Source organism: Halomonas aquatica (assembly GCF_040196335.1).
GTDB lineage: Bacteria > Pseudomonadota > Gammaproteobacteria > Pseudomonadales > Halomonadaceae > Halomonas > Halomonas aquatica.
The window spans coordinates 337549-394383 of record NZ_JBEGCJ010000004.1 but is presented as its reverse complement, the minus strand read 5'-3'; the positions used below and the strand labels follow the sequence as shown (position 1 = coordinate 394383).

Sequence of the window (56835 nt, the reverse complement as noted above, 5' to 3'; positions counted from 1 at the left end):
AAGCATGTAGAGCCAACGGGTGAGTGCCGGCGGACGCGGGTTCAATTCCCGCCGCCTCCACCACATAAAGGTTTCAGGAGGTTCCACAATACTTCAGAAACCGCATGAATAGGGGCCTCCGGGCCCCTTTCTTGTGTCTGGACGTTTCATAGCATTCCTTGACATGCCCCCACTCAAGGGGGCATATCTGGGGGCACAGCGTCGAAGCCAATACCCTGATGCCCCCAAATCACCAGAAAGCCGCGCCAGCGGGCACTGCCTGGCAGATCACCTGCCCCCGGCCTTGGGGGCACCCGGCCCGGCCGGGAGGGGGCATCAGCCTTTCACCATGTCGAGGTGCCCCCATGAGCCGCCAGACCAACAAGCTCACCGTCACCGCCGTGAAGTCGGCCAAGCCCAAGGACAAGACCTACAAGATGGCCGACGGCGGAGGGCTCTATCTGGAGGTCTCCACTACCGGCAGCAAGTACTGGCGGATGAAGTACCGCCATGCCGGCAAGGAGAAGCGCCTGGCCATCGGCGTCTACCCCGAGACCACCTTGGCCGCCGCACGCACGGCCCGCGACGAAGCAAAGCGCCAGCTGGACCAGGGCATAGACCCGAGCACCGCAAAGCGGATCGCCCGACGGCAGGGTGAGCAGTCAGCCGCCAACACCTTCATGGCTGTAGCCGTCGAGTGGCTGGAGAAGGTGCACCAGCATGAGGTCGTGCCTGCGCACTATCTGCGCAACAAGCGGCGCCTCGAGCGCGACGCCTTCCCGATCATCGGCAAGCAGCCCATCGCCGAGATCACCCCACCAGATTTACTGGGCTGCCTGCGTCGCATCGAAGACCGAGGTCACATCGAAACCGCGCATCGAGTGAAGGCGCTGTGCGGCCAGGTCTTCCGCTACGGCATCTCCACCGGCCGCGTCGAGCGAGACCCGACCCCTGACCTGCGCGGCGCCCTGCGGCCCAGCAAGACCAAGCACTACCCGGCCCTGACCGATCCCAAGGAGGTCGTCGGTCTCCTCCGCGCCATCGACGGCTACGGCGGCCAGCCCAGCACCGTCGCAGCACTCAAGCTGGCGCCCTTGGTCTTCACACGCCCCGGGGAGCTGCGCCAGGCCAAGTGGGCCGACATCGATCTTGAAGACGCGACCTGGACCTTTGAGGCCAGCAAGACCGGACAGCCCCTGATCGTGCCCCTGCCTCGCCAGGCGGTGACAATCCTGCGCGATCTGCATGGACTGACCGGGCGCGCCGAGTTCGTTTTTGCCGGCATCCGCAGCAGCAAGCGCCCCATGAGCAACGCCACGATCAAGGCCGCGCTGGACCGGATGGGCTTCAAGGGCGAGATGACAGCGCACGGCTTCAGAGCGATGGCCCGCACCATCCTGGCGGAGCGCCTGAACTACCCCGAGCACTACATCGAGCAACAGCTGGCGCACGCGGTGAAGGACAGCAACGGTCGTGCCTACAACCGGACGACGCACCTGGAGCAGCGCCGCGAGATGCTGCAGAGCTGGGCCGACTACCTGGACGCCCTGCGCAATGGTAATGACAACCTGGTGTCGACACGCACCGGCACCTGAGACAAGCGGCTAACGCCGAAAATACCGGCTGGCTGAGGCCGACAACCCGCATTCATGATCACTTCACCTCGCTCATCAGTCTACTTTTAACCGGAGTCTGAAAGGAGTAGGGCCATGACGGACGATTCACGACCGCAACTAATATTGCCAGGCAGCTTACTTAAACGACGCCTTGGATTAATTGAAGGCGCCATGCCTGATCCGCTGCCGAACCAATGGGCCGAGCATCTGGAGTTGATCTCAAAAAATGGCAGTTTGAGAGGCGTGGACGACTTGCTGGCGCTGATGCTGAGCGAGCTGAACAGAATTCAGGGGCAAATCGACGCCTACCAGGAGCCGGACAGGCACTCAGAGACAGCGATGGCCGCAGCCATGGCGGAGCTGCTTGATGAATGGGCCAGTCCAGAGCAGCGCGGAAGTCTCCGGGAAGTTTATTTCGCCCTACTGCTCGGCTACCTCTATGGGCGCCTGACCAAGCCCGGACAGAAGGCTATGGGCGAGGCTACTAAGGCCCACATCAAAGTCCTTCAAGCTGACCACAAGCGTCGACAGGGTGCTCAGATCAGTGCCGAAGCCAGCAAGGCCGAGGCCGCCGGAAAAAAGGCCGAGGCCAAACGGATATGGGACAAGCTCATCAGAGAGGGCCGTGCAGAGCATGGCCTGCCGCAGTTGGTACAGGACCGACTTGCAGCGCAAGGTATACACGTCAGCGTAGACACCGTGACCAGGTGGGCTCGAATAGGCGGATGGAGGAGAAAAACTAAAAAACGCACGAGGTAAGCGCAACACACATTTCGACCATTAAGCTTTGCCATGTCGCTTCATTCCGTGAGGAACAAAGACATGCTTGACGCTACCGCATCACACACTCTCATCCGCCGCCCCGAGGTGTTGCAGCGCTGCGGCATCTCGAACACTACCCTCCACCGGCTAATCCATGCCGACGACTTCCCAGCCCCGATCCAGCTTGGCTCCCGTGCCGTTGCGTGGGTCGAGTCGGAGGTCAACGAGTGGATCGAGCAGCGCATCGAGGCCAGACGCGTCAATGAGGGTGCTGCATTTCGTTGACCGCCCCTGGCTCGCGGTCAGAGGAGGCCGACTCGCGCACTCGATCGCCCAAAGCACGAGGGCTTCCTGGGACTGGCTGGCAGGGCCGATCCAATCGAAGCTCCACTCCAATTACCACCGTCGCTGACGACAGGAGGTATTCATGCAACTCCCAGATACAAAAACGCCCAGCTACACAGTAATGAACCAGTACACGGACGACGACACGCTGAATGTGCTCAGCGGCCCGGGCGCGGTCCCCGGAACCTCTCCCTCTACCGACAGCGAGGGAACCGGGGGAACCCAGGGAGCTGATGAGGATAAGGCAGGGAATAACAGCCGTTTAGGTAACGGCCACCCGGCACCCTCAACCGGTAACGGCCGGGGAGCAAAGGGAACCAGCCGCGCGTCGCCGGGCGAGGCGATCGACCCGCAACGGGGAGAGCCGCTGACCGCCACGGTGAAGCGCCCGGGCTTCGCCACCCACTTCGCCAGCTTCCTGCTGGAGGATGGGATACGACGCCCTGCCGGCCTGTGGTGGCACAGCACCAAGCAGCAGGGCACTGAGACGGTCAACGACGACGTGCGCGTGGCCGACCCCATCGAGGTGACGGCCATCAGCCGCGACGAGCACGGCGGCAACTTCGGCCGGCAACTGCACTTCGTTAATTCCGAGGGAACGCGCTGCAAGCGCGTCGTGCCAATGCGGCTACTCAGCGAGGGCGGTTCCGACCTGCGCCGCGAGCTGCTGGACATGGGGCACACCCACAGCATCAAGCACCGAGCCAAGCTGGCCGACTTCATCATGGAGAGCACGCCCGAGGCTCGCCTCGTCGCCGCCACCACCACCGGCTGGCACGACAACGTCCGCGCCTTCGTGTTGCCCCACCACACGATGGGCAACCAGGACTACCGCTTCAGCGCTGAGGCGATGCGCGGCAGCTACTTCGAGACGCGCGGCAATCTGGACGGCTGGCGGCGTGAGATCGCGGGTCGCGCCCAGGGCAACCCCATCCTGATCTTCTGCCTTTGCGTGGCCCTGGCGGGGCCACTGATCTGGCCGGCGAAGCAGCAGGCGGCTGGCGGACTCGGCTTCAACTTGCGCGGCGCCTCAAGCAAGGGCAAGACCACCGGCCTTCAGGCAGCGGCGAGTGTCTGGGGCAGTCCCCAGTTCCTGCGCCCCTGGAGCGCCACCGGCAACGGCATCGAGGCACTGGCTGCCAGCCAGAACGACACCTGCATGGTGCTCGATGAGCTGAGTCAGGCCAGCCCGTCCGAGGCCGGCAGCATGGTCTACATGGTCGCCAACGGGGTTGGCAAGCAGCGAGCCGTCCGGAACGGCGGCATCCGCGACGCGCAACGCTGGCGCTTGATGCTACTGTCCAGCGGCGAGCGGACCCTGGCCTCTCACCTCAGCGAGGCCGGCAAGACGACAAAGGCAGGGCAGGATGCCCGACTGCTCGACCTCCCCGCCACCGGGCGCAGACATGGCGCGTTCGATGACCCGCACGACATGGCCCCCAGCGACTTCGCTAACGCGATCAAGACCGCCACGGCCGAGCACTACGGCCATGCCGGCATGGCCTTCATCGCCCACCTGCTGCAGTACGGAGAGGGCCTCCCCGGTCTCTACCACCAGCTGATGCAAGACCCTACCTTCAGCAATGAGGTCGACGGCGTCACCAGCCGGGCCGCGGGGGCCTTCGGCCTGCTGGCCATGGCGGGTGAGCTGGCCACCGAGGCGGGTATCACGGGCTGGCAGGAGGGCGAAGCGCTGGAGGCCGTGAGTATCTGTTTCGCTCTGTGGAAGGCCGAGCGCAGCAACCTGCCCCCCGAAGATGCCGCGATCCTCGATGGCGTCCGTGAGTTCATTCAGCGTCACGGGGACGGCCGCTTCGCGCCCCTGCGCTCCGGAGACAACGATCTCCGGCGCACCAATGACCGCGCCGGGTTCTTTAACGACACTCAGGCGGGGGAGTGAATCTTCTACTTCAACAGCGCTGGCCTGTGCGACGCGGCCAAGGGCTACGACATCCGCACGATCGCCGCCACACTCGATAGCGCCGGCTGGCTCTACGAGAAGGAGTCGGGCAAGCGGTCGATCAACAAGAAGGTGCAGGGCAGCCAGCATCGGTTGTTTGCGGTTCTGCCCCAGGAGGGCGAGCCATGAGCCTTCGTGATCTGCTGCGGCGCCGGCAGGCCGTCGGGGCTACCCCGGCACCCTGTCCCCCATCTTCTCAGGGAGCCGAGAAAGCTGAGGAAAATCAGCCTAGTTACTCCGGCTCCACGAGTTCCCTGGCCACCGCCAAAGGTGGGGTCCGGCTTGCGACGGAGAACGCCGCCAACGACCCGGAGCCGCCTGGTCCCGAGGCCGACATCGACCTGATACTGGAAAACCTGAGCGCCGACTTCACCGGCGCGCCACTTCACGAGATCGACCACGACCTGGCCGGGGTCATCCGGCGGGCCATGCTGCCGATGGGTAGGCGCGCCCGCGCGGAACTGGAGGCCGTTATCGACGACGAGCTGACGGCGGGAGGTCGGGAGCAAGTGCTGGCGCTCCTCCAGCAGCGCATCAAGGCCCAGCCTCCGTCGACCTGGCTGGCGTGGATCGAGCAGGAGTGCCCGCTGGTAGATGGTGATGTCGAGTTCATCGACACCGCGCTGACGCGGCTTGAGCCCAGGGAGCAGGCCGCACGTCGCTACGTGGACGTCTGGCAGGCCGCCGCCGAGGCCGAAGCCGAGGCCCACCGCAAGCCCAATGTAGGACGGCAGGCAGCGAACCAGACGCTCCTCCCGGCAAGCAGCCGTCCCATGGTCACCAGCAGCACGCGCCAGCCTGTCACCACCACCACCACAACGCCCAGCCTGCCGGCAGGCGTCAGGATGGCGTGGACGATTCGCGTGGGCGACAAGCGCCTGATGCTGGCTGGCAGACCTTACACCCGAGAGGAGGCACAACAATCCGTCCAGGCTCGATGGCCTGAAGCTGACGTGGAGGTGGTCGAATGAATCGCCGGCTCAGGAATATCGAAGACAAGATGACCATCACCCGCGACATGCTGGCCCAGGCCCCCCAAGAGGGCACCTGCATCGCGCACCTGAGCTCAGGGCTGGCTTGGACCGCACATCTACTGGCCATGCCACCTGAGCGCCTGGAGAAGCCGTTGGCGCCACGGATCGCCGCCCTGCTGGAGAGCGTCGAGCGCGTGGTCAGCAGCACCGCCACACAAACGTGCCCAAGGCGTAACTGCGGGTTAGAGCCGGCTCCTATGGGCATGCAAGACCGGCTGAGCACCGTCATTGACCATCTGGAGTAAAGTCCTATGACACCCAAGCAACAGCGATTCGTCGAGGAGTACCTGATCGACCTCAACGCCACTCAGGCAGCTATACAGCAAGAAGAAGGCTCGGTAATGGGAGCTGAGCACCTCTTCTTACATTAATTCAAAGATTCTAATAGCTCTTTTCGGGTTTTAGGTGGATCCTGAAGTTCTCCGCCATATTCTTGCAGTATTTCTGATACTTGATTGTTTCTTTTAGATTTAAATCTATTAGCCAGCATTTCGGATATAGCTTGATTAGTAGCATTTTTAAAATGTGAGTCAAGGCTTGAGCCATAGCCAAAAAATAAAGCCTCATATATACTCGACAGCCCTACAAAGGTTCTTTCCTTGTATTTCTCTCCAATTATACCTGACAAATCTATCACTAATGATCCAGCGCATAATTGATTGTTTAATCTCCTCCCTATCCCAAGTATTTCCAAGGTTGTTATTTCAGGAAAAGTTCCTATAACTTCCTCTGTGTAAACTCCAACTCCGTTACTCTCTAACTGCAACCTTACTTCCTGCTTAATTTCTTCTGAATTTAACCAGCAGCCCCCCTCAACCGAATCAATCACAGCAAGTTCAACGTAGTTAACGAGGCCAATCGATTCTTCCATGTCTATAAATCTTTGAAGATCAGTGGTTTGAGAAAAGGAAGTGGCGGAGATCATTGATGCTGATACTATAAATAGAATCTTCCTTAATTTTTCTTTTAATGGTGGCATTGCCCCCCCTCTTAAAGTTGATATTACCGGTTTCTAGGTATTTAAAAAATTAGAAATAATAAAAATTATCTTTTATCGCGTACTCGCCGTCAAGGCAATCGTATAAGCAGAATTTTTTTCCATGCTGGAGGTCCGCTCGCCGGACAGGAAGCAGGCATGTGCGTTGAGGCTCGCTGCTCCGAGGAGGAGAGCGGTGATCGTGATGGAAGCTTTCTTCATGATTACTCCGTTGGGTTTAGGGTTGTTGAAGTCGGTGCCGGAAGTGCCGCCCTGAAAGCTCCATGAAGCCCTCCACTGACTCATCGCACCATCACCCTGTAAAACACCATAGCCGAAGACCAGCGCCTCGTTTGCGCGATTCTGGGGCGATCTGAGGTGGTATCTGTCGAGACCGACGTCATGGCGCTGCATCACGGCAAGGGCTGGCCGTCCTTAGCCATGGAGCTGTCTCTGGGGCGCGCCCACTAGGCGACCGAAGCCGCGAGATGATGGCGCCGTCTTCAGCGTGGACCAAGGCTTTCTCGCCTGCTGTAGGAGATCACCTACAGGCCAGGTACTCCATCGCTTATCCCCTCTCTAGCCACCGCCCGTCAGTTAGGTACGGCCCATTGGTGCGAACCCGAGAGGAGTTTTCGGAGCAGTGTCCCGCGGGTAGAGGGGAGCGATAGTCTGAGAGGCCGAGCACGCCGAGTCCTTATGCCCCTAGCAAGGCCTTCACCCCTTAAAATACCCCCCTTCTCTTCCGGTCTGCTCTGGGGCCGACTCTCCCCAGAAGGATATTTCGCAGGCGTATGGGAGCCCCAGTATAATTGTTAAAACTTCTATCTTTTTATCTGCCCTAAGATTTTATTTATTTAGTATTTAAATAACTTGGCTTATCATCTTTTTTCCAGTTCCACTTGTCATCCATCGCGGCATATTTTTATGGCTCTTCAATAGCGTTGCGCTTGGGACTTGAGGACGCCCGTCTTGAGCACAAAAAACAATCACTAATAACGCTTTCTTAATAGTTATTTTATTACCCACCTTTGGATTTTCTTTTCAGTATTTATTTTTAGACCTTTCCCACTCCACGCGTGATGAATCAAGTAGTATGGCCATATTTGCTACAAGCATTCCACATGCTGTTTTCTTGTCTACGCCATCTCTCTTCATAATTGCTAAAGGTTTATTTATCAATCCTTCCTCGGATTCTATCATCTCTTCTTGGAAGTCATTTGAGGAAACGTACCTATCCAGGCTCTCTGCATCGCTTTCTCTAAGCACTAATTTTATTTCTTCTATTACATCAGATGTACTATATGTTTTTTTAATTGCATACCCGCACTCTGATTCTTTAAGGCTTTCAGCAAGATTCGTGGCTGCAATGAGTTTCCCTGATGCAACGGCCATATTGTAGGCGCTATCTGAATAAGCTGGGGTCATGCATAGAGTAAATAAAAGAGCTAAAAACATATTGTTCATGTGTCTCATTGTAATATATTTCCTTTTTTTCGTGGTGGTTATACCTTACCACGCTAACAGTATGGCTGTTCTCAGCCTGTGTTGACTCACTTCCGTGTGACACACCATGTAGGTGACCGTTTAAGAAGCAGCCAGACTATATCGTAAATAGCTAAAGACTCTGTATCAGGGCCTTGCGTTAGGCCTTCTATTTATGCAGTTTTCGCACTGTTGGCCACCGTATCCTAGATTTTCCGGTTCACTTTAATCTAGTGTTCTCTTGTCCGCTGTACGAGATCACCGACATGTCAGGTACTCCATTGCTCACGGGACTCGGCGGCGGCTGGAGCGGCTCGTTGCTGACAGTCAGGTACGAAGTTCGAGAGAGGTTTTCAGAACAATACGCGCATGACCGCCAGGTGCTGGCCCATCATGACGCAACAGTCGCAACACGCAACAGGCCATGCTCGAGGAGCTCCGAGCGATGCGTCGGGAGTTGGTCGCTCTCCGGGCCAGGTTGTCTTCCAGATGCCGGCAAGCCCGCTGCAGCGATGGCAACGGATCAGGGAAGCGTGGATCGCCGCAGGTGGCTTTGGTGGGAAGCGTCAGGCCTGCCGCCTGCCGCCTTGCCCGCTCGCGCATGTCGGTTTCCGTGGCGCCAAAGCTGAGCAGTGACCGTTCGGACATGACCGTGATCCATGCCTCGCAGACTAAAATGTCATCGTTAGCTTGGTACCGACCGACTCGTTGGTAGTGTCGAATCCGCTGCCGATGTATTCGGAGAATGTATAATAAGGCACGATTTCCAACCGGTCGGTTATTGAGAAGTGGATTTGTGCCATAGCACTAACCGTATCTGCTTTATCTCTCTGATACTTGTCATCTAGAATGAACTTTGTAATCGTCTCGCCTTCGAACACAGTCAAGCTCCCATGCGCACGATGCCCCAGTGGCACACCAGCTGTTAGGGTGATGTCACGATGGATTTCTGTGTCATACCTTTCATAATCGACGTGACTAAACTTGAGCTCACCGGATAAGTCGACAACCCCGATCGAGTACGAAACGCCGAACGAGGACGCAGCGGCTGTGTGGTCCTGCATTGCAACCGAAGACCAGTCATTCTCAAGTTCAAATGCCCCAGAGATCTGCGCCCCATTCATGCTGCGATTGAATTTCAAGCGTCCAAGCGCCGCGCCGTGCGTGAGATCATGAGCATAATGGTCATTCTGATTAACCGAACCTTCTACGCTGAACAAGTAATCGGAGCCGGATACAAGAACTCGTCCTAAAGTGAGGTCAATATTCCAGAAGTTCAGGTTTTTTGTATCATGTAATTTTAGCGAAGATGAGCCGGAGCTGTAAAATTTTCCTGATCGCCAAGACATGTTATGTGTCAGACCGAGCGAATGATGGTTGGATTCAATATCTAAAACCAGAGGGGTTTCTTGTTTGAAACTTTGGGCTAGTAACTGGTTAGAGTAACTCATTCCTATTACAATAACAGATAGACATAATACAATCTCACACCACTTGCTCGACAGTGGAGTGAAAAGCCTGCGCATATTATTTTCCATTTTTTCACCAGACCCAGACAATTAAAGAGGCCGCGAATCGCCTGTCTGGAAAGAAAGCATCTCGCGGCCTCTCTTCACTAAAGAACCGTCAGATCAAGCAGCAACCCTTTCGGATCAAAAGACGTAGGATGCTGTAGGCAGTTCTCGAAATACTGATCTGCGGATTGGTAAATCGCACCATCATCTGACGCTGCAATACGTTCACAATTCGCTAGCGCCTCACGATGCGTCTTGTCTCGAGAAATACTGAAAACATCGGCAAGGCTTGTCCCCGTCGGAGCATTCTCAAGCGCTGTCGCGAATTCTTCAGTGAATCGTGCTCCGGATTGATCATCAGTAAAAGTCGACGTCTGCTTAGCACCAGCTGAAAAGATGTAAGCGATCTTTTCGTCGTCACTTAACTTTTCAATGGGGTTGTGGACAAGTTCGTGTGCAGCCGACTCGGCATGACACGCCTCGATAATTACCACAACGTTTGCACCCGTATCGCTAGCGAACATTGACAGCTCGTCCCGCAACTCGCGTGCCGAAAGCCACTTCCCCTCGGTAACGGCTTTCGAGAAATCCTTCGGAGCATTTTTCGTGTAATAGGCAAAGACCTCGCCATGAACCGGATAACCCTTGTAGGTATGCGGCAATATACCGCCATGGCTCATTTGAAAGAAATACAGCGTGTCTCCCTGTTGTGTTGTTGCCCGCAGTTCATCTAATTTGGCATAGAGATTGTGCGGCGTTGCGTCGGTCTGCAAGAGCGCATGGGCGTTGGCCTTATCGACGGGCAAAGATCCAGTAATCGCATCTGTCATTTTTGCACTGTCAATTTGGCACATTTCAACCATTTTTTTATTGGTTGCAAGGTCGTCACCATGCTTCCATGGTGGACAAGAAGTGACAGCAAGGAATGAGTTAGCGGCATAAAGTGGTGATACAAAAATCATCGCCAAGATAGCCACTAAGAGAGTCTGTCTCGTTTTAACGAACATGGAAATCTCCAGATGACTTAGTTTTAATTCGCTACCGTTCCGTCAAGGCGGGCACAGGTTTTAGCTGATGATGCCATCACCATGCTGCCTTTTACTTCGCAAGGAACGCGATAGCTTTGCTGGGAGGGTTGCACCTTGCCGCCCGCGTTTTCGCAACTGTCCACCGAGGATGCTAGAAGCGCCTCGCTACCGAAAGAACATTGCACGCCGCTCGTGGTAGCTCTGGGACCAAGGTTGAAGCCACCAAAAGGCGTATTGATACCAGCGTTACCGACCGGAGTATTGAGATTGAAGCCACGTAGCGTAAGTACACCCTCGGGACCAAGGTTGAAGCCACCAAAAGGTGTATTGATACCAGCGTTACCGACCGGAGTGTTGAGATTGAAGCCACCTACCGGCGTATGTACACCCACGGGACCAAGGTTGAAGCCACCAAAAGGCGTATTGATACCAGCGTTACCGACCGGAGTATTGAGGTTGAAGCCACCAAAAGGTGTATTGATACCAGCGTTACCGACCGGAGTATTGAGGTTGAAGCCACCAAAAGGTGTATTGATACCAGCGTTACCGACCGGAGTGTTGAGATTGAAGCCACCAAAAGGTGTATTGATACCAGCGTTACCGACCGGAGTGTTGAGATTGAAGCCACCAAAAGGCGTATTGATACCAGCGTTAACGAGCGGAGTGTTGAGGTTGAAGCCACCTACCGGCGTATGAACACCCACGGGACCTAGATTAAAGCCACCAAATGGCGTGTTGACGCCCGCGTTGCCGAGCGGTGTATTGAGGTTGGCATTTGCCCCGGAGCTCAATGCGGCGGCAAGTAGCGCAGTGGTGATCACGGATTTAATCATGTTGTTATTCCTTAGCATAACGTTAACAGATGTGAGCTGACATCTCTTAAAGGGTCCGCCAGCAAACTAAAGGTCGACCAAACGGGCACAGTGGATCAAATTTTTTTTTGTAACCAAATGTAAATAAGAACGCCCACTCGAACCAATATCCATTCTCACGTCTGCGGAACCTGTCAACTTGATTCAGACCTGAATCCGTGAGCCCGGTAAGTGCCTAATATAAAGTTTTCGTGCATAATGTCTGTAGGATACCTGACACGGACGGAACCATGGCAAGGCGCTTCGTTGCCCCTCTCACTGAACCCGAGCAGCAGACGCTGTCTTCCGCCTATCACCATGGTAAGAAGCGCGCCCTACGCCGACGTGCGCATGCCATCTTGCTGAGTGATCAAGGCCATACCATCGGCCAGATCAGTGAGATCTTGCAGGTCCGCCGTGATGCCGTATCTCGATGGCTTAAACAGTGGGAAGCGGCGGGGCTCGATGGGTTGATCGACAAGCCGCGCAGTGGCCGCACGCCGGTCTTGGATGACAACGACCACCGGCGACTGCAGGAACTGGTCGCCGAACAGCCACATCAGCTCCGCTCCTTGCATGCCCGCTTTCAGGAAGAGACGGGGAACAACATTAGCATGGTGACGCTCCGCAGGGCGCTGAAAAAAATAGGCTCAGCTTCAAACGTATTCGGCATTCATTGAAGGCACGGCGTGACGAAACGGATTTCCGCAACACACAGGGCCTCCTCAAGGTGCTCCAGCAGCGGGAAGACCTGGGTGAGCACGAGCTCTATTACTTCGATGAATCGGGCTTTTCACAATCATCTCCGGTGCCATACGCCTGGAGCCCTATCGGTAAGCCCTGCGAGGTGATTGCCTACTCACGTAGCCGAAGGCTGAATGTACTGGGGTTCCTCAGCCGAGACGGGAAGCTGGTCTACCATACCAGCACGGAGCCGGTGACTACCGATACGGTCATCGAAGCATTTGATCAATTTGTGGCCCAGAAAGACCCCGATACCTTCGCCGTCGTGGTGCTCGATAATGCCAGCATGCATCGCTCCAAGGCCTTCAGAAGGAAGATTGTGGAGTGGATGTCGCATCGTGTGCACCTGGTCTACCTATCGGCTTACTCGCCGGAGCTGAACCTGATAGAAATTCTGTGGCGGAAGATGAAGTACGCATGGCTGCCGTTGAGTGCCTACCTCTCATTTGATCACCTCTGCAACGAGGTCTATCGCCTACTCGGCGGCTACGGGACTGAGTGCGCGATTAATTTTGAATAGCCACTTAGTAGACGCGCCAGGATTTGCTTGACCCGGGAAATCGGAACCGCTGGAATCGCTGATGAATTGTTGCTAGAAGATCACGTCGTCACCGAAGGGCGGTCGAGCATGGCTGCGTGGCTCGGGGCCAGTAAAACCCGGCACACTCGGTGCGACCGGGAGGGGCCTCAGCGCTTGCTCGGACTGCCCTTCTTGCCCTGCTCGCGAAGCTGCTTGTTCTGGTGCTTCCACCGCGCCATACGCAGGGCGCCGAACTGCTTGCCGTCCTCCTCGGTCTCCGGCCGGTTCGGGTCGTCCTTCATCACTGTCTCCTGTCGGCGAGAAGCAGAGGCCAGCTCGCGGTTGTTGGGTAGGCCCTCGAACTCTGCCGTGGACTCGAGGGCGGCTAGTACACCCCGGTATCGTCGATCATCTGCTGAGCTTTTTATCTGGAAACCTTGTGACGCCTGGCTACCAGACCGACCAGGTCAGCCGGCGGTGAAGCGGCACTGTTGCTGCTCTCAGTCGCGTCGTTGTCGAGCCTCTGGTCGATTGGAAACTGTCTCGTCCGCATCATGCCGGCGAAGAGCTCCCGCTCTTTCTGACGCTCCTTTTCCGGGCGCTGAGCACTGGCCTGGCTCGAGTCCTGATCGGCTTCGTCCTCGAAGTCTCCAACGCGGTCATCGTGACCCTGGGCTGCTCCATCCGTAGTGGCGGATGAAGTCCTCGAAGACCCTCTGGACGTGTGGTTGGAGCTGATCTCGGGCCCAGTCGAGAAGATCGGATCGTCCGGCTTCGCCAAGCCTTTGTTGATAATTTTGCCCATCAGGACTCTCCTTCCAGTTGTGGTCAGCGAATCCGCCGTCGAAGCGGATCAGTTTTACTTCTGAGGTGCTCGATTCGAGGCGTCTCCTCCCAGGGTAGAGCGATATCCTCGCGGCCGAAGTGAGCAGGTAGTGGCGAGTCATGAGCGGGTCGCCTTTCGCTCGGTGGCCAGAGCGTCCAGCTCGCCGGGCCCACCCTTCACACGGCAGTAGCCGCAGCCGAATTGATCCGAGCTGCTGCTGATCATCAGTCGATGGCTCTTTCCTGGGCAGTCGGCGTACCAGGCGGAAGGCGATCGGCCGGCGGGCTCGGGCCGCAGGCCCAGCCTGCGGGCCAACACGAGGATCGGTGCCTGGGCCTGCACTTCGGCCTCCTGGCGGTTGCGCTCAACCTCGGCCTCCAACTCGCCGACGATGCGGCGATGGGCAGACTCGGTGATCAGGGGGCCTTCGCGGAAGGCCTCGGGCCAGACATGACCGTGGCGGGCGGCGGTCAGGGCACGAAACAGGGTCTCGGCGCCGGTGGCGCGGGTTCCCTGGCTACCGGCCCAGGCCACGCGCCCCTGCTGATAGGCGTTGGCCAGTTGCTCCTCCCGCGGCTTGCCTGGGGCACCGTGGGTCAGGCCAGCGGCCCACAACTCGTCCAAGCCGTCATGGCGACGGAAGAACAGCGCCTCGGGGATCACGTCCACGATGCCCAGGTGGATCTCCTGCAGGCAGGCGAGATCGGCATCGTCGGGAACGCTCACGCGGTTTTCAGGCTGCTTGAGCCAGACATCCAGCCCGAGGTCGTGGGGCGGCTGATGAAGGTAGGGCATGTGAACTCCTGGCTACCCCTGGTATCGGTCGGCAAGCGCCGACTCGGGGGATGTGAGTCACGGCGCCGCTTTAGCTGCATTTCTATCCCGCCCGCAAGTTGGTGCTTAAATCGGCGGTGGCCCGAAGGCCAGGCAACAAAAAACCCACTCAGCGTGTGCTAAAGCGGGCCTCTGGGGTCGCTTTAGCTGAATTTGTAGAGCGCCCGCAAGCTGGTGGTCAAATCGGCGCTGAGATGGACGTTAGCGGTGAGCTGACAGGGTGTCAACGACGATGGCGGGCGATATTCATGACCCGTTGATTTCATTGCTGATATCAACTTACTTCATGATCGAGATATAATGAAAGTCCAGCCATCCGAGAGGATCGCCTCATGACCCGAGTTCGACTCACGCCAAAGCAATCCCGGTTCGTAGATGAATATCTGATCGACCTCAATGCCACCCAGGCGGCCATCCGTGCCGGCTACAGTGAAAAGACCGCCCGGCAGGTAGGCGCCGAAAACCTGTCAAAACCTGACATCGCCACCGCCATAGACGACCGCGTCCAGGAGCGCAGTGAGCGCACCCAGGTCGACGCCAACTATGTTCTCCAACGCCTGGTGGAGATCGACCAGATGGACGTCATCGACATCCTCGACGACGACGGAAGGCTCAAGCCTCTTCGAGATTGGCCGAGGGTCTGGCGCACCACCATCAGCGCCCTGGACCTATCAGAGCTGTGGGAAGGCCATGGTGATGAGCGGCAGCTGGTTGGCCTGCTCAAGAAGGTCAAGTGGCCGGACAAACCGAAGAACCTCGAGTTGCTCGGCAAACATGTCACCGTCCAGGCCTGGAAGGAGCAACGCGAGTTGTCGGGCAGATTGACCACCACTCACGAGGAAGCCCTGGAGGCTCTCGAGTGAAGGAAGGTCTGGCCGTCCGTGGCCATGCTGCTTCCTGCCGTTCCGGGGTGCCGCGAGCTACAAGACGGCCGTGGCCGAAAACTTCCGGCGACACCCGATTCAACAATGGTTCAGGATCCCACCTCTGGATGTAAGAGATAAGCGACAATCGATGTAAGCCGAGTTGACTCTCTCACTTCATTCCCTCTCACTGATATAACAGCCGGCACCTAACATCATCCGGCTCTGTGGGAGGCTTTGCTTCATGCGGCGACGATCGAAAAAGGCCAATTCATCACCGGTCACCGCCATTCCACATGAGCGGTGCCCCGCCAAGACATTCGTGACCGACGCCGGTGATGTGACCTTCGGTCGCAATGTCTTCAATCATTGCCAGATCGTGGGCGAGGTGGCACGGGTTCTCACGAGTCGCTACACCACTCCCCTCAAAGCCCATCTCTTCCCCGACGGTGCCGAACTGGTGGCCGCCTGCCATGACATCGGCAAGGCCAGTCCCACCTTCGTCGAGAAGCTCTATCGCGCTGCTGGGCGTGGAACCCACTCCCATCCGTCCCTGGCGAACGTCGATCCGGGTATTGAGCGGCAGTGGGGAGGCCATGCAGGCGTCAGCCAGGTGGCCGCCAAGCGGGCCCATGATGATGGCTTTGGTGGACCTCCCTGGCAGCAGGAATACTTTGGCAACGGGAGGTCTGAGTACGTCAATCGTTGGCGGGTCTGACGCTTTCATCGATGGTTTCGAATGTGTGGGGTTGTCGTAAGTCCAAAGGGAACTTGACCTCGTCATCTGGCCTTCCCTAGACCGCAACCTCATGGCGAAACCTTCCAGTCAGATCAGAAGAGTATCGGGAGTCGCCGGCCCCTCTCGATAAGCAAGAAAATGAGGCCGGCAATTTGCAAAAAAGGGAACTGAACGCATGAAACTTATGACAATCACCTCGGCCGTACTGGCCGGCAGTATGATGATAATTGGTGCCACCAGCGCCTCCGCCGCCACCAATGACAACATCAACCCCTGGCAGCACTGTGGTATTGGCGCGGCCATCTTTGATAAAAACGGCACTGCCGCTGCACTTTCCAACGTGATCTGGGATTCAGGCACCACCGCCGTGACCTCCGCGACCATCTCTCCGGAGACCTGCGAAAGCAAGGAAGTCGAGGTCGCTCAATTCGTTGACCAGACTTACGACCAGCTGGCCATGGAAACCGCCATGGGTGAGGGTGAACACCTCACTGCAGCACTGGGCCTGATGAACTGCAGCCGCGAGGCCCGCGAGGGTGTGGTCAGCCAGCTGCGCGCCGACCTAGAGCAGGCTAGTGCCACCGCCAACTATGCCGAGCAGGCCCATGCTGACAAGGCCTTCCAGTACTACAACAGCCTGAACCAGGCTGCCGCTAGCTGCGCCGCCAGCTAAGTGTTGCACGGGGTCGAGGCACTGCTGCCCGGCCCCGTTCTCCCCCCGAATACCTAAGCTAAGGACGACTTCGCCCATGCGACGCCTACTGGTGACGCTCTCGGCTCTGCTGTTCCTGCATGCCGGTAGCGCCCAGGCTGCCGATACCGCGCTGTCCGACCATTCACGGTGGAGTTCCCTGCTGCACTTCGACCGCGACGGTATCTTCAGCGAACCGCGTAGCGCAGTGCTCGATGATGCTTTTTTCCTGGCCGAGGATGGCCAGTACGATCCCGCTGCCGAATTGGCTGCCACCCTGGCGGCGCTGCGTGAAGCGCCGGAAGAAGGGGAAGTGCATGCCCGCTGCCGTTTCCCGGCCCGTGCCCTATGGTTGAGTCGTATGACCGGCGAACAATGGCCGGATGCCGAATGTCCAGAATGGGAGTCCTGGCAACAGAAACATGCTGGCGCCGAGGTCGGGCTGATGTTCGCCTCAGGCTATCTGGGTAACCCCGCTTCCTTCTTCGGTCATCTGATGCTGCACTTGGAACGAGAGGACGATGAGCAGGACGCCACGATGTCGCGACTGCTCGATACCAGCCTCAACTTCGGTGCCGACGTGCCCGAGGACGAGGGCCTCGCCACCTACATGGCCAAGGGTCTGCTCGGCGGCTACGTGGCCCGATACTCGCGTGCGCCCTTCTATCGAAACACCGCGCTCTATTCCGAACGCGAAATGCGCGACCTCTGGCACTACCGGCTCTCCCTGCCTGAGGCGGAACGCGAGTTGCTAGTGGCCCACCTCTTCGAGGTGATCGGACAGGACTATGACTACCTCTTCCTCACCGAGAACTGCGCCTCGCGCATCGCCCGAACTCTGGAGCTGGTGGTGGAGGAAGACCTTACCCCAGGCAATGCGCCCTGGGTGGCGCCGGAGACTCTGGTGCGCGGCTTAGGCGAGGCCGAGGTGGAGGGTAGACCGCTGCTGAAAAGCACAGAGCATATCCCCTCGCGGCGGCTGCAGACCGAGTGGCGCTATCACGACCTCGCCGCACCGGAGCAGAAGGCGGCCAGGGCAGTATGGCCCGAGATCAATCGCCTCGACCTTTTAGCGGCGCCCTTCCGCCAGCTCCCACCCAAACGCCAGGCCACCGTGCTGGATACCCTGCTCGGGCATGCGGCCTTCCTCAAGCAGACCGGGGACGAGCCGGGCCTGGCCGAGCGAGAGAGGCAGCTCTTGCAGGCTCGCCTCAAGCTTCCGGGGGGCACTGAGCCGCTGGAGCCCGGTGAGCAGGTGCCGCTGCACAAGGCCACGCCGCCGGCACTGGTGCGCGTGGAGGGCAGCTACCATGAAGCGCTGGGCGCCTCCTCCCGGTTGACCCTGCGCCCCCTGCAGTATGACCTGCTCGACGCCAACTCGACGCGCATGCCAAATGCCGCCTTGGAAATCGGGCGCATCGAAGTTGACCTCGGTGATGACGGGCCGAAGTTGAATCGCCTTGAGCTGTTTCATGTGACCAACCTGCATGCGCGCAGCGTGCCCTTGCCGGCCCTGCCCGGTATGGCCTGGCACGCCTCCGCCGGCATCGAGCGCTCTCGTCTGAACTGCAGAGACTGCTTGGACGGCCACATCACGCTGCTGGCCGGCAAGTCCCACCGTCTTGGCCGCTACCTGCCGTTCGCCATGGTGGGGGGGCAGTTTCGTAGCGAGCGCCACCAAGCCGGCCCGGTAGCGCCGATGGCCCAAGTGGGCGCGCTCAGCGACTGGAGTGTGAATCAGCGCACCCTGTTGCAGTTCACCCACTCCAACTCCTTGCAGGGCGAGGCTGGACGCCGCACGCAGTGGCGGCTCCAGCATCGGGTGGGGGTGAACAATGCGCTGGATCTGCGCGCCGGAGTGGAGGGGGATGACACCGCTCACGAGGTGAGCCTTGGGGTTTCCTGGTATTTTTAAGGGGCCACATGTCTATCACCATCTTCAATGTGAAGCGTTGTCACAAGCTCTCCGGCAATATGTCGGATGCCGTCTCAAGTCCGGGCGGACTTGGCCATGCTGGGGCAGCGGCCTTAACTCGAAGGCTTGCCCCCCCTCAACGACCTTTACGGCGCAGAGATCAGCGACGACGACAAGCTGCACTTCGCCAACGGCATCGCCGACCGCATCGAACGCGACGCATCCGTCATGGCCCAGATCCGCCATCATGACGAGGATCAGGTCATGCACGGGCTCTTCCCCAAGCGGGTCACCGACGCCGTGCTGGATGCCATGAGCGATCACGAGAAGCTCAGCATGCCGCTGCTGGAGGACGAGAAGACCGGCCGCCAGTTTGCACTGCTGATCCTGAAGCTGCTGGCGGGGAGGGAGGTCCGCACGCAGCAGTGATACGTAGGACAGTATTTATGATGCCGCACAGCGGCAAGGCTGGATGGAGCGGAATATGGAAAGCTTTGAGCAACGGGGATGGAGTATCAGAGAGCAGGCCAAGAGGCTGTTTCTCGATTACATGCGGTCCCGGCCTGAATGCCAGCCCGGGCAAGAGGGCATCAGACTGGCGCGAATATTCAGAGAGTGTGGGCTTGGCTGGGGGGATCAACGGAAAGCGACCGAGTCCCATCAGCAATACTGGGGTGTTGCCATCATGCGCATTCTCGAGGCCGAAGGCCTGACCGAGAGAGTTGGAGAGAAAGGGCCATGGCGTTTACGCTGACCTGATCAATGTTGTGATTGTGTTGTCCCCGGTAAGGCATAAGGCAACTAAAGGGGGCATTTTTAGGGGCATATTAAAATATGATCTTATAAAAAACCTTTTATATTCATAAGGTTGATCGGCCTTTTTATGGGACGCCGCCTCCACCAAACAAGTCGACGAATCAAGCGCCTACGGGCGCTTTTTTCGTTGATGCCCCCATCCAAAGCGAAAGCGGCAGCTGTTTCCCATTCTGGCTGAAAAGCAGAACCATGTGCTGCCATGGCCTTGGCATCTCTCGTCAAGCCGTTATGCATTTGTCTTGCCTGTACCGTGAGCCTACGATGGAAATGGTTCCATTTAGGCTGTGGAGCACGCGGCCTGAACGAGCACTCCCATGGCCAACCGATTGAAAATCCTGTAACCCTGTCCCGAACCATCCAAGTTTTCCTATCGGGCGGCGATGGAGACCCCAAGGCCATTGTGCGGACGGAAACGTGACCCTGGCGGCCACCCGCACACTCCTGGCCCTCGACGCCAGAACGATCCACACGACTGTGAGGCCCTCCATGTCCGCCGCTTCTCCCGCCCCCGAGCTCCTCACCTTCGGCGAGGCCATGACCATGTTCGTCGCCGAGAGCCCCGGCGACTTGGCTGACGTCGAACTCTTTCAGCGCCGCATCGCCGGAGCCGACACCAACGTCGCTATCGGGCTGGCCCGGCTGGGCTTTCACGTCGGCTGGTTGAGCCGGGTCGGGGTCGATGACTTCGGCACCTTCATTCGTCGAACTCTGGAGGCCGAGGGGCTGGACTGCCGGCACCTGACCATCGACCCAGACCACCCCACCGGCCTGGTGTTCAAGGAGCGCGCCCTGGGTGGCGCCGACCCCAGGGTCACTTACTTCCGCCGTGGCAGCGCCGCCAGCCATATGGCCCCCGCCGATGCGCGCGCCGTCGACTTTTCAGCATTGCGCCACCTGCACGCCACGGGCATCCCTCCCGCGCTCTCGTCCAGTGCCCGAGCGCTGTCGCGACATATGCTCATGCAGGCCCGCGAAGCCGGCGCCAGCATCTCCTTCGATCCCAACCTTCGCCCCAGCCTGTGGCGCAGCGAGGAAGAGATGCGCAGCACCCTCAATGACCTGGCCACCCATAGCGACTGGGTGCTGCCCGGCCTGGCCGAGGGTCGCCTGCTTACCGGGCAAAACACGCCCGAGGCGATCGCCGACTTCTACCTGGAGCGTGGCGCCAAGGCGGTCATCATCAAGCTGGGGCCGGAGGGCAGCTACTATCGAGGCAACCTGGGCGATCAGCAGGAGAGCTTCACCATGCCTGGCTTCCCGGTGGGCGAGGTGGTGGATACGGTGGGCGCCGGCGACGGCTTTGCGGTAGGCGTGGTCAGCGCCATGCTCGACGGTCGCTCTCCCCAGGAAGCGGTTCGCCGCGGCAACCTGATCGGCTCACTGGCGATTCAGGTGGTGGGCGACATGGAGGGGCTGCCCAGTCGCGATCGTCTCACGATGCTTGAAGCCGAGTTTTCTGCCCAGTAGGCGTAATGCCCGTCGCCCGGAAGGAGCCTCAACAATGAAGAAACGCATTCTCGCCTACGGCCGCCTGAACGACGACCAGCTGGCCCAGCTGGGCCATGACTTCGAGGTCCTGAACTTTCCCGGCCTGGCCTCCGCCGACGACCCCGCCTTCCGGTCAGCGCTGCCCGACGCTCACGGACTGATCGGGGCCAGCCTGGCCATCACCCCCCAACTGCTCGACGAGGCTCCCCATCTGGAGGCGATCGCCACCATCTCGGTGGGCTACGACAACTATCCGGTCGATGCGCTGACCCGCCGCGGCATCCTGCTGTGCAACACCCCGGACGTGCTCACCGAGACCACTGCCGACACCGGCTTCCTGCTGATCATGGCCGCCGCTAGGCGCGCCGTGGAACTGGCCGAGTGGGTCAAGCGTGGCGACTGGCAGGCCGGGATCGGCCCCGAGCGATTCGGCAGCGATGTGCATGGCAAGACCCTGGGCATGATCGGCTTCGGGCGAATCGGCGCCGCCGTGGCGCGCCGCGGCGCCCTGGGCTTCGGCATGCGGGTGCTCTACTCAAACGCCTCCCCCAAGCCCGAACTGGAGGCGGAGCTCGGTGCCGAGCACCATGAGATGGACGCGCTGCTCTCCGAGTCGGACTTCATCTGTGTCACCGTGCCACTCAACGCGGATACCGAGCATCTGATCGGCGAGCGAGAATTTGCGCTGATGAAGCCCTCCGCGATCTTCGTCAACATCTCCCGCGGGAAGGTGGTCAACGAGGCGGCGCTGATCGAGGCGCTGGAGATGGGCCGCATTCGTGCCGCCGGTCTGGATGTCTTCGAGCAGGAGCCGCTGTCGCCGGAATCGCCCTTGCCGCACATGACGAATGTGGTGGCCCTGCCGCACATTGGCTCGGCGACTCATGAGACGCGCACCGCCATGGCCCAGCGGGCCGTGGACAACCTGATCCTGGCGCTCAGGGGAGAGCGCCCGATCAGCCTGGTCAACGATGCTGCCTGGCGGTCCGTGTGACCCGCTTTGTTCTTCATGTCCGGGTGGCCCTGGTCACCGGCTGCAACGTCAATGGCCACGCCCTGGCGGAGAATGGCGGCTGGCTGGCACGCCAAGTCGTCTACTGACCTGCCTTGAAGGAAATGGGCCCACCGATCTCTCGAGGGGCCCGTTGCCTTGGAGAGTCGCTCAGGTCGTCAATCGGCGTACCGCCACTTCCACCCCACGCAGCTCGGCCAGGCCACGAAGCCGACCGTAGAGTGGATAGCCCGGGGCAGTGTCTCGGTGTCGATCATCGAGGATATGGTGGCCGTGGTCGGGGCGCAGCGGCAGGCGCGAGCCGCCTTCGCGCTCGCGGCGACGCTCCTCCTCCACCAGCGCCTGGATCACCGCCACCATGTCGACGTCGCCGTCGAGATGCGGCGCCTCATGGAAGGAGCGCGGGTCCGATGCTTCGCGCCGCGTCGACCGCAGATGGGCGAAATGTATCTTCGGCCCAAAGCGCCGGGCCATTGCGGCCAGGTCGACATCGGTGCGTACCCCATAGGAGCCGGTGCACAGCGTCAAACCATTGGCCGGACTGGGCACGGCGTCGAGGAGCCACCGGGCGTCGTCCGCATTGGAAACCACCCTGGGCAGCCCCAGCAGCGGCCGGGGCGGGTCGTCGGGGTGAATCGCCATGCGAATGCCTACCTCCTCCGCGACCGGGATCACCGCTCGCAGGAAGTAGCCGAGATGCTCACGCAGCCGCTCGGCATCGATCTCGGCATAGTCCGCCAACACGCTGCGAAAGCGTTCGAGGGTGTAGTGCTCCTCGGCCCCCGGCAGGCCGGCAATCAGGGTATTGACCAGCTTCTCGCGACCGTGCGCATCAAGACTATCAAGGTAGTGCCGGGCCTCGGCCTGCTCTTCATGGCCATACTCTGCCTTGGCCCCGGGACGCTCGAGCAGGAAGAGATCGAAGGCGGCGAAGGCGGTCTGGTCGAAGCGCAGCGCTAGTGCCCCGTCCGGCAGTGACCAACCGAGGTCGGTGCGGGTCCAGTCGAGCACCGGCATGAAGTTGTAGCAGACGGTGTCGATGCCGCAGGCCGCCAGGTGACGCAGCGTCTGGCAGTAGGTAGCGATCAGGGCATCGCGTTCGGGCCGGCCCTGCTTGATTGCCTCGGGCACCGGCACGCTTTCCACCACGGACCAGGACAGGCCGGCGGCCTCGATCATCGCCTTGCGCTCGCGGATCGCCTCCAGCGACCAGACGCTGTCGTTGGGCACCTCGTGCAATGCCGTGACGATGCCGGTGGCTCCGGTCTGACGGATCTCGTCGAGGCGAATAGGGTCCTTCGGGCCGAACCAGCGCCAGGTATGTTCCATGGGGGATCTCCTTTCAGCCTCGCGCCAGGGTGGCGAGCGCCCCCTCGAGGCCCTGTTCGGTCAGGAGGCGATAGGCCGTGAGTACCCCTTCGGCAAAGACGGTGTCAGCCGCGAGTGCCGGCGGCACCACGTCGTCCATGGCCAGGAAGGCCGTGACCAGCGCCTCGGGGTACTGTCCATGGCGCTCGTGAAGCGCCGCGAAGCGAGGCGCCAGGGGGTCATCCACCTCGTAGACGTTGCCCTGGATATCCCTGCCGGCGGTGTAGCGGATCCAGCCGGCCATGCCCAGCGCCGTGCAGGCCGCCGCCAGCCCCGCCTCGCGGCGTGCCAGGGTGCCGAGCAGCCAGCGCTGCGGCAGCTTCTGGCTGCCGTCCATGGCGATCTGGTGAAGCCGGTGGCGCAGGCTGTCGTTGGCGAAGCGCGACATCAGAGAGTCGGCGTAGGCCACGAGGTCAATGCCCTCGGGCATGGCCAGGGTCGGCGCCGCCTCCTCCAGCATGTAGCGGCGCAACAGAGCGCGCAGATCGCTGCGGCTGACGGCGTCATACACCGTCTCGATGCCCTCCGGTGCGCCCAGGTAGGCCAGCAGCGAATGACTCCCGTTGAGCATGCGCAGCTTCATGGTCTCGAAGGGCGCGACGTCGGCGACCATCTCGATCCCGTCTGCCTCCCAGTCCGGCCGCCCGAGCGGGAAGTGGTCTTCCACCACCCATTGGGCGAAGGTCTCACACACAACGGCGTTGGAGTCTTCTATACCCAATCTTGAGAGCTGGGTGAAATCGGCCTCGGTCATGGCCGGCACGATACGGTCGACCATGCTGCAGGGAAAAGCAGCCTCCGCAGAAATCCATTCCGCCAGCGCGGCGTCGCGATGCTCGGCCATCTGGATCACGGCATTGCGGGTGCGATGTCCATTGTCCGGCATGTTGTCGCAACTGAGCACCGTGAAGGGCGGCACACCCGCCTCTCTACGCCGCGCCAGCGCTTCCACCAGAATACCCAGCGCGGTATGCGGCGCCCTGGGCGAGGCGATATCGGCGGCGATCATGGGATCATCGGCGAGCAGCTCACCGCTGGCCTGATTGAGAAAGTAGCCCTTCTCGGTGACGGTGAGGGTGACGATGCGCGTCTCGGGCGACGCCATACGAGCCAGCAGGGCCTCCAGGTCGCGACCCCAGCGCCCGTTTGCATCACGGCCAGTGAACAGTGCCTCTTCGATCACCCCGATCTCACGCAGTGTCACCGTCTCGCTGTCGGCATACTCGGCCACATGGTAGCGATAGCCCGCCTCGCGCAGGCCATCCACCAGGTCGATGCTCGACCGCAGGTTGGCGCTGCTCACGCCCCAGGAGGTATCACCCGTGCGCTGGCGATAATGCTCGAGGTAGACCGCCTGTTGAGCGCGATGAAATGCCCCCAACCCCAAGTGGACGATCGCGATATGACCATTGGCCATGCTGCTGTTAATTCGTGTCACGTCAGGCACGGGACCCTCCATCGGTTCGATTTGCATTGGCCTACGGCTTCGATGAGAGCAGCTCTTCCCGCTAACCTGGCTCTCGCCCCAACGGCGAGAGGCATCGGTAGCCACCTCAGGCTTGTCACAGGCAATGCACCATGCCGTTGCAGCGGGCAGTGTGGCTGGACAACCTCACCGTCGTGCTGGTATGACACCATGATATTATGCTAACGGCAATGGCAGGATATCCAAACCGTCACGGCACAGGCCGTGCCACCCAGGTGCCTTTCTCGGAGACCCTTTCGGAGCCGATGCACAGCACGACTTCATGAGCGGAGTGAAGCGCCTTCCGTTGACGCGGCCGAGGTCGAACGCGCATGTGGGCTCGCTGAACATGGGTGCCGGACAGTTCTGCACCAACCCCGGCCTGGTGATCGCCGTCAAGGGCGAGGCATTGGACGCCTTCACGACTGCATGCCATCAGTAAACGACGACACACCCGTGTGCATGCTCAACTTCGAGACAAGATTCACGTTGCTGGTTTTTTCGCCTTGCGCCATACTTTGACCTACCATCAGGCTAGCATCCTGTCATACCAGCAAGGCACCACGGCTCCTTCCCAACAACCGACACAACCCCAGGAAGCCTGCATCATGCGATTGAAGGACAAGACGGCACTGATCACCGCCAGCGGCCAGGGCATCGGCCGATCCACGGCTCTGCAATTCGCCGCCGAGGGCGCGCGGGTCATCGCCACCGATATCGACACCGAGAAGCTTCGCGAGCTGGAGGGCATTTCAGGCATCGAGACACGACACCTTGATGTGCTCGACGCAGCGGCCGTTGACGCCTTGGCCGCCGAATTGCCGCCAGTGGATGTGCTCTTCAACTGCGCCGGCTATGTGGCCAGCGGCTCCGTGCTCACAGGCACGGATGCCGACTGGGAGCTGTCACTGGCCCTCAACGTCACCTCCATGGCACGCCTGACCCGTGTCCTGCTTCCCGCCATGATCGACAACGGTGGCGGCAGCATCATCAACATGGCCTCGGTGGCTTCGAGCCTCAAGGGCGTGCCTAACCGCTGCGCCTACAGCACCACCAAGGCTGCGGTGATCGGCTTGACCAAGTCGATTGCTGCAGACTTCATCAATCAGGGCATCCGCTGCAACGCCATCTGTCCCGGTACCGTGGACTCCCCCTCGCTGCACCAGCGCATCCGCGAACAGGCGAGCCAGCAGGGACGTCCGGAGGCCGATGTAAAGGCCGACTTCCTAGCACGCCAGCCGCTGGGGCGACTGGGCACGCCGGAGGAGATCGCCGCCCTGGCCACCTATCTCGCCGCGGACGAGTCCGCCTATACCACCGGCACCGCCCAAGTCATCGACGGCGGCTGGCTGCTCTGAATCGCAAGGAGACTCCATGAAATTGCTGCGCTTCGGCCCCCAGGGCCAAGAAAAACCCGGTCTACTCGACACCAACGGCGTGATCCGCGACCTCTCGGCACACCTGCCCGACCTCGACGGCCGTCATCTGGACCGTGAGACGCTGGCCCGACTGGCCGAACTCGACCCCTCTAGCCTGCCGGAGGTCTCCTCTGCACGCCTCGGCCCCTGCGTGGGACGCACCGGCAAGTTCATCTGCATCGGCCTCAACTACTCCGACCACGCCGCCGAAGCCGGCGCCGAGGTGCCGCCGGAGCCAGTGGTCTTCAACAAGTGGACCAGCGCCATCTGTGGCCCCGACGACGATGTCATCATCCCCCGCGACTCCACCAAGACCGACTGGGAAGTGGAGCTCGGCGTAGTGATCGGCAAGGAGGCCCGCTATGTGAGCGAGGCCGAGGCCATGGACCATGTCGCCGGTTACTGCGTGGTCAACGATGTTTCCGAGCGCGAGTTCCAGCTCGAGCGCAGCGGCAGCTGGGACAAGGGCAAGGGCTGTGACACCTTCGGCCCCCTCGGCCCCTGGCTGGTAACCCCGGACGAGGTAGCCGACCCGCACGCCCTCGATCTCTGGCTGGAGGTTGACGGCCAGCGTTACCAGGACGGCAACACCGGCACCATGGTCTACCGGATTCCCTTCCTGATCAGCTACCTGAGCCGCTTCATGAGCCTGCAGCCAGGCGACGTCATCTCCACCGGTACGCCACCCGGCGTGGGCATGGGTCAGAAGCCGCCCACCTACCTGAAGCCCGGCCAGCGCATGCGCTTGGGCATTGCGGGGCTCGGCGAGCAGAACCAGACCGTCGTCGCCGAATCTGCGCGCTGACCGGAGATCGTCATGCGAACCGTCGTCTGCCAAGAACCTGGTCGGCTGATCCTGGAGGAACGTACAGCTCCGTCATGCGGGCCCGGCGAAGCCCTGCTGCGCATCCGCCGGATCGGGGTGTGCGGCACGGATATCCACGCCTTCGGCGGCAATCAGCCCTATTTCCAGTACCCGCGTGTACTCGGCCATGAACTGGCCGGCGAGATAGTCGCGGTGGGCGAACGGGTCGACCCGGCGCTGGTGGGTCGCAACGCCTACGTAATTCCTTACCTGCACTGCGGGGACTGCCGGGCCTGTCGCCAGGGCCGTACCAACTGCTGCCGGCAAATGCAGGTGATCGGGGTGCACCGCGACGGCGGTATGTGCGACAGCCTGGCGGTTCCCATCGAGCAGCTGGTGACCTCTGACACTCTGCCTCTGGACCAGTTGGCGCTGGTCGAGTGCCAGGCCATCGGCGCCCACGCTGTGCGGCGCAGTGAGCTCGCCGAGGGTGAGCTCGCGGTGGTAGTCGGCGCCGGCCCCATCGGCATGGGCGTAGCGCAGCTGGCACGCGAGCGAGGAGCAAAAGTGGTGATGGTGGACACCAACCCCGAGCGCCTGGCCTTCTGCCGTGATCGACTCAGTATCACGCACACCTTGAATCCCGTGATGCAGGACGTTGCCGAGGCTCTGGAGACACTCAGCGATGGTGAGCTGGCCGACGCCGTCTTCGACGCTACCGGCAACCCCGCCGCCATGCAGCATGGGTTCGACCTGGTCGGCCACGCCGGCCGCTACGTGCTGGTCAGCATCGTCAAGGCAGACATCGCCTTCCACGACCCGGACTTCCATCGCAAGGAAATGAGCCTGCTCTCCAGCCGCAACGCCGCTCGAGAAGACTTCGAAGAGGTATGCCGGCTGATGGAAGCGGGTCGCCTCCCGGCCAGCGCCATGATCACCCACCGCACCGAGCTTGCTGACTTTCCTGACTGCATGCCCGCCTGGTGCGCCCCGGGCAGCGGCGTGATCAAGGCCATGATAGAGCTCGATTGCTCAGTACTGGTTTCAGCGGACTCAGACCATGCCCCAGACCATCGCCAGTGACAGCGGCCGACTGGCCAGCCTGCGCGTGCACGCTGCCGATAACGTGCGCGTTGCCCTCAAGGACCTGCCAGCCGGCAGCGAGGTCGACGATGATGGCCGCCTCTTGCGCCTGGATGAGGCTATTCGCCACAAGCACAAGTTCACCATCCGACCGCTCGATACGGGCGATGCAGTGGTCATGTACGGCGTCACCGTGGGCCGCGCCACCCGGCCGGTCGCCGAAGGCGCGGCGATCACCACCGACAACACCGAGCACGGTACGGCCACCACCCTGCCCCAGGCACGGCGCGGCGAGTGGCAGGCCCCCGATGTCACGGCCTTTCTCGACGCCACCTTCGAAGGCTACCACCGCCCCGACGGTCAGGTAGGCACCGCCAACGTCTGGCTGGTGGTGCCCCTGGTGTTTTGTGAGAACCGCAACATCGAGGTACTGCGACAATGCGTGGCTGATGCACTGGGAGAGGATCCCTTCCGGGACTACAAGCGCATGGCTCGGGAACTGCTCCACGGCTCAGCCGGCGCGACCCCGGACGAGCCGCCTGGTGAAAGGCTCTTCCCCAACGTCGAAGGGGTACGATTTCTCACCCACACCCTGGGCTGCGGAGGCACCGATGACGACGCCGAGGCGTTGTGCCAGTTGCTGGCGGGCTACATCTGCCATCCTAACGTGGCCGGTGCCACGGTTCTGAGCCTGGGCTGCCAGAAGGCCCAGATCGACATGCTGCGCGCCGCCGTAACCGAGCGCGACCCCGATGGCCTGACAACGGTTCACTACCTGGAACAGCAGGCCAGCCTGAGCGAAGAGGCGCTGATCCACGAGGCGCTGATCACCATCTTCGACGGCCTGGCCGAGGCCAATAAGGTCACGCGAGCCCCAGCACCGCTGTCGGCGCTGACCCTGGGCGTGGAGTGCGGCGGCTCCGATGGCTTCTCGGGACTCTCTGCCAACCCCCTGGTGGGGGCGGTCGTGGATCGCCTGGTAGCGCTGGGCGGCAGCGGCATCCTCAGCGAGTTCCCGGAACTGTGCGGCGTGGAACACGAACTGATCGCCCGATGTACCGATGACAGCGTGGCCAGTCGCTTCCAGAACCTGATGGAGGCCTACCAGCAGCATGCCGCGCGGGTAGGCGCCGACTTTTCGATGAACCCCTCCCCCGGGAATATTCGTGACGGGCTGATCACCGATGCCATGAAGTCTGCAGGCGCCGCCAAGAAGGGCGGCGACAGCCCGGTGGTGGACGTCCTTGACTACACGGAACCCCGGACCAGGGCCGGCCTAAACCTGCTCTGTTCACCGGGCAACGACGTGGAGTCCACGACGGCACTCGCAGGTTCCGGTGCCAACCTGATCCTCTTCACTACCGGGCTGGGCACGCCCACCGGCAACCCGATCACTCCGGTGATCAAGATCTCCAGTAACAGCGAGCTGGCCGCGCGCATGAGCGATGTCATCGACTTTGATGCCGGGCCAATCATCCGTGGGGAGACCAGCATCGATGAGCTGGCAGAGCGGCTGCTGAGACTATGCATCGCCGCCGCCTCGGGGGGCTATCGCCCCCGCGCTGTGGAACTGGCGCAGTATGACTTCATCCCCTGGAAGCGTGGGGTTTCCTTGTAGAGAGGCTGCACAGACGAAAGGGCCCGCTGTTCATGCAGCGGGCCCTTCTTCAAGATGGCTTCGGCGGGAGTCGACGGCAAGTGACGACAGCGAATAGCGAATGGCGAATGGCGAATGGCGAATGGCGAATGGCGAATAAAGGTAGTAGAGAATAAAGGACGTCACTCGCGAACGCTGAGACGCTCCTTGAGCTGCATATAGGTGCCATAGTGACGGTCCAGATGGCGCCGCATGGCGGCCTCGGCAGCATCAGGGTCGCGGGACTCGATGGCCTTGACGATCTCGGTGTGGGCAATCAGCGCCGCCTTGTCCTCATCCTTCTGCTGCAGTACCTGGGCGCGACGGTCGTCAAGCCACTCGGAGAGCGCCACGTGGATGGCATCGAAGATCGGGTTGCGGGCGATACTCGCCAGCACACCGTGGAAGTCATTATCGGAGCGCTTGAAGCGCGCCTCATCGCCCACCGCGTCACGACTCTCCTGTAGAGCCCCATGCAGACGCGCCAGATCCTCTTCTCTGGCGGAGCACGCCGCATAGCGGGCCAGGGAGATCTCGAACAAGGCCCGGGCCTCCTGAAAGTACTGCTGGCCGTCAGGCTTGGAGAGCAATTGGCGGGTTACCCCGGAGAGTCGAGCCATCACCGCCTCGGCGGTGGGCCGGATCACTCGTGCCCGGGTACCGCTGCTGATGGCGATCAGTCCCAGCTGCTGCAAATAAAACAGCGCCTCGCGCACTGCCGGACGGCCGACGCCGAACTGTTCCATCAACTCTCGCTCGGAAGGCAATTGATCGTTCTCGCCAAGCCGCCCCTCAAGGATGTCCGCCTCGAGCTGCTCGGCCACCTGTTCGGAGAGCGTCTTGCGTTCTATCCGGTATCGGGACACGGGCTGGTTCTCCTTGTTGACCCACTGCTTGAACGCCATGTTACTGCATTTGCCCCCTCCCCCGCTCAGGCCAGAGGCTGCAATGCCGGAACATTCAGGGTCTCGGCCAGTTCGGCGTAGGCACGTTGGTTGGCACTATCCAGCGGGATACCCTCGGCGTCGCGGCGGGCCCGGCAGTCCCATTCCCGGTCCCCGGGCGCCATGACCTGCGCGCCGTCCCGGCCCGGCTGAGCACGCAGATCCTCGAGATAGCGGCGCATGCATTCGGGGAAGGGGTCGCCCGGGGCGAAGGCATCAGGCCGAAGCGCCAGGCAGAAGTGGCTCGCACCACGCGGTGTCTTCATGTCGGGGCCGCCCATGGGCAGCAGGCGGAAGCCATTCAGCATGCCTGAAAGAGTGGAGCTGAGCACTTCCACCATGCTACCGAGCCCCGCCCCCTTGAAGCCGAAGTCGCTACCTCCCAGTGGCAGCAGCGCTGCCACCTCCTTGGGGATACGGGTTACCTCGCCAGTCGAATCGGCGGCCACCTGATCCGGCAGCTCGCGACCGATGGCTCCGTACTGCTGCACCCGATTCCAGGGGATCGAGCTGGTGGCCATATCGAGCAGAAACGGATTCTCTCCCTCCACCGGAGCGGCAAAGGCGATGGGATTGGTCCCGTGGAAGGGCCGGCTCCCCTGATGCAACAGCACGAAGGGGTCGGAGTTGCATACCGCCAGGCCGATCAGGCCGCGCTCTGCGGCGGCCAGGGCATAACAACCTGCCGCCCCGAAGTGTGAGGAGCGGCCCACCGCCACGGCCCCCATCCCCACCTCATCGGCCATATCCGCGGCGTGTTCCATGGCGGTGTAGCCAGCCAGGTGTCCGAAACCGTCGCCGGCATCCAGGTAGCCGGTGGCGGGCAGGCGACGCTCGAAGTGCATCGCAGGAGCGCCTGCGATGCGCCCACCCTGAAGCGCACGAATATAGTGCGGCAACAGGCGCAGGCCGTGGCTGTCGGTGCCCATGCGCGAGGCGGTCACCAGTGCCCGGGTCAGCGCCTCGGCCGAACTGGCATCGGCTCCCGCGCGCGCCAGCACCGCCAGCATGAAGCGCTCGAGCTCGTATCGGCTCACATGGAATGCCTGGGGGGCATCACTCATCGATCGGTCTTCCTCATGGTCAGCGGTATATCAAGGTCGGCAACCACATGGAGATCGCCGGAATAAAGGTCACCAGCAGCAGGGCGATCACCAGCGGAACCAGGAATGGCAGGGTCCCGCGCATGCACTGCTCGAAGGGTATGTTCGACACCCGCGAGAGAACGTAGAGCACCATGCCCACCGGAGGCGTCAGCAGTCCGATCATCAGGTTGAGGACCATGATCACGCCGAAGTGGACCGGGTCGACCCCGGATGCCACCGCCAGAGGCAGAAGCACCGGCACCAGAATGGTGATAGCAGCGATGGTTTCCATGAAACAGCCGACGATGATCAGCACGAGGTTGATGATGATCAGGGTGGCGATGGGATTGTCGGCGAAGGGTCCTAGCAGCTCGACCACGTGCTGGGTGACCTGATTGCTGGTCAGAATCCAGGCGAAGATCGAGGCACCTGCCACGATCAGCAAGATGACGGCGGTGGTCTCGATGGTCTCCATACTGACCTTGAGCAGGCGATTCCAGGTCAGAGTGCGATAGACCACTCCCCCGAGGAAGAGCGCGTACACGACGGCGGCGATAGCGGCCTCCGTAGGCGTGAAGGCACCGGTCATGATACCGCCGACGATGATCAACGGGGTGAGCAGGGAGAAGAAGGCACGCTTGAACGTCTGCCACAGGACCGGCAACGAGAAAGCCGCATCGCGCTGATAGCCGCGACGCCTTGCCAGGAAGAAGATCATCAGCATCAACACCAAGCCCATCAGCAGTCCAGGGACCAGGCCGGCCACGAACAGCTGGCCCACCGAGACCGAAGCCATGACGCCATAGATGACCATGGGCAAGCTGGGCGGGATGATGGGGCCGATGGTGGAAGAGGCCGCGGTGATGCCCACTGCAAATTCCTGGTCGTAGCCCGCATCTCGCATGGCCTTGATCTCGATGGTGCCCAGGCCACCGGCATCGGCCACGGCAGCACCGGACATGCCCGAGAAGACGATGCTGGCACCGACGTTGACGTGGCCCAGGCCACCACGCATCCAGCCCATCAGCGCCTTGGCGAAGTCGAAGATGCGCGTGGTGATACCACCGTTATTCATCAGGTTGCCGGCGAGGATGAAGAAAGGGATCGCCAGCAAGGGGAAGCTGTCGATGCCGTTGATCATGCGGTGAACGACCACCACGTCGGGCACACGCCCGGTCAGCAACACATAGATCAGGCAGGAGCCCGCCAGGCTGACGGCGATGGGCACGCCAAACACCAGCAAGGTGAATAGAGTAGCGAAGAGGAACAGCAGGTACTGCTCGGTGACCGCCAGGGCGATGCAGCCGAGGATGGCGAGGGCAGCGACCACCGGAGGCACCAGGGCACCGCGCCGCCTCAGGATCGGGGTATTGGTCATGGAGAGGTTCTCTCGGTCGACGTTATCATGGCGAACCCAGCAGCTCGCTGGTTCCGCTGCGCCAATGACGGATGGCCACCTGGACGGCACGCACCAGCATCAGCACGAAACCCAACATCACGATGTAGTAGAGGTAGCTCTTGGGTATATCCACGGAGGTCATCAATGCCGAGGTAAGGTCGGCCAGTTTGATGGTTATCCACACCATGGCGGCAAAGAAGGCGATGTTGATAAGGTCCACCAGTGTCGAGGCCATACGTGCCATCCACCACGGCATGTAGCGATAGAAGAATTCGACGGCGATATGGGACCCCTTGCGCACCGCCATGGTGCCGCCCATGAAGCCCACCATCACCAGCAGGTAACGAGCCATCTCTTCGGTCCAGGCAATGGAGTTTCCCAGCACGTAGCGGGTGAAGAACTGAAGAAAGACGTCCAGCGCCAATAGCCAGAAGATCCCCAGGGTCAGATAATCTTCGAGGCCATAATTCCGCGCATCGAAGGAATCCTCCTCGAGAAAGTCGAAGGCGGGCGCCTCGTCTCGGTCCGATTGGTACATGTCAGACTCCCGCGCACCACCCCCGGGTCGGGGGTGGTGCGACGTCCGCGATGGAAGGTGAAGATTACTGACCGATGGCCTGGAGACGGTCGTAGGTCTCCTGATCCCAGGTGGCCGCGTCGCTGTTGTGGTAAGGGATCGTGGCCTCGCGGAAGGGCGTGATGTCGACCTCATTCACCGTGATGCCCTGCTCCTCGAACCAGGCCACCAGATCTGCCTCGGACTGCAGGATATCCTGGGTAATGCGCTCGCCGGCCTCTGTGTAGACCTCGCGGAAGATATCTCGATCTTCCTCTGAGAGGCGGCCCCACAGTGTCCCACCCGCAATGGTGATCAGAGAGTCTGTGATATGGCCGGTCAGGTTGATGTAGTCCTGAACCTCATAGAAGGCCTTGGCCTTGATGGTGGGCAGCGGGTTTTCCTGAGCATCAACCACGCCCTGCTGCAGCGCCAGATAGACCTCGGCGAAAGCGATAGGGGTAGGGTTGGCGCCAACCGCCTCGGGGAACATCATGTACATGGGAGCGTTGGGCGTGCGGATCTTGAGATCCTGCATGTCCTCGGGGGTGTTGATCGGCTTGTTGGAGGTGACGTGGCGACGGCCATAATAGTTCATGGCCAGGGGCACGTTGCCGGTAGCATCCCGATAGCCTTGAGCGATTTCCTCGAAGAGGTCGCTGTCGGCATATGCCTGCCAGTGGTCGAAGTCGCGGAACATGTAGGGCGCACCCGCGATGCCGATAGGACCATAGAAGCGACCAGCGAACTGGTTGCCGGTATAGATCAGGTCGACGGTACCCAGTTGCAGGCCCTCGTTGATATCCGTTTCCTTGCCCAGCGAGGAAGCCGGATGAACGGCAATGGAGTAGCGGCCGTCGGTGCGATCCTCGATCTGCTCAGCCGCCCACAACGCCCATACGTGGTAGGGCTCTGATGTCTCGTAGACGTGGGCGAAGTTCAGCTCCTCGGCCTGGGCGGCGCCGGCCAGGCTGACGCCGCCGGCAATCAGGAGGGCAGTCATTGCCCGGGACAGCTTGAACTGGCGTTGGGGCTTGTCGCTCATTTTGTAATCCTCACAACCGTTGAGTTTGTTCTGTTTGTGGCTGGAAAGGTGGCGAATTCATGATCGGTTAGATGCCACTCTCGTGCTTACCTGAGCGTCTGTCTGTATACGTATCATACCACCGACTTCAAACTAGCCCTTACCGCAGCCCCGTGCAACCAGCAGCCGAACTATCCGCATTCGCCTTTAGTGGAAGATGCGGTGAAGGCGTTGTAGCAGATCCGGCGCTCCGAAGCCGCCTGCCTTGGTCATCACACGGCGTGTGGATTCACCATCGAGACAACCAAGCGCCACGCCGGGAGCCCACTCCTCCTCGACGCTGATCGAGGTGACACCAAGTCGTGACAGGGTGGCCATGGCGATATCCCCACCGGTCAGGAACAGCAGGGTCTCGCGGTCATCTGGCCAACTCTCCAGGATATGCACAGCACCCTCGGCCATTGCCTCTGATACCTCTTCGGCGCCGACCATTCCGGGGTCATTCAGCGTCCTCGAGGTTCCGCCACCGGATGCCGTGCCGGGCACCAGAAGCGCAGCATCACCCGATGGGGTTGCGCAGGGGGGGCTCAGCGCCTCAATCACCGACAACGACGGTACCTCGCAACGTAACCGGGCAAGCTGCTCGGCGGCGCGAGGACTTCGCGAACCCACTACGTAGAGCACCGCCTTCACACTGGACAGGGAACGATGGCTGGCACGCAGGCAGCCAAAGCAGCGCTGAGCCATGGCCGAAGCAAGGCCTGCCGCACCCACCATCAGCCGAGGAACCCCAGCCGCCAGCACCGCGTCGTAGAGCCTGGCCAGAGCCAGGTCACTATCGGCATCGGCCACCACATCACCCTGAGGTAATGCGTCGCCATCAACAGCGAAGCGGGCCAGTCTCATCCCACCCGCGTTGAACGCGCTGTCGAGCGGTCCGCCAAGCGGCGCCGAGCGGGCATCACCCTGATAGGCGCTGTCGGCCAGGCGCAGGCCGTCTACCCAGACTTCTGCATCACGCACCACGCGGCCCTGGGCGGGTACTGCCGGGGCCAGCACCAAGGGTCGCCCCGTCGCGACGCGCATGGCAACACACTCGGCCACCACCTGGCCGCGCAGGGTCGAATCGATCTTCTTGAACCAGGCGACCGGCTTTGCCCGCGCAAGGCGCCGGGTCGCGTCGACTACCCGTTGGGCAGCCTCTTCGGCGTCCAGATGACGGGATTCGGTGTTTACCGCAATGACGTCGGGCCAGGCGCCTTCCCAGCTCGTCAGCACGTCGTCCAGCGCTGCCAGGGAGATCACCACCCGCGCATCGGCGCCTCGTGCGGCAAAGGGGGCGGTGGCATCCAGCGCGCCGGTCAGGTCATCGGCAACGATCGCCAGCCGACAACCGGCAAGGCGCCGACTCATGGCGTTGACTGCTCATCTTTGCCTGCCGCCAGGCGGCGTGCATAGGCGATGGCGGCACCCATGTTGGTGGCATCCGCCTTGCCCTGCCAGGCAATGTCGAAGGCGGTACCATGATCCACCGAAGTGCGCTGAACTGGCAGGCCCAGGCTGACGTTCACTGTCGTGTCGAAAGCAATCAGTTTGACCGGGATATGCCCTTGATCATGGTATTGCGCCACCACCAGGTCGAACTCGCCTTGTCGAGCCCGATAGAAGACGGTATCGGCAGAGATAGGCCCCTGGACATCATAGCCTCGAAGCTTCAGAGACCTGACTGCCGGGGCAATGATGCGATCATCCTCATCCCCGAAGATACCACCCTCGCCGCAATGGGGGTTGAGCCCTGCCACGGCTATGCGCGGCCTGGTCAGACCCATGGCGACCAGGTGTGCATGACCGGCCTCAACGGTCTCGGTGATGCGCGACTCGGTGACCCGATCAATGGCGCAGCGCAGCGACACATGGGTGGAAACATGAAGGGTCGACAGTGTCTCGGAAGCCAGCAACATGAACGATGAGGGGGCGCCGGTCAGCGACGCCAGCATGCCGGTGTGGCCGTCATAATGGTGGCCTGCCTCATGCAGCGCGGCCTTATTGAGCGGCGCGGTGACGATCACCCGCGCGCGTCCAGCTTGCACCAGTTCCACGGCTGAACTGACGCAACGAAAGGCCATGTCTCCGCCACCGGCACTGATACGGCCATCGGGAATCTCTACTCCATCCGGCGCCTCGACCACGGCGACCGCCACGCTGTCGTCAGCCTGCGCTGCCTCGTCGAGTGCAGCGAAGGTGAGTTCGGCACCGATGGTAGCCGCGGCGCGACGATAGATCGCCGGGTCACCGACTACCAGGCTGCTGGCTCGTTCCGCGGGAGACATGGCCGCCAGAGCACGACAGATGATCTCCGGGCCGATACCGGCCGGATCTCCCATGGTGATGGCGATGTCGTAGGGGTGTGATGAAGGCTTCATGGCATCAGCTGCCCGCCGTTCACTTCAATCACCTGGCCTGTGATGTAGCCGCTCATGCTGTCGGTGCCCAGAAATACGTAGGCGCCAACACACTCCTCGGCACTGCCCAGCCGCCCCATGGGAATGGAGGCTCGAGCCGCGGCCATGTGGTCCTCGTTGGAGTGACGCTCGTGAAAGTCGGTAGCAATGGTTCCGGGAGCCACGCCATTTACCCGGACACACTCCCCAGCGAGCTCCTTGGCCATGTTGCGCGTCAAGGTACTCACGAAGCCCTTGGCCGAAGCATAGAGCCCGGCGCCCAGGCCTCCCCCGTTGCGCGCGGCGATGGAGGTGGTATGAATGATGTTGCCGCGACCGGCGCGACGGAAATAGGGCAAGGCGGCTCGGCTGGCCATCACCACCGACCGGGCATTGAGGTCCATCACGCGGTCGTACTGGATATCATCCATCTCGTCCAGCGATACTCGCCCGAGCATGTCGCCGGCATTGTTGACCAGCAGGTCCAGACCGCCAAGACGCTCGGCGGCCTCGTCGACCAGGCGAGCAGCCTCGGCGGAACGGCTGATGTCACCCTTCACAGTAAAGGCTTCACCGTGCGTCTTGCGGATCGCTTCGGCCACGGCTTCAGCGCCCTTGGCACTGGAGTGGTAATGCACCGCCACGTGGGCCCCGAGGGCGCCAAGCTGTGTGGCCACGGCAGCCCCGATACCCCGGCTCGCGCCAGTCACCAGTACTCGCTTACCTTTCCATTCCTCCAGCATCGCCGTCTCCCGTTGTTGTCGGTAGTGGTAGGGGCTCCTCTACTGGCACCAGGCTATCGACCCGAAACCACGCCATGGACTAGAGAGCCATGGACCAGAGCGAAGCCATTGGCATACCTGTCATACATCACTACACAAGTAACATGTTAGTCGAGCGCTGGCCAGATGCCAGCGACCTGATACAGGAGGCTCCATGACCGCTTCCAACTCCTACGTGATCAGCTCTCGCCCTGGACCTACGGCATACGCGAATTGATGCGAGACCTCGCCGGGCGCTGAAGTTCTTGGCGATCACTATCTGTCCATTGTCAGGAGAGATGAAACCGTCCGGCTAGCTTGCGCATCGCCTCCGTCAGTAGCAGAGCATCCACACCCAGGCCGACGAAGGTGCAGCCCGCGTCCAGGTAGCCGCGTGCGGCTTGCTCATCCAGGGTGATGATGCCTGCCGCCTTGCCGGCCGCTCGGATCCGGACAATGGCCGAATCGATGGCCTGCACCACCTCCGGATGCCCCGGCTGGCATCGGTAGCCCATGGAGGCCGACAGGTCCGCCGGGCCGATGAAGATGCCATCGACACCCTCCACCGCTGCAATCGCCTCGATCTGTGACAGGGCATGGGGGCTCTCCACCTGCAGGATCAGGCAGACTTCGTCATCCGCTCTTTCCAGATAGTCCTCCAGCTGTCCCCATCGCGACGCGCGCGCCAGCAAGCTGCCCATACCCCGAATACCCTCCGGCGGATAACGAGTTGCAGCAACCAGTTCGGCAGCTTGTTCGGCACTTTCCACCATGGGGATGAGGAGGTTCTGCACGCCGATGTCCAGATACTGCTTGATGAGCACCGGGTCACCACTGGGCGGTCGCACCACCGGCTGACTCTCGTATGAGGCGACAGCCTGGAGTTGACCCAGGAGACTCTGTACGTCATTAGGGGCATGCTCGCCATCCAGCAACAGCCAGTCGAAGTCGGCGGTAGCGGCCAACTCCGCGACATAGGGACTGGCCAGCCCCAGCCAGATGCCGGTCATGGCCTCACCGGCCAGCAGCCGTTGCTTGAAGTCATTCTTGGGCATTTTCATGGGTAAGAGCCTTGTTCAGAAGGGGTGACGCGCATGGTATCGCTTATGGGTCGAGCCAAAGGAACCGCGATTCATCCGGGAGCTGGTTCATGCAGCGATCAAACCGCATGAGCAAGCGACGACTACGATCAAGATCCGAGCCGGGATCCCGGCGAAGCCCCACCAGACAGCTAACGAATCAATAGCCTACGGGCGCATTTTTCGTTAATGCCCCCACCGTTCACCTCGCCCACCTTCCGGCCGTGCACTAGGCCCGCGACCTAGCCTTTAGTCTGAGTTCGACCGCGAAAAGCACTTGCCCCCGGCTCGCTTCGACGCCATCATCGCGCACACGCGCCTGCCCTTCGGGGCCTGCGCGGGAGCATTGTTGAACATTTCTCGATCTGGATTCGAACCCCATGAGCAAAGTCCTGATTGTCGGCGCTGGCGGCGTCGGTGGTGTCGTTACCCACAAGTGTGCCCAGCACCCCGAGGTCTTCTCGGAGATCTGCCTGGCCAGCCGCAACCAAGACAAGTGCCGCGCCATCGCGGCCCAACTGGACCACCCCATCCAGACGGCCCAGGTGGATGCCGATGACGTGGAGGCCCTGGTCGCGCTGATCGAGTCCTTCCAGCCCGACGTGCTGATCCACGTGGCCCTGCCCTACCAGGACCTGACCATCATGGAGGCCTGCCTGCGCACCGGGGTGCCCTACCTGGATACCGCCAACTACGAGCATCCGGACGAGGCGAAGTTCGAGTACAAGGAGCAGTGGGCCTTCCAGGACCGCTTTGCCAAGGCCGGCAACATGGCCACCCTGGGCTGCGGCTTCGACCCGGGCATGACCAACATCTACTGCGCCTGGGGCCAGAAGAACCTGTTCGACGAGATCCACCGCATCGACATCCTGGATGCCAACGGCGGCGATCACGGTTACCCGTTCGCCACCAACTTCAATCCCGAGATCAACATCCGCGAGATCACCGCCAACGGTCGCTACTGGGAAGAGGGCGAGTGGAAGGAGACCGCGCCGCTGGCCGAGAAGCGCACCTTCGACTTCGACGGCATCGGCGAGAAGGACCTCTACCTGCTCTATCACGAGGAGCTCGAGTCCCTCAGCCAGAACATCAAGGGCCTGAAGCGCATCCGCTTCTGGATGACCTTCTCCGAGAAGTACATCACCCACCTCAAGGTGCTCGAGAACGTCGGCATGACCAGCATCGAGCCGATCGAGTACCAGGGCCGCGAGATCACCCCGTTGCAGTTCCTCAAGGCGGTGCTGCCCGACCCGGCATCACTCGGCCCGCGTACCAAGGGCAAGACCAACATCGGCGTGATCCTCGACGGCATCAAGGACGGCAAGCGTCGCAAGGTGCACATCTACAACATCTCCGACCACGAGGCCTGCTACCGCGAGGTGCAGTCCCAGGCGATCTCCTTCACCACCGGCGTGCCGGCCGTGACCGGCGCCATGCTGATGCTCGAGGGCCTGTGGAAGGGTGATGGCGTGTTCAACGTCGAGCAGCTCGACCCGGACCCCTTCATGGCGCGCATCGGCGACATGGGCCTGCCGTGGCAGATGGTCGAACTCGACCCCGACGCCGACCCGCTGGCCTGATCCACGATGTCCGAGACGGCTTATCCCTTCGACATCCACGCCTGCCCCTCGCCCGCCTACGTAGTGGACGACGCCCTGCTGCGAAGGAACCTGGAGCTGCTGGGGCAGGTCCAGGAGCATAGCGGCGCCCGCATCCTGCTGGCGCTGAAGGGCTTCGCCATGTGGGACACCTTTCCGCTGGTGCGCCAATACCTGGTGGGCACCACGGCCAGCGGCCAGGACGAGGCGCGGCTTGGCGCGGAGACCTTCGGCGGCGAGGTGCATGCCTACTCGCCGGCCTTCAGCGAGGAGGAGATGGCGGTGGTGCTGCAGTATGCAGATCACCTCAGCTTCAACTCCCCGGCCCAGTGGCAGCGCCACCGCGCGGCCGTTGCCGACGCCCCCCGCGAGGCCTCCTGTGGGCTGCGGGTGAACCCGGAGTACTCCGAGGGCACGGTTGCGCTCTACGACCCCTGCGCGCCGGGCTCACGGCTCGGCACCCGGGCCGTGGACCTCGAGGGCGTGGATCTCGCGGGCCTCGATGGCCTGCACTTCCACACCCTCTGCGAGCAGAACAGCGACGCCCTGGAGCACACCCTGGCGGCCTTCGAGGAAAAGTTCGGCCGTTATCTGGCGGGTCGGAAATGGGTGAACTTCGGCGGCGGCCACCATATCACCCGCTCCGACTATGACGTGGCACGGCTGGTGCGGGTGATCCGCGACTTCAAGGCGCGCCACCCGCACCTCGAGGTCTATCTGGAGCCCGGCGAGGCGATCGCGCTGAACACCGGCTACCTGGTATGCAGCGTGCTCGACATCGTCGAGAACGACGGCACCATCGCCATCCTCGACACCTCGGCCACGGCGCACATGCCCGATGTGCTGGAGATGCCCTACCGGCCGGAGATCATCGGCGCGGGCGAACCCGGCGAGAAGGCCCACACCTATCGGCTGGGCGGGCTGACCTGCCTGGCCGGCGACGTGGTGGGGGAGTACAGCTTCGACGCGGCGCTTTCGATCGGCGACCGGCTGGTGTTTACCGACATGGCCCACTACACCATGGTGAAGACCACCACCTTCAACGGCATGCGCCTGCCGTCGATCTGCCGGATCGACGAGGCGAGCCGAGAGGTGCGCACGGTGAAGGCCTTCGGTTACGAGGACTACCGGCAACGACTCAGCTGAGGGAGAACAGCAGATGACCCAGGTCTTCAAGTTCGGTGGCGCGTCGATCAAGGATGCCGCCGCGATCCGTCATCTGGGCCGCCTGCTCGCCCACTTCCCCGAGCGCCCGCTGGTCGTGGTGATCTCGGCCATGGGCAAGACCACCAATGCCCTGGAGGCACTGCTCGCCGCGGCCCGGGGCGATGATCGGGACGATTACCGCGCGCGCCTGGAAAGCCTGCGCGGTGATCACCTGGCCACCGTCGAAGCGCTGTTCGGCTCGACGGCCGGTCCGGTGACACAGCGGGTCGAGGCATTGGTCAGCGAACTCGACCGACGCCACCGGGCCCATGCGGAACGCGAGCGGCCCTTCCATTACGACCAGACCGTCTGCTTCGGCGAGCTGCTTTCCACCACCATCGTCGGCGCCTGGCTCGACGAGGTCGGCATGGCGACCGAATGGCTCGATGCCCGGGAGCTGGTCGTCACCGACGACGACCATCAGTCGGCCAGTGTGGACTGGAAGACCACTGCCGAGCGGGTGCGCGGCCTTGATCTCGCCGATGGCCGGCTCCGAGTTACCCAGGGCTTCATCGGCGCTACGCCCGAGGGTGCCTCGACCACGCTGGGCCGAGAGGGCTCGGACTATACCGCGGCGATCCTCGCCCACTGCCTGGAGGCCGAGGTGGTCACCGTCTGGAAGGACGTGCCGGGACTCTTCAACGCCGACCCGCGACGCTTCGACAATGCGGTTCAGTTCGATCGGATCTCCTTCAGCGAGGCGATCGAGCTGGCCTGGCACGGCGCCACGGTGATCCACCCCAAGACCCTGGCTCCCCTTCAGCAGAAGGCAATCCCGCTGACGGTGCGCTCCTTCCTGACTCTCGAGGCCCCGGGCAGCACCATCGCCGGGGATGCCCTCCATGATGGCGATGTACCCGCCTTCATGCTCTGCGAGGAGCAGACCCTGCTGGAGATCCGCCCGCGGGACTTCGCCTTCATGGACGAAGCCCGCCAGCACGACATCCTGGGCCGACTCGTGACGGCCGGCCTGCATGCCGGCCTGATCGATGCCGGAGCCATGCGCCTCTCGCTGTGCCTGGACAGCCACCCGGCCCGCCTGGAGCCGCTGGTCACCTCGTTGTGTGCCGACTATTCAGTGGCGCGCCTGGACGGCCTGACCCTGCTCACCGTGCGCCACCCCGACGACGACCTGCTCAGGGCCCTCGGCGAGGGACGCGAGGTCCTCGCCGAGCGGCGCAACGCCACCACCGCCCAGTACCTGTTCCACACGCGGGAGTGCCCGGCGACCTGGCACATCCCCGAGTGAGGCTCATCCCAGCGCCTGGACCACCAACTGCACGCCGACGATGGCCATGGCCAGGACCACCAGGCGATAGAAGAGCCGCTCGCTGACCCGATGCTGTAGCCAGATGCCACTTTTCACCCCGAACCAGGCCACCGGCACCAACACGAGAGAGGCCCAGGCGCTGGTGAGGTTGATCTCGTCCAACCAGAGGTAAGGGCCGAGCTTCATCAGGTTCACCACGGCGAAGGCGATCGCGATGGTGGCGATGAAGGCCTCCTTGCTCAAGTGTCGAGGAATCAGGTAGAGATTTAGGGGCGGTGACCCGGCATGGGCCAGGAAGCTGGTGAAACCGCAGCCGATCCCCGAAGGCAGCGCCCAGGCGGAGGAGATGGGCCGTGACACAGCGGGACGAACCAGCATGTAGAGCGCAAACGCCAGCGACATCAGGCCCAGCAACAGGCGCACCCCATCCTCGTCGAGACTGCCGATCGCCAGGGTGCCGATCACGACGCCGATGGCCATCCCCGGCACCAGTCGCCGCACTTCCGCCACATCGTGATGCCCCCACCAGGCCTTGACCGTGAAGGCATCCATGACCAGCAGGAGGGGCAGCAGCAGGCCGGCCGCCTCGATGGGGCCGATGGCCAGCGCCATCAGGGGTACCGAAAGCGTCCCGAATCCGCCGGCGAAGCCGCCCTTGGAAACGCCGGTCAGGTAGGTCGAGAAGATGATCACTGACCACGCAAGCCAGGAATAGTCAGGCAGCACGAGGGAACCCTGTCATGGACATGAAAACGCCGGAGCGGCTTGTCGCTCCGGCGTCACTATCGGAGCCCCGGCGGGCCCCGATGTCAAGGCTGGGCCGGCTCAGGCATCATGCATGGCCAGGCCGGTATCCAGCATGCGGTTGGAGAAGCCCCACTCGTTATCGTACCAGGCCATGACCTTGACCAGGCGGCCGTTCACCCGGGTGTGGTTGGCATCGAAGGTCGAGGAGTTGGCGTCGTGGTTGAAGTCGATGGAGACCAGTGGCTGGGCGTTGACCGCCAGCACCTTCGATCCCTCCGCCGCCCTGGCGACGATCTCGTTGATCTCTTCCTTGGTGGTGTCACGACCGGCATTGAAGGTCAGGTCGACCAAGGAGACGTTGATCACCGGCACGCGCACCGCCAGGCCATCGAACTTGCCCGCCAGTTCGGGCAGCACGAGCCCCACCGCCGCCGCGGCACCGGTCTTGGTCGGAATCATCGAGTGCGTCGCACTGCGGGCGCGGTAGGGGTCCTTGTGGTAGACATCGGAGAGGTTCTGATCATTGGTATAGGCATGCACCGTGGTCATCAGGCCATTCTCGATGCCCACCGCATCGTTGAGGGCCTTGGCGACCGGGGCCAGGCAGTTGGTGGTGCATGAGGCATTCGAGACCACCTTGTGCTCGGGAGTTAGCACGTCCTCGTTGACGCCATACACCACGGTGGCATCGGCATCAGGGCTTGGTGCCGAGATCAATACGCGCTCCGCACCGGCCTCGATGTGCTTGGCGGCCGCCTCGCGCTTGACGAACAGGCCCGTGCACTCCATCACCAGGTCGACCCCCAGCGTCTTCCAGGGCAACGCGGCGGGATCCCGCTCCGAGAGGATGGCGATCCGGTTGCCGTCCACGCTCATGCTCTCCTCGTCATGCTCGACGGGAAAGGGGAAATGACCATGCACGGTATCATGGCGCAGCAGATGCGCATTCATGGCCGGGTCGCCGAGATCGTTGATGGCGACCACCTGTACGCGGTCCCGATAGCCGTTCTCGTAGAGGGCGCGCAGCACGTTGCGGCCGATGCGGCCGAAGCCGTTGATGGCAATCTTGAGCGTCATGGCGTTGTTCTCCTCGGTCCAGTGCGTTCTAGGGTCGTGGCTGAGCCGATGGACGATAGGATCCTGGCGTGTAAACGGCTCATTGCGTGCCTGCCTGCGCCGGCACTTCCTTCCCTGCGCGACGGGCCACGTTTAGTCTGCCCTATAATGTGGACCAGTCGTGTCTACGGCTCAAGGATTTTTTGGTAACTTTACAACATATGATGTTGCAAACTGACTGGGGCGAGGCCTCGACCCTGCACCGAATAGTTCCGGCTTTTGCAGCAATAGCATTCATACCGCGATAACTCGCGGGAAACGGCACCGAGCGCTGATGTAGTAAACTTACGTCAAAGGCGTTATGGTGATCGGATAACAAGCACTGTCTCCGGAGGAGCACCGACATGTCGACCACCCCGCTGCACACCCCCATACGCCGTACCAAGATCGTCGCCACCCTGGGACCGGCCAGTGACCGGGAGGGCGTACTGGAGGCGATGCTCAAGGCCGGCGTCGACGTGGTGCGCCTCAATTTCTCCCACGGCAGCCCCGATGACCATCGCCAGCGCCTGACACGGGTGCGCGAGATCGCCGATCGCCTGGGGCGCAGCGTCGCCGCCCTGGGCGACCTGCAGGGCCCCAAGATCCGCATTTCCCGCTTCAAGGAGGGCGCCGTGACCCTCGAGGAGGGCCAGTCCTTCATCCTCGACATGGGCCTGGGCAGCGACCAGGGCGACGAGACCCGCGTTGGCTGCGACTACAAGACCCTGGCCGACGACGTCGGCCCCGGCGACCGCCTGCTGCTCGACGACGGCCGGCTGGTACTCGACGTCAACCGGGTCGCCGACCACCTGATCCATACCAGCGTGGTAGTCGGCGGCAAGCTCTCCAACAACAAGGGCATCAACAAGCAGGGTGGCGGCCTTTCCGCCCCGGCGCTGACCGACAAGGACAAGGCCGACCTCGAGACCGCCGTGGCGATCGGCGTCGACTACCTGGCGATCTCCTTCCCGCGCAGCGCCGCCGACATGGTCGAGGCCCGCGAGCTGCTCGGCGAGGCAGGCGCCGAGATCGGCCTGGTGGCCAAGCTCGAGCGCGCCGAGGCCGTGGCTGACGATGACACCCTGGACGGCATCATCCGCGCCAGCGAGGCGGTGATGGTGGCCCGCGGCGATCTCGGCGTGGAGATCGGCGACGCCAAGCTGATCGGCACCCAGAAGCGAATCATCAAGCACGCCCGCACCCTGAACCGCGCGGTGATCACCGCCACCCAGATGATGGAGTCGATGATCGAGTCGCCGCTGCCCACCCGGGCCGAAGTGTTCGACGTGGCCAACGCCGTGCTCGATGGCACCGATGCGGTGATGCTCTCCGCCGAGACCGCGGCCGGCGACTTCCCGGTGGAAACCGTCGAGGCGATGAACCGGGTCTGCCTGGGTGCCGAGCGCGAACGGCGCATCCAGGAATCCGGACACCGCATCCACGAGGGCTTCAGCCAGATCGACGAAACCATCGCCCTGTCGGCCATGTACGCGGCCAACCACCTGGAGGGCGTGGCCGCCATCGCCTGCATGACCGCCTCCGGCTACACGCCGCTGATCGCATCAAGAATCAGCTCGGGGCTACCCATCGTCGGCCTGGCCCATAACCCGATCGCACAGCGTCGCATGGCACTCTTCCGCGGGGTGGTCTCGCTGCCCTTCGATACCAGCTCCATGACGGCCGCAGAGCTCAACGACCGCGCCCTGGCGCTGCTGGTCCAGAAGGGCATCGCCGCCCCCGGCGACCATGTGATCCTCACCCGAGGCGACCACATGAATGCCCACGGCGGCACCAACACCCTGAAGATCCTCGGCGTGGAGGCCGGCCATGCATGAGATTCGCCCACCGGGCAACGTGAAGCGGACCCTGCCGGCCCGCAAGCGCATCGCACTGGTAGCCCACGACGGCAAGAAGGAAGAACTGCTCGAGTGGGTGGCCCGCTGGCAGGAGACCCTGGCCGGGCATGCCCTCATCGGCACCGGCACCACGGCGGGGCGAATCTCGCACCAGCTGGGCCTCGAGGTGGAAGGCCTGATGAGCGGTCCGCTGGGCGGCGACCAGCAGATCGGCGCCCGCATCGCCGAACAGGGACTCGATCTGTTGGTGTTCTTCTGGGATCCCTTCGCACCGCAGCCCCACGACCCCGACGTCAAGGCCCTGCTCAGACTTGCGGCCCTGTGGAACATTCCGGTGGCCTGCAACCCCGCCAGCGCCGACTTCCTCATCAGCTCACCCTGGCTCGGCCGGGACTATGAGATGAACATTCCCGATGCAGGCGCCTGGGTATCGTCGCGCACCGACTGATGCCTCGCCGTTGATACATCGCCAGCCACTACCCCTCGCCAACAACAACGCCAACCCGAGGTCGACCATGTTCCAGCTTACCCGCAGCGTCACCTGGCAGGCTCTCAAGGGCCTGCAGGAGAAGACCGCCGCCGACCGCATCCGCGACTACTTCACCGCCGATCCCGAGCGCTTCGACAAGATGAGTCTGCGCGTCGGTGGGCTCTTCCTCGACTACTCCAAGCAGCCGGTCTCCGACGAGGTGCTGGCCAAGCTGATCGAGCTCGCCAACCACTCGGCACTCGTCCAGCGCCGCGCCCAGATGTTCTCCGGCGACATCATCAACGTCACCGAGAATCGTCCGGTCCTGCATACCGCCCTGCGCAACCTCGGCGAGGGGCCGCTGATGGTCGATGGACAAGACGTGATGCCGGAGATCCAGCGTACCCGCGAGCAGATCCGCAGCTTCTCCGAGGCGGTGCGCAGCGGCGAGTGGAAGGGCCACAGCGGGAGCCGCATCACCGACGTGGTCAACATCGGCATCGGCGGGTCGGACCTCGGGCCCAACATGGCCTGCCGGGCGCTACTCAAGCATCGCCACTCCGGGCTCAATTTCCACTTCGTCTCCAACGTCGACGGCGCCCACATCCAGAAGGTACTCAGCCGCCTCGACCCGGCCACCACCCTGTTCATCGTCTCCACCAAGACCTTCTCCACCCAGGAGACACTGCTCAACGCCCATACCGCGCGGCGCTGGTTCCTGGAGCAAGCAGGCCCTGACGCCGATGTGGGCGCGCACTTCATCGCCGCCTCCACCAACCGCCAGGCGGCCATGGCCTTCGGCATCCGCGAGGAGAACGTCTTCGAGTTCTGGGCCTGGGTCGGCGGGCGCTACTCCATGTGGTCCTCCATCGGGCTGCCCATCGCCCTGTCCATCGGCTTCGACGGCTTCATGGAGCTGCTCGAGGGCGCCTACGAGATGGACCAGCACTTCCTGAGCGCCCCCTTCGCCGAGAACATGCCGGTGCTGATGGCGCTGATCGGCATCTGGCATATCAACTTCCAGGGTGCCGAGACCCAGGCCATCGTGCCCTACGACCAGGCGCTGCATCAGCTGCCGGCCTTCCTGCAACAGCTCGACATGGAGTCCAACGGCAAGTCGGTGGACATCTTCGGCAACCCGGTGGATTACAAGACCGGGCCGATCGTATGGGGCCAGACCGGCTCCAACGGCCAGCACGCCTTCTTCCAGCTGCTGCACCAGGGCACTCGCTACGTGCCGATCGACTTCATCGCCTCGCTCAAGCCCGAGCCCGGAGTCGAGGATCACCACTTCGCGTTGCTCACCAACATGATGGCCCAGGCCAATGCCTTCATGGAGGGCAGCCAGACCGGCAGCCGGCTCGACCCCTACAGCTGCCCGGGCAACCGTCCCTCCAGCGTGCTGCTGCTCGACGAGCTGACGCCTAAAAACCTCGGTGCGTTGATCGCGCTCTATGAGCACAAGGTGTTCGTCCAGGGGGTGATCTGGAACATCAATTCCTTCGACCAGTGGGGCGTACAGCTGGGCAAGCGCATCGCCGGCGAGATCAGCGAGCGCATCGATGCCCAAAGCCAGGACTTCGACGCCTCCACCCAGGGACTGCTGGCGCTGGTCCGCGAGCACTTCACGTCGGACGGCGATCCGTCGGGCGACGCGGCGCCAGAGGACGGAAAGGCAAACGAAGGCAAGATGGAGGAGCGCAGGAAAGACAAGGGCAAGGCCGGCAAGCGGGATGGCAAGGGCTGAACCCGACCTCCGACGCCGCGGATGGCGTCGTCAGGCCCGCGCCGCCATTCGCTTGCCGGCCCGGTGACCCAGCCAGGCCGCCGCCAGCCACAGCGGCACGCTGACCAGCACATAGCCCAGCGACATCCAGGGACGACCGGCCTCCAGCAGCTCGAGGGTCTCGAGGCCGAAGAGGGAGAAGGTGGTGAAGCCGCCGCAGAACCCCCCGACCAGGAAGGGCTGCCAGCGCGCCACCCGGCCGCTGGTCCGATGGGCAGCGTAGGCGGCGAAGCCGGCGATCAGCCACGAGCCGAGGCCATTCACCGCCAAGGTGGCCCAGGGGAAGGCCGGCCCGGCCAGAGCGAGCGCGACCAGGTAGCGCAACGAGGCGCCCAGGGCGCTGCCGAGCCCCACGGCGCCATAGGCCCGCCAGGCGATCACCCCGCCCCACCCGCAAGCCAGGCGCCGACCAGCAGGGCCGCGAACCCCGCCACCAGGGTTGCCATGCCATTGGCCAGGGCGGCACCGCCCCGGCCCTGCTGGACCAGCGTCAGGGTCTGCAGGCTGAACGAGGAGACGGTGGTGTAGCCCCCCAGCAGGCCGATGGCCAGCAGCGACCACGCCTGACCCGGGGCCGACGGCGCCGGGCCCAGCATGCCGGCCAGGATCCCCATCAGCAGGGCACCACTGAGATTGACCGCGAGGGTCCCCCAGGGGAAACCTGCGCCCAGGCGCTGCGCCACGGCATTGCCCACCGCCAGCCGCACCATGCCACCCAGGCCACCTCCAACGGCCACGGCCAGCAGAGTCAACGGGTCGATGTTCATCCACTCCCCAAACGATGCAAGACAGGTATCCGGAAACTCTTCACGAAAAAGGCCACCCGGTGAGGGTGGCCAAGAGTATCGCATGCTTGCCTTGCAGGGGTCAGCGGCTCGGTGTCGCTGATAGCTCGTAATACTGGCATACCAAATCCATGATGTACAATACTTGTACATGTAATCATCATCACAGCGCCCGGGTCGTGGTCATGGGCTCAAACCCGTATCATGCCGTCAGTGAGCACACCCCCTGACACCCCATCGCCAACACGCCAAGAGACGGAGGTCACCGCGTGAACCCAATGCGAGCCCTTACTGCCATCCTCGGCTGGCTGCTGGTAGCCCTGGTGGCCCTCTCCACCCCGGCCCAGGCCCAGCAAGCCGACGCCGGCAGCGAGCCGACGGCCTATTCCACCCTGGCCGACCTGCTCGAGAACACCCAGACGCGCCAACAGCTGATCGACCAGCTGCGCGGCCTGGCCGCCGACACCCCGGGGATTGAAGCGGCCAACGCCGTGGCCTCGGACGCCGCCGGAGAGCCCTCCCTGCCTCGCCAGCTGGCCCAGGCCACCAGCCGGATTGCCGGCGAGGTCGGCACTCAGCTGTCCAGCGTGGCGGAGGCAGTCTCAGGCCTGTTCTCGGGCAGTGCCGAGGCGGCAAGCAACTTCGACATGGCGGCCTTTACAGAGGCGACCATCAACCTGGGTCTGGTGATCCTTGCCACCCTCGTGCTCTTCCTGGCCATCCGCTGGCTGGCCAAGTCGGTGTTCACCCCTCTCAGCCAGTGGTCACTCAATGGCCAGGGCCTCAACCCCGTTCTGCGCCTGGTGCTCTGCGTGGCCCTGGCCGCACTGATCGACGTGCTGGTGGTGGCATTGGCCTATGTCGGCGGCAACCTGATCGCGACCTTCGCGGTAGGCGAGACCGGCGAGCTCTCCACCCGTGCCTCGCTGTTCCTCAATGCGTTCCTGGTGATCGAGCTGCTCAAGGCGGGTGTGCGGATGCTGTTCTCGTCTCGCTACGAGGGACTGCGATTGCTGACGATCTCCGCCGATGAGGCCTCCTACTGGAACCGCTGGATCGCCCGACTCATCGGCCTGGTCGGCTACGGGTTGATGGTGGTGGTGCCGCTGATCAATGCCTACCTGGCCCCCACTCTGGGCCAGAGCGCCGGCACCCTCATCATGGTCGCCGCCTTCATCTATGCGGTGGTGGTGGTGCTGCGCAACCGCAAGCGGCTGCGTGATGGCCTGAATCACAAGGCCCAGCAGACGACCATGGCGGCCAGCCGGGTTTCCCTGCAGCTATTCGCACGCACCTGGCACCTGTTCGCCCTGGCCTATTTCGTGATGGTGCTGGTCCTCACCCTGACCCAGCCCGCAGACGCCCTGCCCTTCGTCCTCTTCGCCACCCTCAAGACGCTGGCGACGGTGGTGGGGGGCATGCTGGTGTCGTCCTTCCTGACCCAGACCATCGGCCGCCGGATCCGGCTCTCCGACGACCTGCGGATCAAGCTGCCGATGCTCGAGCCGCGCCTCAACAGTTACGTGCCCAATGCCCTGAGGGTCATCCGCGCGGCGATCCTGATCACGGTGACCATGGTGGTGCTGAGCGCCTGGGGAGCCTTCGACCTGGCCAGCTGGTACGCCTCCGAGGCCGGCCGCAGCCTGGTGGGCAAGACCGCCAGCGTGTTCATGATCCTGGTGGTGGCAGCGGCGGCCTGGCTGGGCCTTGCCAGCCTGATCGAGCACAAGCTCAATCCCGAAACCGGCAGCGGCGTCCCCTCGGCGCGGGCCCAGACCCTGCTGGCCCTGTTTCGCAACGCCCTGGCCATCGCCCTGATCACCATGACAGTGATGATCGTACTCTCCGAACTTGGCGTAAACATCGGCCCGTTGATCGCCGGTGCCGGCGTGCTGGGCCTGGCCATCGGCTTCGGTTCCCAGAAACTGGTGCAGGACATCATCACCGGCATCTTCATCCAGGTGGAGAACGCGATGAACACCGGTGACGTGGTCACGGTGGGCGGCGTCACCGGAACCGCAGAGAAGCTGAGCATCCGCTCGGTGGGCATCCGGGACCTCTCAGGCACCTACCACATCGTGCCCTTCTCCAGCGTGGACACCGTGTCCAACTACATGCGGGAGTTCGGTAACCATGTCGGGCAGTACGGCATCGCCTACCACGAGAGCATCGACGAGGCCGTCGAGCAACTCAAGCTGGCCTTCGAGGACCTCAAGGCCAGCGAGGAGCACGGCCACAAGCTGCTGGAGCCTCTCACCGTGGCAGGCGTGGTGGCCCTGGCCGACAGCTCGGTGAACATCCGGGTGGTCATCAAGACCACCCCCGGCGACCAGTGGGCCGTGGGGCGTGCCTACAACCGCCTGGTCAAGATGCGCTTCGACGAGGCCGGCATCGAGATCCCGTTCCCGCACACCACGCTGTACTTCGGCGAAGACAAGCAAGGCCGCGCACCGGCGGCCAACGTGCGGATGCTGGAGTCCTCGTCACGCAAGCACCGGCCTGCCGCTGCTGGTGCCGATGACCCCGCACATGGCATCCAGGAGATCGCCGACCCCGAGCATCGCCAACCCGGTGACAATGACGTCTAGGCGACCCGAGCCTCGAACCCGCCTTACGCCAGCGGGGCTGCCTTTGGGCAGCCCCGCTGGCGTTTCTGCAGGTAGGGAAGACGTGGCCATCAGGTTCCTCAAATGGAGCAACGCCACGATCCATGACCCGATGAGGTCGGCAAGGTAAGGTTCCAGCCGACTCCCGTCTCACCCGAGCTGAACATGCAGGAAGGTCGACCCTAGAACAGAGTTCTCCAGGCAGCAAAAGGGGCGCCATCTGGCGCCCCGTGGAGAGTGGCTGACTGACGGGTCGAGCGGGCAATTGCTCAGGCCGTCTTGCGCTTCTTGGCCTTGTCGGCGGCCTCCTGGCTGGGCTGAGGCAGCAAGGGCAGCGACTTGTCGAGCAGCTCGACGCTCTGGCGGTAGAAGAGCTGACTCTTCTGGTGCTCGCCCAGGTTGGCATAGAGACGGGCCAGTTCGGCGCAGACCACGCCACTGGGCCGCTGGCGCTGGCTCGCCTCGAAGTACTCCTGGGCCTTGCCCCAGTAGGCGTTGCGCAGCGCCAGGCGCCCCAGAGTGAGCAGTAGATCCGGGTCGTTGGGCCGTTCCTGCAGCCACTTCTCGGCCACCACCAGCTGGCGGCGGGCATCCACATCGAGCAGGCCAAAGCGGAGCACGAGACGGCTGTCCCAGTGTTCCTTGAGCGAATGGCGCAGCAGTCGCTCGGCGATGCCCTCCTGGTTGCCGCGGACCAGCGCCTCGGCATAGAGCACGATCAGGTCGGTGTTGGTGCGCAAGTGGTCGGGCATGTCGGCCCAGAGGCTGCGGACGCGCTCGATGTCTCCGGGATTGCGCGCCTCATGGCCGATCAGCTCACGGTAGGCGCGCTGCTCGAGCTGCTCGCGCTCCTCGCGGGAGATCAGCTGCAGGGCGCCCATCCGTGGCATCAGCCGGCGCAGGCCATCCCAGTCACTGACACTGAGGTAGGCCTGTTTGAGCTGCTTGAGGACCTGAGGGTGGTTCGGCAGGTGACGGTCCAGGCGAGTCAGGATCGCCAGCGCCTCCTCGTACTGCTGGCGATCCAGCATGAGCTGGGCCTGCATCATGCCCACCGCCGTATCGGCACCCTCTGTGCTCAGGTGGGCACGCTTGAGCAGGGTGTCGGCCTGCTCGTAGCGCCCCTGGTAATGGGCAGCGAGGGCCGCGGAGAGGTAATTGACCAACGGCGTGCTGGAATCATCGGCGGCCTTGACCAGCGACTTCTCGGCCCGCTTCCAGCGCCCCTCCGCCAGGGCCACCAGCCCACGCACGGTGCGCTTCATGGCGGTGCGATTGCGGGCCCTGCTGTTCCACACCTTGAAGCGGCTTACCGGCCGGGACAAGCGCATCAGCAGTCGCAGGCCGAAGTGCAGCACGATGAACACGGCCAGCAGGATGACCAGGCCGAACCAGAAGGAGGTCTGGTAGGAGGTTTCCCCCACCCGCACCAGCCAGTAGCCAGGCACCGACATCATCAGCTGGCCGAACAGCGCCCCGAGCGCGAGGCCCAGGACCACGATCAGGATCAGCTTTCTCATGCGTCATCTCCCTGGCCACCACCGGCCTCGCCACCATTGCCCTGTTCGGCACTGCGGCTCTCGAAGCGATGCTCGATGAAACTCGCCAGCGCCTGCTGGGAGCCGCTGATGTCGGGCAGTTCAGGACGGATGCTGCGTTGCTTGAGCTCCTCGACGCGTGCGATCACCGACTGGACGCCCTCAACATCGGTGTCGTAGTAGCCACGGATCAGCGTCAGGACCTTGTCGAGGCTGGCCTCATAGAGTGCCTGTTCCTCCTTGAGCAGCGCCAACTGGGACTGTTCGAGCACCAGGCGCACGCTCTGGCGCAGGTAGGACTCCTGCTCCGGTGCGATCAGCGACTCCAGGGCCTGGTCGTGCTTGCGCACGATGACCAGGTCCTTGAGCTCATTGCCGAAGCGCGACAGCTGCTGCTCCCAGCCACCGGTAGGCGCCTCCTCGATAGTGGCGTCGGCGGTGATCTCCTCGATGTCCTGGGCCAGCGGCTGTCCGGCGATCTGTTCCTGCTGGGCATTGAGCGCCAGATAGAGACCGGTGCGATCGACCTTCGGCACGGACTGCAGGGCGGCGAGCTCGGAAGCGATCTCGCGGCGCACCGGCACCAGGGCGGGGTTGTCGGCCTCCAGCAGGCGTGCATCGGCGGTACGCAGCAGGGCCGCGGCGCCTTCAACATCGCGTTCCAGCTGCAAGCGCTGATTGGCCAGGCGAAGCAGGTAGGCCGCCTCGGCATGGAGCCAGTCGCGCTCGTCGGTGTCCTGCTCGCGGGAGAGCTCGGTAAGCACCTTGTCCAGGGTCCCATCGACGCTGCCGCGATAGTCGGCGAACTCGCCGCGAAGATCGGAAAGGGCAGACTCGAGGGCTGCGTTGCGCTCGGTCTCGGCACTATCGATCTGCCCCTTCAGGTCGCCGAGAGCTGACTGGCTGGCCACGTCGGAGGGCAGCGAGGCCAGGCGCTGTTGCTGGGCGTCGAGCTTCTGCCAGGCCTGCCAGCCGAAGAAGGCCACGCCGATGGCCAGCAGGATCACCAGCACCAGCGCCAGCACCCCGGATTTGCCACCTCGCTTGCCGCCCTCGTCACCATGATCCGTGACGGCGGCTGAACCACCCGGGGCCTTGCCGCCACCGGACGTGCCCGCCTTTGCAGAGGCCTGGGACTCCGGTGCCGCCTTGCCGGCGGGGGCGCTCTGCCCCTTGGACTTTGCGGCAGCGGCACTTTCCGTCTTAGCACTTTCCGTCTTCGGCTTGTCGGCGGGCGCGCTCTGAGCCTTTTTCCCAGCAGCGGCACTTTCCTTTCCAGCAGCGACACCTTCCGTGAGCGGCTGGTCGCCGCTGGCACTCGCGTCACTGGTGGGCGCGGCGGCATCCTGCTTCGCCCCATCGGCGGTCGAGGCCGATGACCCACCCTTGCCTCGACGACGCGACCGCCGGGAGGCCGAACCTCCAGCCTTGTCGGCCTCGCCACCGGTCTGGCTGCTCGAAGTCGCCGATTGTGCGCCGCCCTGGGCCGCGCCGGACGGCGTCTGCTGTTCGTCCTGATCGTTTGGTTGCTTGCTCATCTGTCGCTAGCCCTTTTCGAGATCATCATGATCGACATCGGCCTCCTCAGGGGCGCTGCTCCTGGCGACCGCGACCGCCAGAGCGGCAGGTGTGGCACCCGACGCCACGACGGGTAAACGAAACCCCAGCCTGCCGGCCAGTGTAGCCAACCGCGAACTGGAGACGATTAGCGGTTGGTTCAACGCGGCATCCGAACACCATCTTGCCAGATGTTCGAGAATTTCTCCGCTGCTGACCACCAGTGCACGGAAATTACCCTCTGCCAGCCGCGCCTGCATAGGCGGCGAGGGGTCGAGGAGGCGGCGTTGATAGACCGTCAGGCGGTTCACCCTGGCACCGCGCGCCGCCAGTGTGTCGGCCAGCAAAGCCCGACCGCCCTCACCGGCCACCAGCAGCACGCGCTGCTCCTCTAGGGTCTTGAGCGAGGCAAGGCGCAGCAGCGCCTCGCTGGTGTCCTCGCCTGCCACCGGCGAAGGTACGTGCACACGAACACCCAGGCGTCGGTGAAGCAGGGCGGCGGTGGAAGCCCCTAACGCATAGTAGTCGATACCGACCGGCAGTTGGGGCCAGTAGCGATCCAGCGCCGCCGCCAGGCACTCGGCGGCGAAGGGGCTCACCACCACCACCTTGTCGAAGTGGTCGATGTCCAGCCAGGCGGTGCGCACCGCCGAGGTTTCCGGCAGCGGTTCGAGGTGCATGACCTCCAGGCGCTCGACGGGCAGTCCGCGGGCCTCGATGGCGGCGGCCAGCGGGCCTGCCCGTTCGCCCGGACGCGAGATCAGTACCGGCAGGTCCTCCATCAGCCGGCGCCGTAGACCTCGGCGAGGATCTCGCCGGCACCCTGGTCGAGCAGTTCCTCGGCCACGCGGATGCCCAGCAGCTCCGGCTCGTGGAGGGAGCCGCGTCCCTCGGCGCGCAGCACTCGGGTACCCTCCGGGTTACCCACCAGGGCCCGCAGCCAGAGGGTCTGACCATCCTCCTCGAACACCGCATGGCCGCCAATGGGCACCTGGCAGCCGCCTTCCAGACGAGTGTTCATGGCGCGCTCCGCACGCACCCGGGTGGCGGTGGCCGCATCGTCGAGGGGCGTCAGCAGCGCGATCAGTTCGGGGTCGTGCAGGCGGCACTCGATGCCCAGCGCCCCTTGACCACAGGCCGGCAGACAGACCTCGGGCGGCAGCTCCATGGTGATGCGCGCCTCGAGCCCAAGGCGACGCAGGCCGGAGGTCGCCAGCAGGATGGCATCGAACTCGCCGTCATCCAGCTTGCGCAGCC

General features: G+C 62.7%; 54 protein-coding genes, 1 other RNA gene and 1 riboswitch (2 of these 56 cut by a window edge). Of the genes, 27 read left to right on the top strand and 28 right to left on the bottom strand.

The window, feature by feature from the left end:
* The 8 genes from ssrA to ABE960_RS14890 all read left to right on the top strand — a co-directional run.
* Window positions 1-63: a transfer-messenger RNA gene (ssrA, locus tag ABE960_RS10875) on the top strand (it extends 317 nt beyond the left edge of the window).
* A 281-nt stretch (window positions 64-344) separates the two neighbouring features.
* Window positions 345-1574, top strand: coding sequence for a tyrosine-type recombinase/integrase (locus ABE960_RS10870; RefSeq protein ID WP_349762288.1), 1230 nt, complete (start codon window positions 345-347; stop codon window positions 1572-1574).
* A gap of 114 nt (window positions 1575-1688) precedes the next feature.
* Window positions 1689-2354 carry a hypothetical protein gene (locus tag ABE960_RS10865; RefSeq protein ID WP_349762287.1) on the top strand — a complete coding sequence of 222 codons (666 nt, stop codon included), beginning with the start codon at window positions 1689-1691 and terminating at the stop codon, window positions 2352-2354.
* Between the two features lie 63 nt (window positions 2355-2417).
* A complete protein-coding gene (locus ABE960_RS10860) occupies window positions 2418-2642 on the top strand; it encodes a helix-turn-helix transcriptional regulator (protein ID WP_349762286.1) in 225 nt (74 codons plus the stop codon).
* A 142-nt stretch (window positions 2643-2784) separates the two neighbouring features.
* Window positions 2785-4602: a DUF927 domain-containing protein gene (locus ABE960_RS10855; RefSeq protein ID WP_349762285.1), complete on the top strand. Its 1818-nt coding sequence runs from the start codon at window positions 2785-2787 to the stop codon at window positions 4600-4602.
* A 185-nt stretch (window positions 4603-4787) separates the two neighbouring features.
* Window positions 4788-5633 (top strand): hypothetical protein, encoded by an 846-nt coding sequence (locus ABE960_RS10850; RefSeq protein WP_349762284.1) that lies wholly within the window; start codon window positions 4788-4790, stop codon window positions 5631-5633.
* A complete protein-coding gene (locus ABE960_RS10845; RefSeq protein ID WP_349762283.1) occupies window positions 5630-5941 on the top strand; it encodes a hypothetical protein in 312 nt (103 codons plus the stop codon). Before ABE960_RS10850 ends, ABE960_RS10845 begins: the two co-directional genes overlap by 4 nt.
* A 6-nt stretch (window positions 5942-5947) precedes the next feature.
* Window positions 5948-6067 (top strand): terminase small subunit, encoded by a 120-nt coding sequence (locus ABE960_RS14890; protein WP_432765363.1) that lies wholly within the window; start codon window positions 5948-5950, stop codon window positions 6065-6067.
* Here the strand turns inward: ABE960_RS14890 and ABE960_RS10840 are convergent.
* The 6 genes from ABE960_RS10840 to ABE960_RS10815 all read right to left on the bottom strand — a co-directional run bounded on the left by ABE960_RS10840 (window position 6064) and on the right by ABE960_RS10815 (window position 11532).
* Complete coding sequence (locus ABE960_RS10840) at window positions 6064-6675, bottom strand: hypothetical protein (protein ID WP_349762282.1); 612 nt, start codon at window positions 6673-6675, stop codon at window positions 6064-6066. The two genes, ABE960_RS14890 and ABE960_RS10840, sit on opposite strands and share 4 nt — an antisense overlap.
* A gap of 72 nt (window positions 6676-6747) precedes the next feature.
* Window positions 6748-7089 carry a hypothetical protein gene (locus tag ABE960_RS10835; protein ID WP_349762281.1) on the bottom strand — a complete coding sequence of 114 codons (342 nt, stop codon included), beginning with the start codon at window positions 7087-7089 and terminating at the stop codon, window positions 6748-6750.
* Between the two features lie 627 nt (window positions 7090-7716).
* On the bottom strand, window positions 7717-8148 hold the full coding sequence (locus tag ABE960_RS10830) for a hypothetical protein (protein ID WP_349762280.1): 432 nt from the start codon (window positions 8146-8148) through the stop codon (window positions 7717-7719).
* A gap of 680 nt (window positions 8149-8828) precedes the next feature.
* Entirely contained in the window at window positions 8829-9695 is an 867-nt protein-coding gene (locus ABE960_RS10825) for a hypothetical protein (RefSeq protein WP_349762279.1), read from the bottom strand.
* A gap of 77 nt (window positions 9696-9772) precedes the next feature.
* On the bottom strand, window positions 9773-10678 hold the full coding sequence (locus ABE960_RS10820) for a caspase family protein (RefSeq protein ID WP_349762278.1): 906 nt from the start codon (window positions 10676-10678) through the stop codon (window positions 9773-9775).
* A 23-nt stretch (window positions 10679-10701) separates the two neighbouring features.
* On the bottom strand, window positions 10702-11532 hold the full coding sequence (locus ABE960_RS10815) for a hypothetical protein (protein ID WP_349762277.1): 831 nt from the start codon (window positions 11530-11532) through the stop codon (window positions 10702-10704).
* A 269-nt stretch (window positions 11533-11801) separates the two neighbouring features.
* Here ABE960_RS10815 and ABE960_RS10810 point away from each other — a divergent pair.
* A protein-coding gene (locus tag ABE960_RS10810) for an IS630 family transposase (protein WP_349762276.1) occupies window positions 11802-12814 on the top strand; the annotation gives its coding sequence in 2 pieces (ribosomal slippage) (window positions 11802-12189 and window positions 12189-12814; 1014 coding nt in all).
* A 167-nt stretch (window positions 12815-12981) separates the two neighbouring features.
* On the opposite strand, the gene ABE960_RS10805 is transcribed toward ABE960_RS10810, so the two are convergent.
* The 3 genes from ABE960_RS10805 to ABE960_RS10795 form a co-directional block, all read right to left on the bottom strand.
* Window positions 12982-13116, bottom strand: coding sequence for a hypothetical protein (locus ABE960_RS10805; RefSeq protein WP_349762275.1), 135 nt, complete (start codon window positions 13114-13116; stop codon window positions 12982-12984).
* A 122-nt stretch (window positions 13117-13238) separates the two neighbouring features.
* On the bottom strand, window positions 13239-13619 hold the full coding sequence (locus ABE960_RS10800; protein ID WP_349762274.1) for a hypothetical protein: 381 nt from the start codon (window positions 13617-13619) through the stop codon (window positions 13239-13241).
* A gap of 138 nt (window positions 13620-13757) precedes the next feature.
* Window positions 13758-14435 (bottom strand): hypothetical protein, encoded by a 678-nt coding sequence (locus ABE960_RS10795; protein WP_349762273.1) that lies wholly within the window; start codon window positions 14433-14435, stop codon window positions 13758-13760.
* A gap of 161 nt (window positions 14436-14596) precedes the next feature.
* A riboswitch (SAM riboswitch) is annotated at window positions 14597-14674 on the bottom strand.
* Window positions 14675-14806: 132 nt separating this feature from the next.
* Here ABE960_RS10795 and ABE960_RS10790 point away from each other — a divergent pair.
* From ABE960_RS10790 to ABE960_RS10760, 7 genes are all read left to right on the top strand, one after another.
* The gene (locus ABE960_RS10790) at window positions 14807-15337 is read left to right on the top strand and encodes a terminase small subunit (protein WP_349762272.1); all 531 of its coding nucleotides are present in this window, start codon (window positions 14807-14809) and stop codon (window positions 15335-15337) included.
* A 244-nt stretch (window positions 15338-15581) separates the two neighbouring features.
* Window positions 15582-16055: an HD domain-containing protein gene (locus ABE960_RS10785; protein ID WP_349762271.1), complete on the top strand. Its 474-nt coding sequence runs from the start codon at window positions 15582-15584 to the stop codon at window positions 16053-16055.
* A 196-nt stretch (window positions 16056-16251) separates the two neighbouring features.
* Window positions 16252-16749 (top strand): DUF3015 family protein, encoded by a 498-nt coding sequence (locus tag ABE960_RS10780; protein WP_349762270.1) that lies wholly within the window; start codon window positions 16252-16254, stop codon window positions 16747-16749.
* Between the two features lie 76 nt (window positions 16750-16825).
* Window positions 16826-18682 carry an Lnb N-terminal periplasmic domain-containing protein gene (locus ABE960_RS10775; protein WP_349762269.1) on the top strand — a complete coding sequence of 619 codons (1857 nt, stop codon included), beginning with the start codon at window positions 16826-16828 and terminating at the stop codon, window positions 18680-18682.
* Between the two features lie 126 nt (window positions 18683-18808).
* Complete coding sequence (locus ABE960_RS10770) at window positions 18809-19111, top strand: hypothetical protein (protein WP_349762268.1); 303 nt, start codon at window positions 18809-18811, stop codon at window positions 19109-19111.
* A gap of 873 nt (window positions 19112-19984) precedes the next feature.
* Entirely contained in the window at window positions 19985-20965 is a 981-nt protein-coding gene (locus ABE960_RS10765) for a sugar kinase (RefSeq protein WP_349762267.1), read from the top strand.
* Between the two features lie 34 nt (window positions 20966-20999).
* A complete protein-coding gene (locus ABE960_RS10760) occupies window positions 21000-21980 on the top strand; it encodes a 2-hydroxyacid dehydrogenase (protein WP_349762266.1) in 981 nt (326 codons plus the stop codon).
* Window positions 21981-22148: 168 nt separating this feature from the next.
* Here the strand turns inward: ABE960_RS10760 and uxuA are convergent, their stop codons facing one another.
* Window positions 22149-23327, bottom strand: coding sequence for a mannonate dehydratase (uxuA, locus tag ABE960_RS10755; RefSeq protein ID WP_349762265.1), 1179 nt, complete (start codon window positions 23325-23327; stop codon window positions 22149-22151).
* Window positions 23328-23340: 13 nt separating this feature from the next.
* Window positions 23341-24825, bottom strand: coding sequence for a mannitol dehydrogenase family protein (locus ABE960_RS10750; protein ID WP_432765366.1), 1485 nt, complete (start codon window positions 24823-24825; stop codon window positions 23341-23343).
* 614 nt (window positions 24826-25439) lie between these two features.
* Between ABE960_RS10750 and ABE960_RS10745 the strand changes: the two genes are divergently transcribed.
* From ABE960_RS10745 to ABE960_RS10730, 4 genes are read left to right on the top strand one after another with little or no spacing between them, the layout of a single operon-like run.
* On the top strand, window positions 25440-26189 hold the full coding sequence (locus ABE960_RS10745; protein ID WP_349762263.1) for an SDR family oxidoreductase: 750 nt from the start codon (window positions 25440-25442) through the stop codon (window positions 26187-26189).
* A 16-nt stretch (window positions 26190-26205) separates the two neighbouring features.
* Window positions 26206-27054, top strand: coding sequence for a fumarylacetoacetate hydrolase family protein (locus ABE960_RS10740; protein ID WP_349762262.1), 849 nt, complete (start codon window positions 26206-26208; stop codon window positions 27052-27054).
* A gap of 12 nt (window positions 27055-27066) precedes the next feature.
* Window positions 27067-28137, top strand: a complete 1071-nt coding sequence (locus ABE960_RS10735) for a zinc-binding alcohol dehydrogenase family protein (RefSeq protein WP_349762261.1) — start codon at window positions 27067-27069, stop codon at window positions 28135-28137.
* A complete protein-coding gene (locus ABE960_RS10730) occupies window positions 28115-29755 on the top strand; it encodes a UxaA family hydrolase (protein WP_349762260.1) in 1641 nt (546 codons plus the stop codon). The genes ABE960_RS10735 and ABE960_RS10730 overlap by 23 nt, the downstream gene beginning before the upstream one ends.
* Window positions 29756-29916: 161 nt before the next feature.
* Here the strand turns inward: ABE960_RS10730 and nanR are convergent, their stop codons facing one another.
* The 9 genes from nanR to hpaI form a co-directional block, all read right to left on the bottom strand.
* Window positions 29917-30678 (bottom strand): transcriptional regulator NanR, encoded by a 762-nt coding sequence (nanR, locus tag ABE960_RS10725; RefSeq protein ID WP_349762259.1) that lies wholly within the window; start codon window positions 30676-30678, stop codon window positions 29917-29919.
* Between the two features lie 26 nt (window positions 30679-30704).
* Window positions 30705-31781 (bottom strand): Ldh family oxidoreductase, encoded by a 1077-nt coding sequence (locus ABE960_RS10720; protein ID WP_349762258.1) that lies wholly within the window; start codon window positions 31779-31781, stop codon window positions 30705-30707.
* Window positions 31782-31800: 19 nt separating this feature from the next.
* On the bottom strand, window positions 31801-33180 hold the full coding sequence (locus ABE960_RS10715) for a TRAP transporter large permease (RefSeq protein WP_349762257.1): 1380 nt from the start codon (window positions 33178-33180) through the stop codon (window positions 31801-31803).
* Window positions 33181-33205: 25 nt separating this feature from the next.
* Window positions 33206-33739: a TRAP transporter small permease gene (locus tag ABE960_RS10710; RefSeq protein WP_349762256.1), complete on the bottom strand. Its 534-nt coding sequence runs from the start codon at window positions 33737-33739 to the stop codon at window positions 33206-33208.
* A 64-nt stretch (window positions 33740-33803) separates the two neighbouring features.
* Window positions 33804-34802, bottom strand: coding sequence for a sialic acid TRAP transporter substrate-binding protein SiaP (locus ABE960_RS10705; protein WP_349762255.1), 999 nt, complete (start codon window positions 34800-34802; stop codon window positions 33804-33806).
* A 186-nt stretch (window positions 34803-34988) separates the two neighbouring features.
* Window positions 34989-36194: a four-carbon acid sugar kinase family protein gene (locus ABE960_RS10700; RefSeq protein WP_349762254.1), complete on the bottom strand. Its 1206-nt coding sequence runs from the start codon at window positions 36192-36194 to the stop codon at window positions 34989-34991.
* Window positions 36191-37204, bottom strand: a complete 1014-nt coding sequence (gene pdxA / locus ABE960_RS10695; RefSeq protein ID WP_349762253.1) for a 4-hydroxythreonine-4-phosphate dehydrogenase PdxA — start codon at window positions 37202-37204, stop codon at window positions 36191-36193. The genes ABE960_RS10700 and pdxA overlap by 4 nt, the downstream gene beginning before the upstream one ends.
* Window positions 37201-37965 carry an SDR family NAD(P)-dependent oxidoreductase gene (locus ABE960_RS10690; RefSeq protein ID WP_349762252.1) on the bottom strand — a complete coding sequence of 255 codons (765 nt, stop codon included), beginning with the start codon at window positions 37963-37965 and terminating at the stop codon, window positions 37201-37203. Before ABE960_RS10690 ends, pdxA begins: the two co-directional genes overlap by 4 nt.
* A gap of 308 nt (window positions 37966-38273) precedes the next feature.
* On the bottom strand, window positions 38274-39044 hold the full coding sequence (gene hpaI, locus ABE960_RS10685) for a 4-hydroxy-2-oxoheptanedioate aldolase (RefSeq protein WP_349762251.1): 771 nt from the start codon (window positions 39042-39044) through the stop codon (window positions 38274-38276).
* 398 nt (window positions 39045-39442) lie between these two features.
* Between hpaI and ABE960_RS10680 the strand changes: the two genes are divergently transcribed.
* The 3 genes from ABE960_RS10680 to ABE960_RS10670 are packed head-to-tail and all read left to right on the top strand — an operon-like array spanning window position 39443 to window position 43115.
* Entirely contained in the window at window positions 39443-40642 is a 1200-nt protein-coding gene (locus ABE960_RS10680) for a saccharopine dehydrogenase family protein (protein ID WP_349762250.1), read from the top strand.
* Between the two features lie 6 nt (window positions 40643-40648).
* Window positions 40649-41806, top strand: coding sequence for a carboxynorspermidine decarboxylase (gene nspC / locus ABE960_RS10675; protein ID WP_349762249.1), 1158 nt, complete (start codon window positions 40649-40651; stop codon window positions 41804-41806).
* Between the two features lie 13 nt (window positions 41807-41819).
* Window positions 41820-43115 carry an aspartate kinase gene (locus tag ABE960_RS10670; RefSeq protein ID WP_349762248.1) on the top strand — a complete coding sequence of 432 codons (1296 nt, stop codon included), beginning with the start codon at window positions 41820-41822 and terminating at the stop codon, window positions 43113-43115.
* A 3-nt stretch (window positions 43116-43118) separates the two neighbouring features.
* Here ABE960_RS10670 and ABE960_RS10665 read toward each other — a convergent pair whose 3' ends face one another.
* On the bottom strand, window positions 43119-43862 hold the full coding sequence (locus ABE960_RS10665) for a sulfite exporter TauE/SafE family protein (protein WP_349762247.1): 744 nt from the start codon (window positions 43860-43862) through the stop codon (window positions 43119-43121).
* 99 nt (window positions 43863-43961) lie between these two features.
* Complete coding sequence (gene gap, locus ABE960_RS10660; protein ID WP_349762246.1) at window positions 43962-44960, bottom strand: type I glyceraldehyde-3-phosphate dehydrogenase; 999 nt, start codon at window positions 44958-44960, stop codon at window positions 43962-43964.
* A gap of 383 nt (window positions 44961-45343) precedes the next feature.
* Here gap and pyk point away from each other — a divergent pair, with 383 nt between their 5' ends.
* The 3 genes from pyk (at window position 45344) to pgi (ending at window position 49053) form a co-directional block, all read left to right on the top strand.
* Window positions 45344-46816, top strand: coding sequence for a pyruvate kinase (gene pyk, locus ABE960_RS10655; protein WP_349762244.1), 1473 nt, complete (start codon window positions 45344-45346; stop codon window positions 46814-46816).
* Window positions 46809-47285: a methylglyoxal synthase gene (locus ABE960_RS10650; protein WP_349762243.1), complete on the top strand. Its 477-nt coding sequence runs from the start codon at window positions 46809-46811 to the stop codon at window positions 47283-47285. Before pyk ends, ABE960_RS10650 begins: the two co-directional genes overlap by 8 nt.
* Before the next feature lie 67 nt (window positions 47286-47352).
* A complete protein-coding gene (gene pgi / locus ABE960_RS10645) occupies window positions 47353-49053 on the top strand; it encodes a glucose-6-phosphate isomerase (protein WP_349762242.1) in 1701 nt (566 codons plus the stop codon).
* 30 nt (window positions 49054-49083) lie between these two features.
* Here pgi and ABE960_RS10640 read toward each other — a convergent pair whose 3' ends face one another.
* Together ABE960_RS10640 and crcB are read right to left on the bottom strand one after the other, a co-directional pair.
* Complete coding sequence (locus tag ABE960_RS10640) at window positions 49084-49470, bottom strand: fluoride efflux transporter FluC (RefSeq protein WP_432765365.1); 387 nt, start codon at window positions 49468-49470, stop codon at window positions 49084-49086.
* Window positions 49470-49859: a fluoride efflux transporter CrcB gene (gene crcB, locus ABE960_RS10635; RefSeq protein WP_349762240.1), complete on the bottom strand. Its 390-nt coding sequence runs from the start codon at window positions 49857-49859 to the stop codon at window positions 49470-49472. The genes ABE960_RS10640 and crcB overlap by 1 nt, the downstream gene beginning before the upstream one ends.
* A 287-nt stretch (window positions 49860-50146) precedes the next feature.
* Here crcB and ybiO point away from each other — a divergent pair, with 287 nt between their 5' ends.
* The gene (gene ybiO, locus ABE960_RS10630) at window positions 50147-52465 is read left to right on the top strand and encodes a mechanosensitive channel protein (protein WP_432765362.1); all 2319 of its coding nucleotides are present in this window, start codon (window positions 50147-50149) and stop codon (window positions 52463-52465) included.
* A gap of 287 nt (window positions 52466-52752) precedes the next feature.
* Here the strand turns inward: ybiO and ABE960_RS10625 are convergent, their stop codons facing one another.
* The 4 genes in view from ABE960_RS10625 to hemC are tightly spaced (at most 6 nt apart) and all read right to left on the bottom strand, a layout consistent with a single transcriptional unit that may run on beyond the window.
* Entirely contained in the window at window positions 52753-54003 is a 1251-nt protein-coding gene (locus tag ABE960_RS10625; RefSeq protein ID WP_349762239.1) for a heme biosynthesis HemY N-terminal domain-containing protein, read from the bottom strand.
* On the bottom strand, window positions 54000-55559 hold the full coding sequence (locus ABE960_RS10620) for a uroporphyrinogen-III C-methyltransferase (protein ID WP_349762238.1): 1560 nt from the start codon (window positions 55557-55559) through the stop codon (window positions 54000-54002). Before ABE960_RS10620 ends, ABE960_RS10625 begins: the two co-directional genes overlap by 4 nt.
* 6 nt (window positions 55560-55565) lie before the next feature.
* Entirely contained in the window at window positions 55566-56360 is a 795-nt protein-coding gene (locus ABE960_RS10615) for a uroporphyrinogen-III synthase (protein WP_349762237.1), read from the bottom strand.
* On the bottom strand, window positions 56360-56835 hold the 3' portion of the coding sequence (gene hemC, locus ABE960_RS10610; RefSeq protein WP_349762235.1) for a hydroxymethylbilane synthase. It continues 466 nt past the right edge of the window; only the last 476 of its 942 coding nucleotides appear in the window; its start codon lies beyond the right edge, outside the window; the stop codon is at window positions 56360-56362. Before hemC ends, ABE960_RS10615 begins: the two co-directional genes overlap by 1 nt.

Bases quoted from the DNA above. Each gene is read 5' to 3' on its own strand.
- ABE960_RS10795 (WP_349762273.1), bottom strand. From the start codon at position 14,435: ATGCCCTACCTTCATCAGCCGCCCCACGACCTCGGGCTGGATGTCTGG.
- ABE960_RS10815 (WP_349762277.1), bottom strand. From the start codon at position 11,532: ATGATTAAATCCGTGATCACCACTGCGCTACTTGCCGCCGCATTGAGC.
- gap (WP_349762246.1), bottom strand. From the start codon at position 44,960: ATGACGCTCAAGATTGCCATCAACGGCTTCGGCCGCATCGGCCGCAAC.
- ABE960_RS10735 (WP_349762261.1), top strand. From the start codon at position 27,067: ATGCGAACCGTCGTCTGCCAAGAACCTGGTCGGCTGATCCTGGAGGAA.
- ABE960_RS10790 (WP_349762272.1), top strand. From the start codon at position 14,807: ATGACCCGAGTTCGACTCACGCCAAAGCAATCCCGGTTCGTAGATGAA.
- ABE960_RS10625 (WP_349762239.1), bottom strand. From the start codon at position 54,003: ATGAGAAAGCTGATCCTGATCGTGGTCCTGGGCCTCGCGCTCGGGGCG.
- ABE960_RS10820 (WP_349762278.1), bottom strand. From the start codon at position 10,678: ATGTTCGTTAAAACGAGACAGACTCTCTTAGTGGCTATCTTGGCGATG.
- ABE960_RS10670 (WP_349762248.1), top strand. From the start codon at position 41,820: ATGACCCAGGTCTTCAAGTTCGGTGGCGCGTCGATCAAGGATGCCGCC.
- ABE960_RS10865 (WP_349762287.1), top strand. From the start codon at position 1,689: ATGACGGACGATTCACGACCGCAACTAATATTGCCAGGCAGCTTACTT.
- ABE960_RS10765 (WP_349762267.1), top strand. From the start codon at position 19,985: ATGTCCGCCGCTTCTCCCGCCCCCGAGCTCCTCACCTTCGGCGAGGCC.
- ABE960_RS10855 (WP_349762285.1), top strand. From the start codon at position 2,785: ATGCAACTCCCAGATACAAAAACGCCCAGCTACACAGTAATGAACCAG.
- ABE960_RS10750 (WP_432765366.1), bottom strand. From the start codon at position 24,825: ATGGAGGGTCCCGTGCCTGACGTGACACGAATTAACAGCAGCATGGCC.
- crcB (WP_349762240.1), bottom strand. From the start codon at position 49,859: ATGAACATCGACCCGTTGACTCTGCTGGCCGTGGCCGTTGGAGGTGGC.
- ABE960_RS10745 (WP_349762263.1), top strand. From the start codon at position 25,440: ATGCGATTGAAGGACAAGACGGCACTGATCACCGCCAGCGGCCAGGGC.
- ABE960_RS10840 (WP_349762282.1), bottom strand. From the start codon at position 6,675: ATGCCACCATTAAAAGAAAAATTAAGGAAGATTCTATTTATAGTATCA.
- nspC (WP_349762249.1), top strand. From the start codon at position 40,649: ATGTCCGAGACGGCTTATCCCTTCGACATCCACGCCTGCCCCTCGCCC.
- hpaI (WP_349762251.1), bottom strand. From the start codon at position 39,044: ATGAAAATGCCCAAGAATGACTTCAAGCAACGGCTGCTGGCCGGTGAG.
- ABE960_RS14890 (WP_432765363.1), top strand. From the start codon at position 5,948: ATGACACCCAAGCAACAGCGATTCGTCGAGGAGTACCTGATCGACCTC.
- ABE960_RS10805 (WP_349762275.1), bottom strand. From the start codon at position 13,116: ATGAAGGACGACCCGAACCGGCCGGAGACCGAGGAGGACGGCAAGCAG.
- pdxA (WP_349762253.1), bottom strand. From the start codon at position 37,204: ATGAAGCCTTCATCACACCCCTACGACATCGCCATCACCATGGGAGAT.
- ABE960_RS10860 (WP_349762286.1), top strand. From the start codon at position 2,418: ATGCTTGACGCTACCGCATCACACACTCTCATCCGCCGCCCCGAGGTG.
- ABE960_RS10825 (WP_349762279.1), bottom strand. From the start codon at position 9,695: ATGGAAAATAATATGCGCAGGCTTTTCACTCCACTGTCGAGCAAGTGG.
- ABE960_RS10870 (WP_349762288.1), top strand. From the start codon at position 345: ATGAGCCGCCAGACCAACAAGCTCACCGTCACCGCCGTGAAGTCGGCC.
- ABE960_RS10620 (WP_349762238.1), bottom strand. From the start codon at position 55,559: ATGAGCAAGCAACCAAACGATCAGGACGAACAGCAGACGCCGTCCGGC.
- ABE960_RS10650 (WP_349762243.1), top strand. From the start codon at position 46,809: ATGCATGAGATTCGCCCACCGGGCAACGTGAAGCGGACCCTGCCGGCC.
- ABE960_RS10700 (WP_349762254.1), bottom strand. From the start codon at position 36,194: ATGAGTCGGCGCCTTGCCGGTTGTCGGCTGGCGATCGTTGCCGATGAC.
- ABE960_RS10760 (WP_349762266.1), top strand. From the start codon at position 21,000: ATGAAGAAACGCATTCTCGCCTACGGCCGCCTGAACGACGACCAGCTG.
- ABE960_RS10710 (WP_349762256.1), bottom strand. From the start codon at position 33,739: ATGTACCAATCGGACCGAGACGAGGCGCCCGCCTTCGACTTTCTCGAG.
- pyk (WP_349762244.1), top strand. From the start codon at position 45,344: ATGTCGACCACCCCGCTGCACACCCCCATACGCCGTACCAAGATCGTC.
- pgi (WP_349762242.1), top strand. From the start codon at position 47,353: ATGTTCCAGCTTACCCGCAGCGTCACCTGGCAGGCTCTCAAGGGCCTG.
- uxuA (WP_349762265.1), bottom strand. From the start codon at position 23,327: ATGGAACATACCTGGCGCTGGTTCGGCCCGAAGGACCCTATTCGCCTC.
- ABE960_RS10830 (WP_349762280.1), bottom strand. From the start codon at position 8,148: ATGAGACACATGAACAATATGTTTTTAGCTCTTTTATTTACTCTATGC.
- ABE960_RS10730 (WP_349762260.1), top strand. From the start codon at position 28,115: ATGCCCCAGACCATCGCCAGTGACAGCGGCCGACTGGCCAGCCTGCGC.
- ABE960_RS10615 (WP_349762237.1), bottom strand. From the start codon at position 56,360: ATGGAGGACCTGCCGGTACTGATCTCGCGTCCGGGCGAACGGGCAGGC.
- ABE960_RS10800 (WP_349762274.1), bottom strand. From the start codon at position 13,619: ATGGGCAAAATTATCAACAAAGGCTTGGCGAAGCCGGACGATCCGATC.
- ABE960_RS10720 (WP_349762258.1), bottom strand. From the start codon at position 31,781: ATGAGTGATGCCCCCCAGGCATTCCATGTGAGCCGATACGAGCTCGAG.
- ABE960_RS10740 (WP_349762262.1), top strand. From the start codon at position 26,206: ATGAAATTGCTGCGCTTCGGCCCCCAGGGCCAAGAAAAACCCGGTCTA.
- ABE960_RS10705 (WP_349762255.1), bottom strand. From the start codon at position 34,802: ATGAGCGACAAGCCCCAACGCCAGTTCAAGCTGTCCCGGGCAATGACT.
- ABE960_RS10680 (WP_349762250.1), top strand. From the start codon at position 39,443: ATGAGCAAAGTCCTGATTGTCGGCGCTGGCGGCGTCGGTGGTGTCGTT.
- nanR (WP_349762259.1), bottom strand. From the start codon at position 30,678: ATGGCGTTCAAGCAGTGGGTCAACAAGGAGAACCAGCCCGTGTCCCGA.
- ABE960_RS10850 (WP_349762284.1), top strand. From the start codon at position 4,788: ATGAGCCTTCGTGATCTGCTGCGGCGCCGGCAGGCCGTCGGGGCTACC.
- ABE960_RS10690 (WP_349762252.1), bottom strand. From the start codon at position 37,965: ATGCTGGAGGAATGGAAAGGTAAGCGAGTACTGGTGACTGGCGCGAGC.
- ABE960_RS10785 (WP_349762271.1), top strand. From the start codon at position 15,582: ATGCGGCGACGATCGAAAAAGGCCAATTCATCACCGGTCACCGCCATT.
- ABE960_RS10715 (WP_349762257.1), bottom strand. From the start codon at position 33,180: ATGACCAATACCCCGATCCTGAGGCGGCGCGGTGCCCTGGTGCCTCCG.
- ABE960_RS10780 (WP_349762270.1), top strand. From the start codon at position 16,252: ATGAAACTTATGACAATCACCTCGGCCGTACTGGCCGGCAGTATGATG.
- ABE960_RS10845 (WP_349762283.1), top strand. From the start codon at position 5,630: ATGAATCGCCGGCTCAGGAATATCGAAGACAAGATGACCATCACCCGC.
- ABE960_RS10775 (WP_349762269.1), top strand. From the start codon at position 16,826: ATGCGACGCCTACTGGTGACGCTCTCGGCTCTGCTGTTCCTGCATGCC.